This is a genomic window from Streptomyces sp. NPDC047022, from assembly GCF_040644155.1.
GTDB lineage: Bacteria > Actinomycetota > Actinomycetes > Streptomycetales > Streptomycetaceae > Streptomyces.
In genome coordinates this window covers 1-57,220 of the sequence record NZ_JBEYVV010000011.1, presented here as the reverse complement: position 1 = coordinate 57,220, position 57,220 = coordinate 1, and the positions used below count along the sequence as shown (strand labels likewise).

The 57,220-nt window shown below is 71.5% G+C and carries 47 protein-coding genes and 2 pseudogenes (1 of these 49 cut by a window edge); 19 read left to right on the top strand and 30 right to left on the bottom strand.

Annotated features, from left to right (window positions below; translation table 11 throughout):
• From ABZ845_RS14710 to ABZ845_RS14700, 3 genes are all read right to left on the bottom strand, one after another.
• Window positions 1–366 carry the 5' portion of a TIGR03086 family metal-binding protein gene (locus ABZ845_RS14710; protein WP_360978296.1) on the bottom strand. It extends 237 nt beyond the left edge of the window, so only the first 366 of its 603 coding nucleotides appear in the window; it begins with the start codon at window positions 364–366; its stop codon lies off the left edge, out of view.
• An 80-nt stretch (window positions 367–446) separates the two neighbouring features.
• Window positions 447–1,001: a DUF1697 domain-containing protein gene (locus tag ABZ845_RS14705; RefSeq protein ID WP_360978293.1), complete on the bottom strand. Its 555-nt coding sequence runs from the start codon at window positions 999–1,001 to the stop codon at window positions 447–449.
• Window positions 1,002–1,076: 75 nt separating this feature from the next.
• A complete protein-coding gene (locus ABZ845_RS14700; RefSeq protein WP_360978290.1) occupies window positions 1,077–2,300 on the bottom strand; it encodes a S8 family serine peptidase in 1,224 nt (407 codons plus the stop codon).
• A gap of 394 nt (window positions 2,301–2,694) precedes the next feature.
• Here ABZ845_RS14700 and ABZ845_RS14695 point away from each other — a divergent pair, with 394 nt between their 5' ends.
• Window positions 2,695–3,555, top strand: coding sequence for an aminoglycoside phosphotransferase family protein (locus ABZ845_RS14695; RefSeq protein ID WP_360978615.1), 861 nt, complete (start codon window positions 2,695–2,697; stop codon window positions 3,553–3,555).
• 33 nt (window positions 3,556–3,588) lie between these two features.
• On the opposite strand, the gene ABZ845_RS14690 is transcribed toward ABZ845_RS14695, so the two are convergent.
• On the bottom strand, window positions 3,589–4,314 hold the full coding sequence (locus ABZ845_RS14690; protein WP_360978287.1) for a 3'-5' exonuclease: 726 nt from the start codon (window positions 4,312–4,314) through the stop codon (window positions 3,589–3,591).
• A gap of 118 nt (window positions 4,315–4,432) precedes the next feature.
• Window positions 4,433–5,671 (bottom strand): SAV2148 family HEPN domain-containing protein, encoded by a 1,239-nt coding sequence (locus ABZ845_RS14685; protein WP_360978284.1) that lies wholly within the window; start codon window positions 5,669–5,671, stop codon window positions 4,433–4,435.
• A gap of 414 nt (window positions 5,672–6,085) precedes the next feature.
• On the opposite strand from ABZ845_RS14685, the gene glgX reads away from it, so the two are divergent.
• Window positions 6,086–8,239, top strand: a complete 2,154-nt coding sequence (gene glgX / locus ABZ845_RS14680) for a glycogen debranching protein GlgX (protein WP_360978281.1) — start codon at window positions 6,086–6,088, stop codon at window positions 8,237–8,239.
• Between the two features lie 98 nt (window positions 8,240–8,337).
• Entirely contained in the window at window positions 8,338–10,689 is a 2,352-nt protein-coding gene (gene treY / locus ABZ845_RS14675; RefSeq protein ID WP_360978278.1) for a malto-oligosyltrehalose synthase, read from the top strand.
• Between the two features lie 109 nt (window positions 10,690–10,798).
• Here treY and ABZ845_RS14670 read toward each other — a convergent pair whose 3' ends face one another.
• The 3 genes from ABZ845_RS14670 to ABZ845_RS14660 all read right to left on the bottom strand — a co-directional run bounded on the left by ABZ845_RS14670 (window position 10,799) and on the right by ABZ845_RS14660 (window position 13,292).
• Window positions 10,799–11,245, bottom strand: coding sequence for an SSI family serine proteinase inhibitor (locus ABZ845_RS14670; RefSeq protein WP_360978275.1), 447 nt, complete (start codon window positions 11,243–11,245; stop codon window positions 10,799–10,801).
• Entirely contained in the window at window positions 11,242–12,567 is a 1,326-nt protein-coding gene (locus ABZ845_RS14665) for a M14 family zinc carboxypeptidase (RefSeq protein ID WP_360978272.1), read from the bottom strand. Before ABZ845_RS14665 ends, ABZ845_RS14670 begins: the two co-directional genes overlap by 4 nt.
• A gap of 161 nt (window positions 12,568–12,728) precedes the next feature.
• Window positions 12,729–13,292 (bottom strand): DUF1707 and FHA domain-containing protein, encoded by a 564-nt coding sequence (locus ABZ845_RS14660; protein WP_360978613.1) that lies wholly within the window; start codon window positions 13,290–13,292, stop codon window positions 12,729–12,731.
• A 115-nt stretch (window positions 13,293–13,407) separates the two neighbouring features.
• Between ABZ845_RS14660 and treZ the strand changes: the two genes are divergently transcribed.
• On the top strand, window positions 13,408–15,153 hold the full coding sequence (treZ, locus tag ABZ845_RS14655; RefSeq protein WP_360978269.1) for a malto-oligosyltrehalose trehalohydrolase: 1,746 nt from the start codon (window positions 13,408–13,410) through the stop codon (window positions 15,151–15,153).
• A 57-nt stretch (window positions 15,154–15,210) separates the two neighbouring features.
• Here the strand turns inward: treZ and ABZ845_RS14650 are convergent, their stop codons facing one another.
• The 3 genes from ABZ845_RS14650 to cyc2 all read right to left on the bottom strand — a co-directional run bounded on the left by ABZ845_RS14650 (window position 15,211) and on the right by cyc2 (window position 19,768).
• On the bottom strand, window positions 15,211–16,161 hold the full coding sequence (locus tag ABZ845_RS14650) for an aminoglycoside phosphotransferase family protein (RefSeq protein ID WP_360978266.1): 951 nt from the start codon (window positions 16,159–16,161) through the stop codon (window positions 15,211–15,213).
• A gap of 85 nt (window positions 16,162–16,246) precedes the next feature.
• Complete coding sequence (locus ABZ845_RS14645) at window positions 16,247–17,392, bottom strand: aminopeptidase P family protein (protein WP_360978263.1); 1,146 nt, start codon at window positions 17,390–17,392, stop codon at window positions 16,247–16,249.
• Between the two features lie 189 nt (window positions 17,393–17,581).
• On the bottom strand, window positions 17,582–19,768 hold the full coding sequence (gene cyc2 / locus ABZ845_RS14640; RefSeq protein ID WP_360978260.1) for a germacradienol/geosmin synthase Cyc2: 2,187 nt from the start codon (window positions 19,766–19,768) through the stop codon (window positions 17,582–17,584).
• 177 nt (window positions 19,769–19,945) lie between these two features.
• Here cyc2 and ABZ845_RS14635 point away from each other — a divergent pair, with 177 nt between their 5' ends.
• Both ABZ845_RS14635 and ABZ845_RS14630 read left to right on the top strand, forming a co-directional pair.
• Window positions 19,946–20,797, top strand: coding sequence for an alpha/beta hydrolase (locus tag ABZ845_RS14635; protein ID WP_360978257.1), 852 nt, complete (start codon window positions 19,946–19,948; stop codon window positions 20,795–20,797).
• A 71-nt stretch (window positions 20,798–20,868) separates the two neighbouring features.
• Window positions 20,869–22,143, top strand: coding sequence for a cytochrome P450 (locus ABZ845_RS14630; RefSeq protein ID WP_360978610.1), 1,275 nt, complete (start codon window positions 20,869–20,871; stop codon window positions 22,141–22,143).
• On the opposite strand, the gene ABZ845_RS14625 is transcribed toward ABZ845_RS14630, so the two are convergent.
• A complete protein-coding gene (locus tag ABZ845_RS14625; protein WP_360978254.1) occupies window positions 22,136–23,296 on the bottom strand; it encodes a damage-control phosphatase ARMT1 family protein in 1,161 nt (386 codons plus the stop codon). The two genes, ABZ845_RS14630 and ABZ845_RS14625, sit on opposite strands and share 8 nt — an antisense overlap.
• The gene (locus tag ABZ845_RS14620; protein ID WP_360978251.1) at window positions 23,289–23,762 is read right to left on the bottom strand and encodes a hypothetical protein; all 474 of its coding nucleotides are present in this window, start codon (window positions 23,760–23,762) and stop codon (window positions 23,289–23,291) included. The genes ABZ845_RS14625 and ABZ845_RS14620 overlap by 8 nt, the downstream gene beginning before the upstream one ends.
• Before the next feature lie 313 nt (window positions 23,763–24,075).
• Between ABZ845_RS14620 and ABZ845_RS14615 the strand changes: the two genes are divergently transcribed.
• Window positions 24,076–26,634 (top strand): amino acid permease, encoded by a 2,559-nt coding sequence (locus ABZ845_RS14615; RefSeq protein WP_360978607.1) that lies wholly within the window; start codon window positions 24,076–24,078, stop codon window positions 26,632–26,634.
• Between the two features lie 50 nt (window positions 26,635–26,684).
• On the opposite strand, the gene ABZ845_RS14610 is transcribed toward ABZ845_RS14615, so the two are convergent.
• The 5 genes from ABZ845_RS14610 to ABZ845_RS14590 form a co-directional block, all read right to left on the bottom strand.
• Window positions 26,685–27,485 carry a VOC family protein gene (locus tag ABZ845_RS14610; protein ID WP_360978604.1) on the bottom strand — a complete coding sequence of 267 codons (801 nt, stop codon included), beginning with the start codon at window positions 27,483–27,485 and terminating at the stop codon, window positions 26,685–26,687.
• A 209-nt stretch (window positions 27,486–27,694) separates the two neighbouring features.
• The gene (locus ABZ845_RS14605) at window positions 27,695–28,693 is read right to left on the bottom strand and encodes an ABC transporter substrate-binding protein (protein ID WP_360978248.1); all 999 of its coding nucleotides are present in this window, start codon (window positions 28,691–28,693) and stop codon (window positions 27,695–27,697) included.
• Between the two features lie 153 nt (window positions 28,694–28,846).
• The gene (locus tag ABZ845_RS14600; RefSeq protein ID WP_360978245.1) at window positions 28,847–29,515 is read right to left on the bottom strand and encodes an ABC transporter permease; all 669 of its coding nucleotides are present in this window, start codon (window positions 29,513–29,515) and stop codon (window positions 28,847–28,849) included.
• Complete coding sequence (locus tag ABZ845_RS14595; protein WP_360978242.1) at window positions 29,512–30,165, bottom strand: ABC transporter permease subunit; 654 nt, start codon at window positions 30,163–30,165, stop codon at window positions 29,512–29,514. The genes ABZ845_RS14600 and ABZ845_RS14595 overlap by 4 nt, the downstream gene beginning before the upstream one ends.
• Entirely contained in the window at window positions 30,162–31,292 is a 1,131-nt protein-coding gene (locus ABZ845_RS14590; RefSeq protein WP_360978239.1) for an ABC transporter ATP-binding protein, read from the bottom strand. Before ABZ845_RS14590 ends, ABZ845_RS14595 begins: the two co-directional genes overlap by 4 nt.
• A gap of 479 nt (window positions 31,293–31,771) precedes the next feature.
• Between ABZ845_RS14590 and ABZ845_RS14585 the strand changes: the two genes are divergently transcribed.
• A complete protein-coding gene (locus ABZ845_RS14585) occupies window positions 31,772–32,437 on the top strand; it encodes a DUF4097 family beta strand repeat-containing protein (RefSeq protein ID WP_360978236.1) in 666 nt (221 codons plus the stop codon).
• A gap of 209 nt (window positions 32,438–32,646) precedes the next feature.
• Here the strand turns inward: ABZ845_RS14585 and msrB are convergent, their stop codons facing one another.
• The 4 genes from msrB to ABZ845_RS14565 all read right to left on the bottom strand — a co-directional run bounded on the left by msrB (window position 32,647) and on the right by ABZ845_RS14565 (window position 36,042).
• Window positions 32,647–33,054 (bottom strand): peptide-methionine (R)-S-oxide reductase MsrB, encoded by a 408-nt coding sequence (gene msrB, locus ABZ845_RS14580; RefSeq protein WP_360978233.1) that lies wholly within the window; start codon window positions 33,052–33,054, stop codon window positions 32,647–32,649.
• A gap of 25 nt (window positions 33,055–33,079) precedes the next feature.
• A complete protein-coding gene (murC, locus tag ABZ845_RS14575; protein ID WP_360978230.1) occupies window positions 33,080–34,471 on the bottom strand; it encodes a UDP-N-acetylmuramate--L-alanine ligase in 1,392 nt (463 codons plus the stop codon).
• Window positions 34,472–34,557: 86 nt separating this feature from the next.
• Entirely contained in the window at window positions 34,558–35,034 is a 477-nt protein-coding gene (locus tag ABZ845_RS14570) for an indole-3-glycerol phosphate synthase (RefSeq protein WP_360978227.1), read from the bottom strand.
• Window positions 35,035–35,199: 165 nt separating this feature from the next.
• Window positions 35,200–36,042, bottom strand: coding sequence for a pyrimidine reductase family protein (locus ABZ845_RS14565; RefSeq protein ID WP_360978224.1), 843 nt, complete (start codon window positions 36,040–36,042; stop codon window positions 35,200–35,202).
• A 37-nt stretch (window positions 36,043–36,079) separates the two neighbouring features.
• Between ABZ845_RS14565 and zapE the strand changes: the two genes are divergently transcribed.
• The 3 genes from zapE (at window position 36,080) to thrS (ending at window position 39,783) form a co-directional block, all read left to right on the top strand.
• Window positions 36,080–37,189 (top strand): cell division protein ZapE, encoded by a 1,110-nt coding sequence (gene zapE / locus ABZ845_RS14560; protein WP_360978221.1) that lies wholly within the window; start codon window positions 36,080–36,082, stop codon window positions 37,187–37,189.
• A 121-nt stretch (window positions 37,190–37,310) separates the two neighbouring features.
• Complete coding sequence (locus ABZ845_RS14555; RefSeq protein WP_360978218.1) at window positions 37,311–38,375, top strand: SPFH domain-containing protein; 1,065 nt, start codon at window positions 37,311–37,313, stop codon at window positions 38,373–38,375.
• A gap of 148 nt (window positions 38,376–38,523) precedes the next feature.
• Window positions 38,524–39,783, top strand: coding sequence for a threonine--tRNA ligase (gene thrS, locus ABZ845_RS14550; protein WP_360978215.1), 1,260 nt, complete (start codon window positions 38,524–38,526; stop codon window positions 39,781–39,783).
• A gap of 28 nt (window positions 39,784–39,811) precedes the next feature.
• Here thrS and ABZ845_RS14545 read toward each other — a convergent pair whose 3' ends face one another.
• The 4 genes from ABZ845_RS14545 to ABZ845_RS14530 form a co-directional block, all read right to left on the bottom strand.
• Window positions 39,812–40,483 (bottom strand): ABC transporter, encoded by a 672-nt coding sequence (locus tag ABZ845_RS14545; protein WP_360978212.1) that lies wholly within the window; start codon window positions 40,481–40,483, stop codon window positions 39,812–39,814.
• On the bottom strand, window positions 40,480–41,382 hold the full coding sequence (locus tag ABZ845_RS14540) for an ATP-binding cassette domain-containing protein (RefSeq protein WP_360978209.1): 903 nt from the start codon (window positions 41,380–41,382) through the stop codon (window positions 40,480–40,482). Before ABZ845_RS14540 ends, ABZ845_RS14545 begins: the two co-directional genes overlap by 4 nt.
• A 152-nt stretch (window positions 41,383–41,534) precedes the next feature.
• Entirely contained in the window at window positions 41,535–42,557 is a 1,023-nt protein-coding gene (locus tag ABZ845_RS14535; RefSeq protein WP_360978206.1) for a PHB depolymerase family esterase, read from the bottom strand.
• A gap of 155 nt (window positions 42,558–42,712) precedes the next feature.
• The gene (locus ABZ845_RS14530) at window positions 42,713–44,293 is read right to left on the bottom strand and encodes a long-chain fatty acid--CoA ligase (RefSeq protein ID WP_360978203.1); all 1,581 of its coding nucleotides are present in this window, start codon (window positions 44,291–44,293) and stop codon (window positions 42,713–42,715) included.
• A 269-nt stretch (window positions 44,294–44,562) separates the two neighbouring features.
• Here ABZ845_RS14530 and ABZ845_RS14525 point away from each other — a divergent pair, with 269 nt between their 5' ends.
• From ABZ845_RS14525 to ABZ845_RS14510, 4 genes and pseudogenes are all read left to right on the top strand, one after another.
• Window positions 44,563–45,210 carry a TetR/AcrR family transcriptional regulator gene (locus ABZ845_RS14525; RefSeq protein WP_360978200.1) on the top strand — a complete coding sequence of 216 codons (648 nt, stop codon included), beginning with the start codon at window positions 44,563–44,565 and terminating at the stop codon, window positions 45,208–45,210.
• Window positions 45,211–45,315: 105 nt separating this feature from the next.
• Window positions 45,316–46,821: a carboxylesterase/lipase family protein gene (locus ABZ845_RS14520; protein WP_360978197.1), complete on the top strand. Its 1,506-nt coding sequence runs from the start codon at window positions 45,316–45,318 to the stop codon at window positions 46,819–46,821.
• Between the two features lie 86 nt (window positions 46,822–46,907).
• Window positions 46,908–47,648 carry a peptidyl-tRNA hydrolase gene (locus ABZ845_RS14515; RefSeq protein ID WP_360978194.1) on the top strand — a complete coding sequence of 247 codons (741 nt, stop codon included), beginning with the start codon at window positions 46,908–46,910 and terminating at the stop codon, window positions 47,646–47,648.
• An 89-nt stretch (window positions 47,649–47,737) separates the two neighbouring features.
• Window positions 47,738–47,947: pseudogene (locus ABZ845_RS14510) on the top strand (XRE family transcriptional regulator); the annotation flags it as partial.
• A 184-nt stretch (window positions 47,948–48,131) separates the two neighbouring features.
• Here the strand turns inward: ABZ845_RS14510 and ABZ845_RS14505 are convergent.
• Window positions 48,132–49,067 carry a glycoside hydrolase family 16 protein gene (locus ABZ845_RS14505; protein ID WP_360978191.1) on the bottom strand — a complete coding sequence of 312 codons (936 nt, stop codon included), beginning with the start codon at window positions 49,065–49,067 and terminating at the stop codon, window positions 48,132–48,134.
• Window positions 49,068–49,263: 196 nt separating this feature from the next.
• Between ABZ845_RS14505 and ABZ845_RS14500 the strand changes: the two genes are divergently transcribed.
• The 3 genes and pseudogenes from ABZ845_RS14500 to ABZ845_RS14490 form a co-directional block, all read left to right on the top strand.
• Window positions 49,264–50,628 (top strand): DUF692 domain-containing protein, encoded by a 1,365-nt coding sequence (locus ABZ845_RS14500; RefSeq protein WP_360978189.1) that lies wholly within the window; start codon window positions 49,264–49,266, stop codon window positions 50,626–50,628.
• Window positions 50,629–50,877: 249 nt separating this feature from the next.
• A complete protein-coding gene (locus tag ABZ845_RS14495; protein ID WP_360978186.1) occupies window positions 50,878–51,450 on the top strand; it encodes a dihydrofolate reductase family protein in 573 nt (190 codons plus the stop codon).
• Between the two features lie 290 nt (window positions 51,451–51,740).
• Window positions 51,741–52,307: pseudogene (locus ABZ845_RS14490) on the top strand (DUF4142 domain-containing protein); the annotation flags it as partial.
• Window positions 52,308–52,333: 26 nt separating this feature from the next.
• Here ABZ845_RS14490 and ABZ845_RS14485 read toward each other — a convergent pair.
• A complete protein-coding gene (locus ABZ845_RS14485) occupies window positions 52,334–53,419 on the bottom strand; it encodes an EamA family transporter (RefSeq protein WP_360978183.1) in 1,086 nt (361 codons plus the stop codon).
• A gap of 88 nt (window positions 53,420–53,507) precedes the next feature.
• On the opposite strand from ABZ845_RS14485, the gene ABZ845_RS14480 reads away from it, so the two are divergent.
• Window positions 53,508–54,389, top strand: coding sequence for a LysR family transcriptional regulator (locus ABZ845_RS14480; RefSeq protein ID WP_360978602.1), 882 nt, complete (start codon window positions 53,508–53,510; stop codon window positions 54,387–54,389).
• Between the two features lie 345 nt (window positions 54,390–54,734).
• Here the strand turns inward: ABZ845_RS14480 and hemQ are convergent, their stop codons facing one another.
• Entirely contained in the window at window positions 54,735–55,466 is a 732-nt protein-coding gene (hemQ, locus tag ABZ845_RS14475; protein ID WP_360978181.1) for a hydrogen peroxide-dependent heme synthase, read from the bottom strand.
• A gap of 4 nt (window positions 55,467–55,470) precedes the next feature.
• Window positions 55,471–56,931: a protoporphyrinogen oxidase gene (gene hemG / locus ABZ845_RS14470; protein WP_360978178.1), complete on the bottom strand. Its 1,461-nt coding sequence runs from the start codon at window positions 56,929–56,931 to the stop codon at window positions 55,471–55,473.
• Window positions 56,932–57,220: the final 289 nt, after the last annotated feature.

Below are 57,220 nucleotides of genomic sequence, written 5' to 3'. Positions count from 1 at the left end.
CTTGACGATCATCGAGGCGAGCCCGGTGGCGGGCATCGCCGCCATGCCGAGGTCGACCTCGCCCTCCCACACCGCGGGGTCCTTCCAGGCGTCCACGGCCCGGTCCAGCTGGGCGGCATACGCCTCGGCCCAGTCCTCGGCGGCGGTGAAGTCGCGCTGCACGAGCTCCTCGGCGAGCTGCCTGCGCAGGGCCCGGTGCTCCAGGCCGTGCGAGGTGTAGAGGACCCAGTGGTTGACCAGGGCTCGGACATCCCACTTCGGGCAGTGGGTGGGCCGGGCGAGCTGCGCCGGCGTGACGCCGCGCGCCACACGGGCCGCCTCGGCGGCACATTCGGTCATGTACGGGAACACGTCGTCCTTGTTCATGCCCTCCACGCTAGGGAGAGACCCGCTCAGGGTTCTTGAACAAACGCGTCAGACGCGTGAGCCCGTGTGACGTATCGGGGTCACCTACCCGCACCGGTCAGCTCGGCCAGTTTGACCACGGTGTTCCAGTTCCGCGAGGTGGCGATCAGGCCCTTGTTCAGCCGGGACCTGGCCAGGTGCTCGGCCAGCTTGGAGCGGCCCAGTCCGTCGGGGGCGTACAGGTAGAGCGCGCGGTCGCCCAGCCGGAACTCCTCCGGCAGGTACGCGGCGGCGTCGATCTCCGCGTACCGCTCGGCGTCCACCGGCGCCGAGAAGTAGGTGACGTGCAGCTGCCTGCCTTCCAGCTCGGCCGCCGGGAACGGGCATGCCTCGCGCACGGCCGCCAGATAAGCGTGATCACGGACGAGCACGTCGACACGGAAGCCGAACTGCTCCTCGATCGCCCCGGCCAGCTCCTGGGCCAGGGACTCCTCGTCGCCGTAGGAGGCGGTGAAGACCGCGTTGCCGCTCTGCAGGTAGGTGCCGACACCGGTATGCCCGAGCCCGGTCATGAGCGTGCGCAGCCCGGCCATGGGCAGCTTCCTGCTGCCGCCCACGTTGATCCCGCGCAGCAGCGCCCCGTACGTCGTCGCCATGCGCACACCCTAGTGCGGCCGTCGTGCCCCGTGGGGGTGGGCACGAGGGCCGCCGCCAGGGTGATGACCGCCCGACTACTCGACGATCTTGAGCAGTCTGTTCGGGGTGCCGGAGGACGGGTTCGATATCGCGCCCTGTGTGGCACCTTCGGTCAGCGCCTTGGACACCTGTGCCGGGGCCGCGTCCTTGTGGCCCGCGAGGTAGACGGCGGCGGCGCCCGTCACATGCGGGGTCGCCATCGACGTACCGGAGATGGTGTTGGTCGCCGTGTCGTTCGTGTTCCAGTCGGAGGTGATGTCCGAGCCTGGGGCGTAGAGGTCCACCCCGGCGCCGAAGTTGGAGAAGTCCGACTGCTTGTCGTCCTTGGTGGAGGAGGCGACGGTGATGGCCTCGGGCACACGGGCCGGCGAACTCTGGCTCGCGTCCGTGGACTCGTTACCGGCGGCGACCGCGAAGGTGACGCCGGAGTCGATGGACTTCTTCACGGCCGCGTCGATGGCTTCGTCCGTGCCCCCGCCCAGCGACATGTTGGCCACGGACGGTCCCGAGTGGTGCTGGGTGACCCAGTCGATGCCGGCGACGACCTGCTCGGTGGTCCCGGAGCCCTCGTTGTCCAGGACGCGGACGGCAACGATCTTCGCCTTCTTGGCGACACCGTGCGTCTCACCGGCGATGGTGCCCGCCACATGGGTGCCGTGGCCGTTGCCGTCGTCGGCGCTGTTGTCCTTGTCGACCGCGTCGTAGCCGTAGGAGGCCCGGCCGCCGAAGTCCTTGTGGCTGATGCGGACTCCGGTGTCGATGACGTACGCGGTCACACCCTGGCCGGCGCTGTCCGGGTAGGTGTACTTCCCGTCGCCCTTGGCCGCGCTCTGGTCGATGCGGTCCAGGCCCCAGGAGGGCGGGGCGGCCTGCGTGGCCTCGATGTGGAACTTCTTGTTCTGCACCACCTTGTCGACCGCCGGGTCGGCGGCCAGCCGCTTGGCCTCGGTCTCGGTCAGCCCGGAAGCGGAGAATCCGCCGAGGGAACCGTAGTTGCGCTGAACGGAGCCGCCGTACTGCTTGGCAAGGTCCTTCGCGCTGGACATGCTCTGCGTGGCGGACATGGACTTCTTCTTGTCGAGCAGCACGATGTAGCTGCCGGAAACCGCGCCCTTCGCGTCGAGCCCGTAGACCCGCCCCTCGGCGGGAGTGCTCGCACCCGCGAAGGAGCTGGCCACAAAGGTGGCGCCCACCGCGGTGGCGGCGGCCGATACGGCGACGGCCAGCCGGAATGTGCGTGTGCGTCGATGTAGTGCCATGAAGAGGGATCTCCTCGTGGTTTTGTGGGGGGATTCAACCATTCGGGCAACCGGATGCACCCGTGGGTCGACTTGGAACCCTGTCGGATTGACACGCGCAGATCAACATCCGTTCAAGATCTCCGTGTATCTGTGACGCAATCAACAAGTGTTCGCAATAACAAAATGGACGGTGCTTCACACATCGGACAGCGCCGCTCCGGTCGAGCCGGCTGAATTCCTGGTTTCCACAAATGCCCTGCAGGGACGCCGAATCGAGCCAACGAAGGAACGCCTGATCCATGACGACGGACACCGCGCCCAGGCGGACAAGCGGAGATGCCCCCTTTCCCCGACCTGCGCGAATGCGACACTGGCCCGGGCAATGACCCTCGAGGACCGGGAGGCGCACAGCATGGACGAGGGAGAGGCGCGTGCCGTACTGGCCGCCGCGAGAGTGGGCGGCACGGCACAGGAGGCGCGGCTCCTCGCCCTGGGCGAGAACGCGGTGTTCGCCGCCGGTGACGTGGTGGTCAAAGTGGGCCGCGACGCCGAACTCCTCGAGCGTGCCCGGCGGGAGCTGGCCGTCGCGCTCTGGCTCGCCGAGGCCGGCGTCCCCGCGGTGCGCGCCGCCGAGCCCGAGCCGCTGCTGGTGGAGGGCCACCCGGTGACGTTATGGCACCGCCTGGCCGATCCCGTACGCCCCGCCGAGCCACGGGATCTGGCCGAACTGCTGCGGCTCGTGCACTCACTCGAGAGCCCCTCGTTCGGCCTGCCGCCCCGCGAACTGCTGAGCGGTGTGGAGCGCTGGCTGCGGCTCGCGGGCGACGCTGTCGACCCGGCGGACGCGGCCTATCTGCGCGAGCGCCGCGACGGGTATGCCGCCGCCGCTTCCGCGCTCACACCGCATCTGCCGCCGGGGCCCGTTCACGGCGACGCACTGCCGCGCAATGTGCACATCGGTCCGGACGGGCCCGTCCTGGTCGATCTGGAGACCTTCTCCTCCGATCTGCGGGAGCACGACCTGGTGGTCATGGCACTGTCCCGCGACCGCTACGGGCTGCCGGCCGAGGCGTACGACTCCTTCACCCGGGCGTACGGCTGGGACGTGCGCGAGTGGGAGGGCTGCTCCGTGCTCCGCGGGGCGCGCGAGACCGCCAGCTGTGCCTGGGTCGCCCAGCACGCGCCCAGCAACCCCAGGGCACTGGCCGAGTTCACACGGCGGGTCGCGTCCCTTCGGGACGGGGACGAGACGGTCCGCTGGTACTCCTTCTGAGACCGGCGGCAGCCGTCCGGCCGGCCGACCGGCTCACAGCGGGCTCGGGGACTTCTCCTCCCGCAGGGGCCATCTTCCGTCCACCACCGCGTCCGCCTCCCCCTTGCGGCGCAGGAAGTCCTGGAAGTCCGCCGCCCAGTCCGCGTACCACTCGATCTGGCGGCGGTGCAGCTCCGCCGGGCCGAGGGCCGCGACCTTCGGGTGCCGGACGGCTATCGCGCCTGCGAGCCGGGCGGCGGCCAGGGCGTCCGAGGCGGCGTCGTGCGCGGACTTCAGCTCGACGCCGTACTCCGCGCAGACCGCTTCGAGGTTGCGCTTGCCGCGGCGGTAGCGGTCGGCCCACCGGTCTATCGTGTACGGATCGATGACCGGGGCGGGGTCCGTCCCGCCAAGGCGGTCGCGCAGGGAAGGCAGCCCGTGGCGCCGCAGCTCGGCGGAGAGCAGGGTCAGGTCGAAGGCTGCGTTGTAGGCCACGACCGGAACGCCCGACTTCCAGTACGCCACCAGCACATCCGCCATGGCGTCCACGACCCGGTCGGCCGGTCTGCCCTCGGCGGACGCGCGTTCGCTGCTGATCCCGTGCACCGCCACCGCGTCCGCCGGGATCTCCACCCCGGGGTCCGCGAGCCACTCCCGGCGCCCCCGCACATGCCCGTCCCGGACCTCGATCACGGCGCCCGTGACAATGCGCGCCTCATACGGGTCCGTGCCGGTCGTCTCCAGGTCGAAGCCGATCAGCAGCTCTCGGTGCCAGGCCATGGCGGCCCCCCTTCTCGGTGGTGCTTTCCCCCAGTGGCCTCCACCTTCGCACGGGCCACTGACAATCCGAGGACCGCGCTCCGCTCGCGCCCGGGACAGGACAACGGGAGGGGACGCTTCAGGACACCGGCCGCGAATCCACCCAAGCCTGCTCGAACTCCTCGCGGTAGGTCGGAAACAGTCCGCCCTCCTCCGCATGGTCCGGCTTGACGACCCGGCTGCCGCCGCGCAGCACCAGCACGGGCGCCTCCATGCCCCGGGTGCGCCGCAGATAGGACTGCACGACCGCGATTCCGTCCGAGCCGTCCCCGTCCACCAGGTACGCGGTGAAGCGGGGTGTCTCGTCGAAGACCTGGATCTCGAAGGCGCCAGGGTCACGCAGCTTCGAGCGCACCCGGCGCATGTGCAGGATGTTCATCTCGACGGCGCGGCTCAGTTCGCCCTTCTTGACACCCAGCTCCCGCTCGCGCCGCTTGACCGCGCTGGAGGCGGGGTTGAGGAACAGCAGCCGCACCCGGCAGCCGGACTCGGCCAGCCGCACAAGCCGGCGCCCGGAGAAGTTCTGCACGAGCAGGTTGAGCCCGATACCGATGGCGTCCAGCCGGCGGGCGCCGCCGAAGATGTCCTCGGCGGGGAACTGTCGCAGCAGCCGCACCCGGTCCGGATGGACGGCGACCACGTCCGCGTACCGGTCGCCCACAAGGTCCTCGACGGCGTCGACGGGCAGCCGCCGCGCGGACGGCACATCGCCTCCGGCGCCGAGGGCCTCCAGGAGCCGGGCGGAGGCGCGCTCGGCCTGGGCGAGGACGGACTGGGACAGCGCCCGGTTGCGCGAGACCACGTTGCGGGTCACTTCCAGCTCGTCCAGGGCGAGTTCGACGTCGCGCCGGTCGTCCAGATAGGGCTCGAAGCACGGCCAGTGCTGCACCATCAGCTCGCGCAGCTGCGGAAGCGTCAGGAAGCTCAGCACGTTGTCGTCGGCGGGATCGAGCAAGTAGCCCTTGCGGCGGCTGACTTCGCGCACCGCGACCGCGCGCTGCACCCACTCCTGGCCGGCCGGCCCTGCCGCCGCGACGACCCAGTCGTCGCCGTGGACGGGTTCGTAGACGGGCCTCAGAACGGCGGCCACGACCGCGCGCAGCCGCTGTTCGACCAGGTTCAGCCAGATGTAGGCCCGCCCCGCCCGCTGGGCGCGTGTGCGCACCTCACGCCAGGCGTCGGCGTTCCAGTCGAGTTCCGGTCCGATGGAGCCCATCTCCATCGGCCGTGCCAGGGACACCGCCCCGGGCGGGACATCCGTGGAGCCACCCTCGTGACCCTCGTCACCAGGGGGAAGCTCCAGCCCTCCCGAGCCCACCCGCGCACCGCCTTCCGCTCCCCCGGGCCTCCCCGGGGGCCGAACCCCACCAACGATCAAGGAAGGGTACTCCGCGAGCGCGGCGCGATGCAGCCGGATGGACAGCATCTGTTCTCAACTACCGCCCCGTGCATGTCCGTTCTGCCCGTCGAGTGTGGACTGCGTTAGCGGATTCATAGCGTCGGCGCCGGGCGGAGCGGTCCGGCCACCCGGCCGGTGAACAGCCACGGGCTGCGGATAGTCGTCTAGTCGTCGCACCACTATGTGGTGAAAACCGACATTCACCCACACCATGGGGTGAGTGAACATCCGGCCGTTGACCCGGGCGCCGCGAGCGTGACGTTCCCTCACTTTCGTGGAGACTCGGCGGCAAGGCACCCCGCGAGAGCCACGACAACTGGGATAGTCGTGTCCATGCAGGTCTGGCCTGGAGAGGCGTATCCGCTCGGCGCCACCTACGACGGTGCCGGGACCAACTTCGCGGTCTATTCCGAGGCCGCCGACAGGATCGAGTTGTGCCTGCTGCACGACGACGGTTCGGAGACGGCGGTCGAGCTGCGCGAGACCGACGCGTTCGTACGGCACGCGTATCTGCCGGGGGTGATGCCGGGGCAGCGGTACGGGTTCCGGGTGCACGGCCCGTACGCCCCCGGCCGCGGGCTGCGCTGCAACTCGGCGAAGCTGCTGCTCGACCCCTACGCGCGCGCCATCAGCGGCTCGGTGAAATGGGGAGAGGAGGTGTACGGCTACCCCTTCGGCGCCCCGGACAAGCGCAACGACCTGGACTCGGCCCCGCACACCATGGCGTCGGTGGTGATCAATCCCTACTTCGACTGGGGCGACGACCGGCCGCCGCGTACCGAGTACCACCGCACGGTGATCTACGAGGCCCACGTCAAGGGCCTGACGATGTGCCACCCCGCGCTCCCCGATGAGCTGCGCGGCACCTACGCGGCCCTGGCCCACCCCGCGATCATCGAACATCTGACCGAGTTGGGTGTCACCGCACTCGAGCTGATGCCCGTACACCAGTTCGTCAACGATCACCGTCTGGCGGACATGGACCTCGGCAACTACTGGGGCTACAACACGATCGGCTTCTTCGCCCCGCACAACGCCTACGCCTCCTGGGGCGACCGCGGCCAGCAGGTCCTGGAGTTCAAGTCGGCCGTCCGGGCGCTGCACGAGGCCGGTATCGAGGTCATCCTGGACGTGGTCTACAACCACACCGCCGAGGGCAACCACCTGGGTCCCACGCTCTCGTTCAGGGGCCTGGACAACCCCTCGTACTACCGGCTGCCGGACGACCCGCGGTACTACATGGACACCACGGGGACCGGTAACTCCCTGCTGATGCGCTCGCCGCACGTCCTTCAGCTGATCATGGACTCCCTGCGCTACTGGGTCACCGACATGCACGTGGACGGCTTCCGCTTCGATCTCGCGGCGACCCTTGCGCGACAGTTCCACGAGGTGGACCGCCTGTCGTCGTTCTTCGACCTGGTCCAGCAGGACCCGGTGGTCTCCCAGGTGAAGCTGATCGCCGAGCCGTGGGACGTGGGCGAGGGCGGCTACCAGGTGGGCAATTTCCCGCCGCTGTGGACCGAGTGGAACGGCAAGTACCGCGACACGGTCCGTGACCTGTGGCGCGGCGAACCGCGCGCGCTCGCCGAATTCGCCTCCCGGCTGACCGGTTCCTCCGACCTCTACCAGGACGACGGCCGCCGTCCGCTCGCCTCCATCAACTTCGTGACCTGCCACGACGGCTTCACGCTGCACGACCTGGTCTCGTACAACGAGAAGCACAACGAGGCGAACGGCGAGGACAACCGCGACGGCGAGAGCCACAACCGGTCCTGGAACTGCGGGGCCGAGGGCGCGAGCGACGATCCCGCGGTGCTGGAGCTGCGGGCGCGGCAGATGCGGAACTTCATCGCCACACTGATGCTGTCCCAGGGCGTGCCGATGCTCAGCCACGGCGACGAGTTCGCGCGCACCCAGCGGGGCAACAACAACGCGTACTGCCAGGACAACGAGCTGTCGTGGGTCCAGTGGCCCGGGGACGGCGAGGAAGACGAAAACGGCGGGTACGGCGGGTACGGCGGGTACGGCAACGAGCTGCTGGAGTTCACGCGCGCGATGGTGTGGCTGCGCCGCGACCACCCCGTGTTCCGCAGGCGCCGCTTCTTCCACGGCCGCCCGGTGCAGGGCACGCACGACGAACTGTCGGACATCGCGTGGTTCACCCCGCGGGGGCAGGAGATGACCCAGCGGGACTGGACGTCCGCGCAGGCGCGGGCACTGACCGTGTTCCTCAACGGCAACGCGATCTCCGAGCCCGGGCCCCGGGGCGAGCGGATCGCCGACGACTCCTTCCTCCTGATGTTCAACGCCTCCCCTCAGACGCTGGAGTTCGTGGTGCCGGTCGACCACGGGCGCCAGTGGCAGGTCGTCGTCGACACGGGGGTCGCCGAGGGAGTCACGCCGGGGACCGGGGCGAAGGTCGAGGCCGGGGGGCGGGTGACGGTGGTGGACCGCAGTCTGGTGGTGCTTCAGCGGCCGGCGTGAGCACGGTGCGTCCAGGAGCGGTCGGCGGGTACCACGTCCGGCAGCCGTTGGGGCGCGCCGGTGGGACGGGAGGGGGCGGCGCGGGTACGTAGGGTGTCATGACACCTGAGCGTTCCGTTCCGGCGGTGCCCGCGAGCACCTACCGGCTGCAGCTGCAGCCGGAGTTCCCGTTCGGTGCGGCGGAGGCGGCCGTGCCGTATCTGGCCGCCCTCGGCGTCTCGCATCTGCATCTGTCTCCCGTCCTGGAAGCGGTTCCGGGCTCGACGCACGGCTACGACGTCGTGGACCCCTCGCGTGTACGGGACGAGCTGGGCGGCGAGGCGGGGCTGCGCTCCCTGGCCCGCACCGCGCGCGAGCACGGGCTCGGCCTGGTCGTGGACATCGTGCCCAACCACATGGCCGCCTCCCCCCGCCACAACCACGCCCTGTGGGAGGTGCTGCGCGAGGGCCCCGTATCGCCGTACGCACGCTGGTTCGACATCGACTGGGACGCGCAGGGCGGGCAGCTGCTGCTGCCGGTGCTGGGCCACAGGCTCGGCGAGGAGCTGGAGGAGCTCAAGGCGGACGGGGACGTACTGCGTTACCACGAACACGCGTTCCCGCTGCGCGAGGGCACGGCGTCGCTGCCGCTGCCCCAGCTCCTGGACGCCCAGTGGTACCGCCCGGTGTGGTGGCGGCTGGCCCGTACGGAGCTGAACTACCGGCGGTTCTTCAGCATCTCCGAGCTCATCGGGGTGCGCGTGGAGGACCCGGAGGTCTTCACCGCGACGCACGGAACGCTTCTGCGGCTGCTCGACGAGGGGGTGATCCACGGGCTGCGCGTGGACCACCCCGACGGTCTGGCCGACCCGGAGGGCTATCTGCGCCGGCTGCACGAGGCGAGCGGGGGCCACTGGACCGTGGTCGAGAAGATCCTCGCGGCCGACGAGGAGCTGCCCGGCGCCTGGGCGGTCGCGGGCACCACCGGGTACGACGCGCTGCGACACGTGGACGGGCTGTTCGCCGACGCCACGGGCGCGGCCGAGCTGCTCGGCCACTATCGCGAGTTCGCGGCCCCGCCGGACGACCGCGGCGGCGACTGGGGCCGGACGGCGCGGCGCGCCGCCCATGAGGTCCTCACGCACGAACTGGCCACCGAGCTGGACCGTCTGACGCGGGAGGCGGCCCGCCTGTGCGCCGCCTCCCCCGACCCCGCCCTGCGCGATCACGCCCCCTGGGCGCTGCGCACCGCGCTCAGGGAACTCCTGGTACGGCTGAAGGTGTACCGGCCGTACTCCCCCGCCGACGCCGCCGCCGTGGTCACCGAGGAGGCCGCCGCCGGGGCCCGGGCCGCATTCACCGTGCCCGAGGAGGCGCACGCGGTCGACACGGTGCGCGCACTGGTGCTGGGGCGCGCCGGGGACGGGGCCGCGCAGGCCGGGTTCCGCGACCGGTTCGCGCAGACGGCGTCGGCGCTGCGCGCCAAGTCCGTGGAGGACACGGCCTTCTACCGCTATGTGCCGCTGCTGTCGGTGAACGAGGTGGGCGGTGAACCGGGCGCCCCGGCGGTGTCCCCCGAGGAGTTCCACGCGTACTGCGCGCGCGTGCAGCGCGACCGGCCCCTGACCGGCACCGTGCTGTCGACGCACGACACCAAGCGCAGCGCGGACGTGCGGGCGGCGCTCTCGGTGCTCACCCAGTGCCCGCGGCGCTGGGCGGACGTGCTGGCCGAGGTGAGCCGCGCGAGCGGCGGCGCACCCGACCCGCATCTGGTCTGGGTGGCGTGGCAGACCGCCTTCGGGCTGGGCGGCGCGGACGAGGAGCGCCTCACGCGGGCGCTCCTCAAACATGTCCGCGAGGCGGGGCTGCACACCACGTGGACCGAGCAGGACCCCTCCTACGAGGAGGCGGTGGCGGCGTTCGTGACGGGCGGGCCGTGCGGGGCGCCGGGGCGGCTCGTGGCGCACTTCAGGGACGCCGTGGAGCCGCACATCCGGGCGAACGTCCTGGGGGCCGCGCTGACGCATCTGACGATGCCGGGTGTGCCGGACGTCTACCAGGGCACGGAGGGCGAGTACCGGGCTCTGGTCGACCCCGACAACCGGCGGCCGTTCGCGCCGCGGGAGGCGCCCTCGGACAAGGCGGAGCTGACCGGGGCCGCGCTGCGGCTGCGACGGTCGAGGCCGGAGGTGTTCGGCGCGTCGGCGACATACGCGCCGCTCGTGGCGGAGGGTCCGGGCGCCGGGCACTGCGTGGCCTTCGTGCGTTCCGGGGAGGTGCTCACGGCGGTCACCCGGCTGTCGCTGCGGCTGGCGGAGGCGGGCGGCTGGCACGACACGTCCCTCGCGCTGCCGCCCGGCCGGTGGGCCGATGTACTGGCCCCCGAGCGGGAGTTCGAAGGGCGTACGCGCCTGGCCGGCCTCCTCGGACGGCTTCCGGTCGCGCTGCTGGAGCGGGTCGCCGGGTCGTGAGAGTCCCGGGGACGTGAATCAGCCCACTGGTACGACGAGACCGCGCGTGTGTCCCCGGCGCCTGCCCCGCGCGCGTGCCCCCATGCCGGGCACGCGCGCGGGGGGCGGTTCAGCGTGGCAGTCCGGGCACCGGCCCGGTCTTGTGCGGGTCGGGCAGGTCGAACACCGACCCCGTCCGCGCAGCCAGGTCGCAGGTGTTCGCGAAGGTGTGGCCGTAGTCGACGCGGCGCCCCGTCCACCGGCCTCGCGCGGACACGGTGACGGGGTCGTAGATCATCGGGCAGAGCAGGTGCCGGGGCGGGATGAGGTCGACGTCCCCCCGTGCCGCGTCGAGTTCGGCGCACGCCTTGGCCGCACCGACGTGCCCCCGGGGCGGGTCGCACATCAGGAGCCTGCCGTGGATCTCCCTGGCGCGGATGTCGCCGCCCTTGGCGACCGTCAGATAGAGCCACTTGCCGCCGGCGGCGTGCTGGGACAAGGCGGGTGCGGGCGTCGCTGCGAGCAGGGCGGTCGCGGCGAGCAGGGTGCCGCGCAGGGCCAGGGTCTTCTTCCTCATTCCATACGCATCGGCAGCCGGGCCCCGGTACCCCAGCCCGGCTCACCCGAACGGAAACGCACGGGCGCGCACAGTCCCGCGAGTTCGAAGGCGGCGAGCACCACACGGGCCTGGTACTCGGCCTGGCGGGCCACCGGGATCCAGCGGGCGCCGTAGCGGTCGCGGTAGTCGGCGCACCACGCTTCGATGAGTCCGTCCAGTTCGGCCAGCGCGCCCTCGGCCGGTCGCCCGGCCGCCCTGGCGAGCTGGTGGAGCAGTCCCGCGGTGCGCAGCGCGACCCGGCGGCCGGAGATGCCGAGGGCCGTCAGCCGGGCGGAGTCGAGCGGCGACAGCGGCCGGACCTCGCCGAGCGCATCGGGGTCCCAGGCGTCCGCGAGTCCGGGAGCGACGAGTACGTAGTCGTCCACCGGGGCGAGCAGCCGGGCGGCGTCGGGCACCCCGGCCAGATGGGGGCGGACACGGGCCAGGAGGGCCTCGAGGCGGCGTGTGTCACGCCGCAGCGTCTCGCTGACCTTCCGCAGCACGGCGTGGGCGTCGGCGCGCGGCGATCCGTCCTCCACGGCCGCGACACCCCACATGGGTGCCTCCACGACCGCCGTGACGGTTCCGTACCGGTGGTGCGGGTGGTACCAGGTGGACTCGACGGCCGCCTCGGTGATCGCGGCGGCGAGGTCCCCGCGCCGGGGCGGCGGGATGCGGTACACGGCGGGGCCCAGGGCAGGCCAGTACAGGGTGTCGTAAGGGCCGAGCTCGCGCGGGATGCCGAGCCGGGCCGCGGCCCGGGCGACCCGCTCGGCCAGGCCGGGCAGGTCCCGGGTCAGCTCGACGAAGCCGCCGCCGACGTCGACGCCGTGCAGGGAGCACTGCAGGAAGGGCCGCAGCTCGTCCTGGAGTTCGAGAAGCGCCCGGGTCTCTGGCAGGGCGGCGCGCTCGGCGCCGTCGGGCAGCCATTCGGGCTGCTCCAGGAAGCCCGGGCGGAAGAAGCGCCGGAAGTACGTGTCGAGGGTGTAAGGGCCGGACAGCCAGCCCTCGTTGCGCCGTGCGCCGTCCGGGTCGAGGCACAGCAGCAGGTTCCAGGTGGTGTCGGCGGCCGTGCCGAGCCGGGGGTCGGCCAGTGCCCGTTCCGCCAGGCGCAGGACGGTGGCGCCGCCGACGGGTTCGTTGGCGTGGGGTCCGGCGACGACGAGCGCGTGGCGGCTGCCATGGCCGACCGAGAGCAGCCACAGGGGTGTGCCGCCGCGGGACGTGCCCACGCGGCGCAGCCGGGCGTCGCGAGGACGGCGGGCGGCGAGCGCGGCGGCGCGGGCGCCGAGCTCGTCCACGGTCGGGTAGCGGAGGAGTGGCGGCAGGGCACACCTCCACGGTGGGGTGCCGTCGATTCACCTGGTGCGCATGGCGCACGCACAGTCAGTCACGGCTTGGAGGGTACGTCAACACCGCGCGCCGCGGGGACGGTTGACCTGAGCCAGGGGACCGGACGAGGTCAGTCCGCCGCCAGGCGGAACGCCATCGTCCCGAAACTCACCTGGTCGCCCGCGCGGACGACGGCCGCGCCGATCACCCGGCGGCCGTTGACGGTCGTGCCGTTGGTGGAGCCGAGGTCGCGCAGCACCCACAGACCGCCCTGGCGGCTCAGTTCGGCGTGCACACGGGAGACGGTCTCATGGCTGAGTCTGAGGCCGCTGGCGGGATCACGGCCGATGCGCAGCGGGACGAGGCGGCCCGGTTCGGGCAGCAGCAGCTTGGGCAGCCGCTCCGCCTGCCAGGCGCGGCGCAGCCGCACGGTGAACCCGGACACCGCCTCCACGGTCCCGAACACCAGCCGCGACCAGCTGCGCTCCGCGGGCAGATCGGCGGTGAGCGCGGCCAGTTCGTGCGGGTGCCGGGCGGTCAGCACCAGCTCCATGCGCCGGATGAACGTGTCGTGCGACAGCCGTCCCATCGCGACGCCGTCGCGCAGCGCCTTCAGCGCCCTGTCGCGCTCGGCGTCCGAAAGCCGCGCAGGGTGGGTATGGAACTCAAAAGACGACGAAGACGACGAAGACAGCGACACAGAGGTGATTGTCGGACAGCCGGGCCGGGGTGTCCAGAAGACGCCAGGCCGTCATGTACAGCACCATGGACGCACTACATCGCGGTGAGCAGACGAGGGGGAACCGTCCGTGCGGTTCGAGGTGTGGGCACCAGAGGCCGGCGGGGTGACGCTCCACTGCGGCGGCGCCACGCGCGCGCTGGAACGTGATCCGGTCCGTGCCGGGTGGTGGGCGGGCGAGGCGGAGGCCGGCGACGGCACACGGTACGGATTCGCGGTGGACGGCGGTCCCGTCCTGCCCGATCCCCGCTCGCGCCGCCAGCCGGACGGCCCGGACGGCCTGAGCGCCGTGGTCGACCAGCGGGCGTACGCGTGGCGGGCCGACTGGGCCGGGCGCGGGCTGCCGGGCGCGGTGCTGTACGAGCTGCACGTGGGGACGTACACCCGGGAGGGCACGCTGGACGCGGCGGCCGAGCGGCTCGGGCATCTCGTGGAACTTGGCGTCACCCATGTGGAGTTGATGCCGCTGTGTCCGTTCCCCGGACGGCACGGCTGGGGCTACGAGGGTGTCTGTCTCTGGGCGGTGCACGAGCCCTACGGGGGACCCGAGGCGCTGAAGCGGTTCGTCGACCGGGCCCACGCGCTCGGCCTCGGGGTCGTCCTGGACGTGGTGCACAACCACCTCGGCCCCTCCGGCAACCAACTCCCCGCCTTCGGACCGTACTTCACACAGACGCATCACACCCCCTGGGGTGCGGCGGTGAACCTTGACGCGCCGGGCTCGGACGAGGTGCGCGCGTATCTGACCGGCAGCGCCCTGGCCTGGCTGCGCGACTACCGGCTGGACGGTCTGCGGCTGGACGCGGTGCACGCGCTGTGCGACACCCGCGCGATCCACTTCCTGGAGGAGCTGTCCTCGGAGGTCGACGCGCTCGCCGCCGAGGCGGGCCGGCCGCTCTTCCTGATCGCCGAGTCGGACCTCGGCGACCCGCGGGTCATCACACCGCGCGGGGAGCGGGGCCTCGGGATGCACGCCCAGTGGAACGACGACTTCCACCACGCCCTGCACACCGCTCTGACCGGCGAATCGCAGGGCTACTACGAGGACTTCGCACGTGCACCCCTCGCGGCTCTCGCCAAGACGCTGACGAGCGGCTTCTTCCACGACGGCACCTACTCGACGTTCCGCGGACGGCGGCACGGCCGCCCGCTGGACCGCACGCGCGTGTCGGCGCACCGGCTGCTCGGCTACTCCCAGACGCACGACCAGGTGGGCAACCGGGCCCAGGGGGACCGGCTTTCGGCGTCCCTGTCCCCGGGGCTCCTGGCGTGTGCGGCGTCCCTCGTGCTCACCGCCCCCTTCACACCGATGCTGTTCATGGGCGAGGAGTGGGCCGCGGGCACGCCCTGGCAGTTCTTCACCGACCACACCGATCCCGCTCTCGCCGAGGCCGTACGGCGGGGCAGGCGCCGGGAGTTCGCCGCGCACGGCTGGGCCGAGGAGGACGTGCCCGACCCCCAGGACCCGGCGACCCGCGACCGCTCCTGCCTGGACTGGTCGGAGCCGGAGCGCGACCGGCACGCGCGCGTGCTGGCCTGGTACCGGGAACTGATCGCCCTGCGCCACTCCCAGCCCGACCTCTCGGACCCCGACTTCGAGGATGTGAAGATCACATTCGATGAGGAAGCCCGCTGGCTCGCCTTCCGCCGCGGAGAGATCCGGGTCGCGGTGAACCTCGCCAAGGGCCCGGCGCGCATCCCCCTCGGAGCCCGCGACGCACGCGTGCTGGCCGCCTGGGAGCCCGTGCCGCCCCTGGACGAGGACGGGGTGCTGAGCCTGCCGGGCGAGTCGTGTGTGGTGCTGGCCCAGGAGTGAGGCCGGGCCTGCCCACCGCGGCGGCGGCAGACGGGCCGTGACCGCTGCTGCCGCCCTCTACGGCGTCCCGTCCTCGGGCAGTTCCGTGACCCGTTCGAGCATGATCGGTTCCCAGGAGCAGCGCAGCCGGGCGCACAGGACCGGCAGCAGCGTGCCGTCGCGGTTCTCGAACGCCTCGGCGAGACGGACGAGGGCGTCGCAGCGGGCGAGCCACAGGCCGCGCAGGCAGGGGCGGGCCCCGTAGTCGGCGAGGGTGGCGGCGCGCACCGCGGCGGGGGAACCCACGGCGCAGGCGAGGGCGGCGATGTCCTCGGCCGGGTCACCGAGGACGGCGTCAGCCCAGCCGAGGACACCGCGCACCCGGCCGTCGACACTCACGACCAGGTGTTCACCGCCCAGTCCGTGGTGCACCAGGGTCCTGGCGGGCTGTGCGGTCAGCTGCCGGGCGGCGGGCCCGGTGAGCTGGGCGAGGCGGGCGGGGTCGAACTCGTCGCGCTCGGCCAGCTGTCCGGCGGCCGTGGCCGCGGCCCTCCGCACGGACTCCAGCGAGCGCGGCGCGAGATGCGGGACGCCGAGGGCCTCGGCCTGGCGTACGGGCACCGCGCGCAGCCCCGTGAGCAGCGCCGCGAGATCCGCCTCACCGACCGCCGACACCGCGGGCTGCTCGTCCGTGGTGCCGGGCAGCCGGGTGTCGAGGGTGTATGCGAGGCCGGCGGCCCACTCCCCGCGCGCCACGCTCTTCGGCAGAGCGATCCCCATGTACGGCCTCGCCAGGCCTCGCAGCCGCAGTTCGCGGTGCTGACGTGCGGAGGCGTCCCGGTCCAGTGCCAGCCGCAGCACGTGGCGCGAGCCGACCCACCACGTGCCGTGCCCGCCGCCCTCGGCCACGGGCGTCACGGCCGGTCCCTCGCCCTGGCTCTTGCGCCCGCCCCCGCGCCCGTCGTCGGGCAGAAGAGAGCGGACCAGTCGGCGTACGGTCTCCGCCGTCGGTGTCGGTGCCTCGGTCATGATCGCGCCGCTGTCGTCCGTCTCGGATACGTGCTGATGACTTCTGGTGCCGGGCGGGAGGGCGCTCGCCGCCCTGTCAGCCGTCTCAGTCGACTATCGCCATCTCACGGGGTGTGTTGTTGAGGCGGCGCCCGCCCTCCTCGGTCACCGTCACGATGTCCTCGATACGGACCCCGAAGCGGCCGGGCAGATAGACGCCGGGCTCCACGGAGAAGCACATGCCGGGGACGAGGGGCTGCTCCTCACCCTCGATCATGTACGGGGGCTCGTGCGTGGTGACGCCGATGCCGTGGCCCGTGCGATGGATGAAGTACTCGCCGTACCCGGCGTCGGCGATGACGGCGCGGGCAGCCCGGTCCACGTCCTGGCAGGCCGCGCCCGGCCGGACGGCGCGGAAACCGGCCTCCTGCGCCGCGCGCACCAGTTCGTGCACGGTGCGCTCCTCGTCCGTGGGCTCGCCCACGTGGACGGTGCGTGAGGTGTCGGAACCGTAGCCGTGCTTGAGGCCGCCGAAGTCGAGGACGACCATGTCGCCGCGCTCGATGACACGCTCTTCCGCCTCGTGGTGCGGGTTGGCGCCGTTGGGGCCCGAGGCGACGATGGTGAAGTCGACCTGGCTGTGCCCGAACTGCCGCAACAGTCCGTCGAGGTCCGCGGCGACCTCGCGCTCCCGGCGCCCGGCGAAGCGCACCTTCCGGATCTCCTCGTAGGCGGCGTCCGCCGCGGCGCCGGCGGCTGCCAGGCGGTCGAGCTCCGCCGCGTCCTTGACGGCCCGCAGCATCGGAAGGGCACGCGTCAGCGCCACATGGCCGACGTCCGGGAGCTTTTCGCGCAGGCCCAGCAGGTGCAGGGCCCAGGCGTTGTCGCTGATGCCGTAGCGGTCGCCGGACCCGAGCAGGGAGGAGGACACCTCGTAGGGGTCGTGGCCGTCCGTCCAGTCACGCAGTGTCAGCGCCGGGGCTCCGGCCGCCTTGGCCGCGTCGGGCGCTTCCAGGGTCGGTACGACGAGGACCGGGTCGTGTCCGGCGCGCAGGACGAGCAGGGTGAGGCGCTCGGTCTCCACCGGGCGGTACCCGGTCAGCCAGACCAGGTCGGGTCCGGGCGCGATCAGGAGCCCCGCGAGCCCGGCGGCGTCGGCGGCTCCGGCCGCGCGCCTCATCCGGGCCGCGTAGTCCTCTGCGGTGAAGGGCGCGGGGTCGACTTGGCCGGGTGGCTCGGGCGTGCCGGTCATCCATGTCCTCCGCGGTCCGGGTGTCCCAGGGTCTACGGGCAGCATCCTGCCCCTCAGTCGGGGCGGACGCGAGCTGATCGGGCACGTGGCGGCCGGAGGATCCGCCGGAACGACCGGAGGACCGGCCGGACCCGGTCGGCGGCGACCGGTCACGGCGTCAGGCGGCGACCGGTCTCCGCGCCCGTGCGGTCAGGGTGCCACCGGCACCCCCCGCAGGACCGCGGCCGGCGCGGCGATGGACGATGCGAGGTCCGGTACGAAGCCGTGCACGCGCCGGGCCAGGTCGTCCGCGCCGTAGCGATGGCAGCCCTGGTGCCAGTTCAGGATGCCGGACATGTAGTTCTTCAGGTCCGCGACATAGCCGTCCATGGTCGCGCGCGCCTCCTCGGACAGTTTGAAGTCGTCGTAGAGCACCGGCAGTTCATGGGCCGCCACATGCTGGAACTGCTCCATGCGCTGGGTGGTCAGGTCATGGACGACGCCGAGGGCCGTCGGATAGTCGCAGCCGAAGAAGTTCTGCACGACGAGTACGGCGTTGTGGAACTCGCCCTCGTACTGGATCTCCTTCTGGTACGAGAAGACGTCGTTGACGAGCATCGAGTAGTCGATGGCGGCGTTCTCCAGGGAACGGACCGGGCCGCTGCGGTACACCTCCGGCGGGACCTGGGGGCCGTGGCCCATGCGGCACAGGTTCTTGGTGAGATCGGCGCCGAAGGTGGCCCGGCGCATCTCCAGATAGTCGACGGGGTCCGGAACCCGGTTCTGGAGCTGGTTCGACAGCTCCCACAGCCAGCTCTCGGTCATGGTGTCCACGGCCGCGCGCAGCGCGCTCCGCTGCTCCGGGGTCATGTGCGCCGTGGTGCGGGCCCACAGGTCGATCAGCCCGCGCTCCATGCCGCTCGCCGGGAGGGGCGGTTCCTCGCCGTCGACCGGCATGCACGCCGACAGCCGCTCGGTGTACACCCTGGCCCCGGCGAGGTCGCGCCGGTGGCCGAAGACGAGCGGGTAGTAGTCGTCCCCGTAGGCGCCCCAGGCGAGCCACCCCGAGCTGAGGTCCAGTGCCTCGGGGGTGGCGTCGGGGTCCAGGCCCGCCGCGCACAGCGGCAGGTCGGCCGCCGCCAGCTTGTCCTCGTCCCAGACCCCCTCCTGGAGCATGCCGGTGCGCCACATCCAGGGAGTGAGACGGTCCCGGGCGTCGTCGAGGTGGGGGCTCAGCTCCACCCGGTAGGGCATGTGGAAGTCCGGGATCAGCGAGGGTCCCACCTGCTGGAAGGGCACATGCGTGTACGCGCGCAGCCGGGGTGCTCCGGCGTCGGAGAGCAGCGCGCGCACATCGGCCGCGGTGGTGCCGGTGCCGGGCAGGCCGAGGGTCCGCGCCTTGGAGCGGGCGCCCTTGTTCATGTAGCGGCTGGACTTCATGTGCCATTCGTGTCCGCCGGACTGCCAGTCCTGAAGTCCCCGGGTGTAGGCGGCGACGGCGGCGACCTCCTCCGGTGTGAGGCCCTCCTCCAGGGCGAGCGCGGGCACTTCGGTGAGCGCCGTGTGCTCGAACTGGTGCAGACGGGAGGTGAGGACGTCGTTGACCGCCTCGGCGGCCTGCTGCGTGGTGCAGCCGAAGAAGGTCTCCAGGACGAGTACGCCGTTGCTGAGTTCGCCCTCCTCCTCGACCTCGCGCTGGTACGAGAACAGGTCGTTGCGCAGATGGACACCGTCGGAGAACGTCTCCATGAGCACCCGCAGCGGCCGTGACCCGGCGACGGAGGCGGGGACTTCGGCGGTCGCGTACTCGACGAGTCCCGCCGACCAGGGGGCGCCGCCGACCTTGCGGCGCATCTCGATGTACTCGACCGGGTTGGCGATCCGCCCCTCGTTGATGTTCGACAGTTCCCACAGCGACTCGTTCAGCAGATGCTCGGTGGCGACGGAGAACCTTCTGCGCCAGTCCAGGGACATCGACGGCACCGTACGCGCCCACAGATCGGCGAGTCCGGCCTCGACGGGGTTCTCCGGCTCCGGTACGGGCGTGGCCAGGTCCAGGGGCATGAACCGGGGCAGCCGTTCCAGATGGGCGGTGCCGCCCGCGCGGTCCTGGGTGCGTTTGAACGCCTCCAGGAAGTGGTCGTCGAAGAAGAACACCCACACGTACCAGTCGGTGACGAGGGAGAGGACCGGGCCGTCGCAGTCGGGGTGCGTGTACGCGCACAGCAGCCCGTAGTCGTGCGCGTCGAGGTCGTGCTGTTCCCAGATGCCGGAACCCTCCAGCATGCCCATCGCCCGCGCCCATTCCGTGGAGTGGGCACGCGCGTCGTCGACATGCGGGTTCAGCCGTGCCGGGTACGGCATGTAGAAGTGCGGGAGGTCGAACGGCTGCGTCATGGCCGGGCCCTACCCGTGGCTCCGCCGGGACATCCGCACGGTGACACATGGTCACACCATCGCGTGAATCAAGGGCCGAGGGGAACCCGTCCCCCGCCCCGCACGTGCCCCGCACCGCGCACCCGGTGCTACGCACGCCCCCTTGCCGACTCCCCTCCCCCGGGCCACCTTTGTCGCATGACCTCCTTCGTGCTGCCCCATGAAGTGCACGGCGACGGCGCCCACAAGGTGTTCGCGGTGCACGGCTGGTTCGCCGACCGGTCCGCGTACGCCCCGGTGCTGCCGGACCTCGACCGCTCGGCCTTCACCTACGCCCTGGTGGACCTGCGCGGGTACGGCGCGGCCAAGGACGCCGCAGGCAGCTTCGGCACCGCCGAGGCCGCCACCGATCTGCTGGAGCTGGCCGACCGGCTGGGCTGGGAGCGGTTCTCGGTCGTGGGGCACTCGATGGGCGGTACGGTCGCTCAGCGGCTGCTGGCGCTCGCGCCCGAGCGGATGCGCCGGATCGTCGGGGTGTCGCCCGTGCCCGCCTCGGGGCTGAACATGCCCGCCGAACAGTGGGAGCTGTTCGCGAACGCCGCGCACCAGCCGGAGAACCGGCGCGTCATCATCGACATCACCACCGGGGGCCGGGCGCCCGCCGCCTGGCTGGACCGGATGGTCGCGCGGTCGCTGGCACTCAGCGATGCCAAGGCCTTCCGGGCGTGGCTCGACTCCTGGGCCGGGGAGGACTTCCATACGGAGGTCACCGGCGCGACGGTGCCCGCACTGGCGGTCGCCGGGGCGCTCGATCCCGCGCTGTCGGCGGCGCTGCTGCGGGAGACCTGGCTGAGCTGGTATCCGCACGGCTCGCTCGTCGAACTGCCCTCGGCCGGGCACTACGCGATGGACGAGGCGCCGCTCGACCTCATCCGCGCCGTGGAGGACTTCCTGCGCGCCGACGAGGCGGAGGCCGGGGCAGGGGAACCGGCCCCAGTGGCCGCGACCGTGGCCGCGACCGTGGACGCCACCGAGAGTCCCGGCGCGTGAGCGTCCGCGGGAACGCACGTGGGGGCGCTCCTCGGCGCGCCCCTGAAAGCGCCCCCGGAAGCGCCGGTGGGATCGCCCGCCGAGTCGCCGAGAAGGACGCCCCACCCGTCCCCGACGTCTTCGACCCCCGCCGGTACGCCGAGGGAGTCCCGCACGCCGCCTACCGCACCCTCCGCGACCACCACCCGGTCGCCTGGCAGGACGAGCCGGAGGTGCTCGGCTGGCCCGCGGGCCCCGGGTTCTGGGCGGTGACCCGCCACGCCGACGTCGTACGCGTGCTCAAAGACCCGGCGTCCTTCTCCTCCCACCTCGGCGCCACCCAGATCCGGGACCCCGATCCGTCCGACCTGCCGTTCATCCGGCGCATGATGCTCAATCAGGACCCGCCGGACCATGGGCGGCTGAGACGGCTGGTCAGCCGGGCCTTCACCCCGCGCCGGATCGACCGCTTCGCGGGCCTCGCCCGCGACCGCGCCCGCTCCCTGTTCGCGGGCGCCCTGGATCTGGCACGGGCCGGTGACGGCACCTGCGATGTCGTCGCGGCAGTCACCGACGACTACGCCGTCCTCAACCTGTCCGACCTGCTCGGAGTGCCCGTCCGTGACCGCGGACTGCTGCTGCACTGGACGCGGCGCGTGATCGGCTACCAGGACCCGGACGAGTCGGGCGGGACACAGCTCGACACGGAGGGCCGGCCCGTCGATCCGCGGTCGCCCGGCGCGCTGCGGGACATGTTCGCGTACGCGCAGCAGCTCGCCGCGTACAAGCGGGACCACCCCGCCGACGACCTCATGACCGCGCTCGCCACGGACGCCGAACTCACCGGTCCCGAACTGGAGATGTCCTTCTTCCTGTTGACGATCGCGGGCAACGACACGGTACGCGGCGCCGCACCCGGAGGCCTCCTCGCGCTGGCGGAGCATCCGGCGGCGTACGCGGAACTGCGCGCGGGGCTGCATCCGCTCGCGTCGGCGGTCGACGAACTGCTGCGCTGGCATCCGCCGGTGCTGAGCTTCCGGCGGACCGCCCTCCAGGACACCGAGCTGGCGGGGCAGCGCATCAGGGCGGGTGACAAGGTGGTCGTCTTCCACGCGTCCGCCAACCGCGACGAACGCGTCTTCGCCGCGCCGGACCGGCTCGATCTGTCCCGGACGCCGAACCCGCATGTCTCCTTCGGGGACGGCCCCCATGTCTGTCTGGGCGCGCACTTCGCCCGGCTGCAACTGCGGGTGCTCTACGAGGAGGCGCTACGGGTCCTGCCCGCACCGCGCCTCGCCGCACCGCCCGGGAGGCTGGTGTCGAACTTCATCAACGGCGTGAAGTCGCTCCCGTTCCAGCTCACTTGACCCGCGGCGGCCCGACCTGGACAAGCGCATGCGCCCCGCTCGTACGCCACCGCTGTTCCTCGGCCGCGACCAGGGCCGCCTCCGTGGCCTCGTCGAGTCCCACGATCACGTCGGACTTCAGGGTGCGCAACGCCGCTACCGGCCCGGGGAAGTAGGCCGTGACGTCCTGGAACGGTGTCGTCGGCGGATACAGCCGGTCGCCCACCAGGCGGCGGTAGTTGAGGTCGCCCTTGAAGACCGTCAGATCCGCCGCGGCGAACTCCGTGCGCAGGTCGTCCGGCATGTCCGCGTACGGCAGCGGGGCACAGGAGAACGGGTGCGCCCGGATCTCCAGACGGCCGTCGGCCATCGCCGTCCACAGGCGTTCCCCCGCGCCGGTGGCGGCGCCCTTCGCGGCGGTCAGCCGGCGCACGGCGTCCACGACATCGGCGGTGGTGGCGTCGGAGATGTAGTAGGGGTGGGCCTTCACATACAGCACGGCCCGCCGCACCTGCCCGTGGCGGATCAGATGGTCCAGCAGGAGCAGGTCCGGGATCAGCTCGCGGCCCGCGTTGTCGGCGACCAGGCAGAGCGTGTCGACGGGCAGCAGCGCCCAGAATTCCTCGCTCTCGTCCACGACGAGCCGGCTGACCGGCGCCGGGGTGCCGGGTGCGGAGAGGCGGAAGCCGAGGTCGGCGCGATTGCCCCAGAGCGCGCCGTGGAGCAGCGCGCGGGCCTGCTCGTCCAGGGGCTGCTCCATGAGCCGGTCGAGCGCGGCCAGTTCCTCGTCCGCTTCCGGGGAGTCCAGTTCTGCGAGTTTGAAGGGCCGGAACGGGTCGACGCCCTGCCAGGCGCCGGGACCGAAGAAGCCGACGGCCTGGAGCAGGTGGCGGTAGAAGTAGCTCTCGGACCACAGGAAGGGCACCTCGAACCAGGACCGGCCGAGGTACTGCCGGGCGCCCCAGACCGCCCACAGCTCGTCGTCCTCGGTTCCGAGCGGCCCGATCACGCCCTCGGTGGCGGAGCCCAGCAGTTCGTCGAGCGCACGCCGCTGCCCGGGGCCGTACGGGAAGGCCTCCCGCACCGCGCCGATGAGCGCGGGATGCCGTGCGGCGAGCACGCCGTGCGGGAAGGAACCCGGCTCGTCGGCGAGGATCACGGGGGCGTCAGGCATGGTCTCGGCTTCCTCCGGGGCCGGTCAGGACCCCCGGGGGCAGGTCCACGTCCTTGAACCGCTCCTCGAGCTGCTTCCCGTAGCCTGCCTCGGTCCACACGAACTTCTTGAACTGCTCCGGCGTCAGCAGACCCTGCCACGGAGTGCGGTCCGCGCAGAACACCGACGCGCACCCGGGACAGTAGTACGCCGATCGCCACAGTGCGTCCGCGCGGGGCTCACCGGCCGTGACCAGTGCCCGGTCGCGGCCCTCGCCGCGCACCACGACGACGGTGCCGACGAACAGCAGCACCGCCAGCAGCGATCCCCCGGCCGTGTAGAGCGGTCTGTGGCCGTCGATACCGCTGTAGGCGAGGGCCACGCCGACGCCGACCATGACCATGCCCTCCACGAAGTGCAGGCATCCGTCGAACCGTGAGGCCACCCCCGGCGTCCGGGCCAGCCGGTCGGCCAAGCCGTCACGCATGGCCGCGTGATCGGCGCAGACCTCCGGGACCGCCCGGGCCCCACTCGAACCACAACCCGGACATATCATTTCAACTGCCCCTGAGGTGCTCTCCGTTGCCATGCGCCTACGCTAACGGCCGCCATGGGCCCGCCATTCCCTCACGCACAGCGACCGGGCGACGACCTTCCGTACCGGGCCAGGGAACTGTTGCGACCGGTAAGAGCCGGGGTTGCAATCAAGTGTGAGGCTCTTCGGTCACGGCGAGTCCGCCGGCCGCCCCGCTCCAGGCACGGGATCCGGCCAGAAAGGGCTCAAGCACGACGCCCTGGGCATGTTCACCTCGGTCGTCATCGGGTTGGCCTCCACCGCCCCCGCCTACAGCCTCGCCGCCACGCTGGGCCTCATCGTGATCGCGGTCGGGCTGCAGGCTCCGATCGTCACCATGCTGGCGTTCATCCCGATGCTGCTGATCGCGTACGCCTTCCGGGAGCTGAACGCGAGCAACGCGGACTGCGGGACCACCTTCACCTGGGCCACCCGCGCCTTCGGTCCGCGGACCGGCTGGATGGGCGGCTGGGGCATCATCGTCGCCAACGTCATAGTCATGGCGAGCCTCGCCGAGATCGCCGGTACGTACAGCTTCTCGCTGGTGGGCCTGGACCGGCTGGCGACGGACCGGCTGTGGACCACCGTGGCGGGCGTGGTGTGGATCGCGGTGATGACCACGGTCTGCTATGTCGGCATCCAGTTCTCCGCCGCCGTGCAGCGCTGGCTGCTGTGCCTGGAGGTGGTGATGCTGATCGTGTTCGCCGTCGCCGCGCTGGTCCGCGTCTACAGCGACCCTCCCGCGACGGCGATCCATGTCTCCGCCTCCTGGTTCAACCCCTTCGAGGTGTCCTCCGTCAAGGCCCTGACCTCGGGCATCCTCGCGGGTGTCTTCATCTACTGGGGCTGGGACACGGCCGTCTCGATCAACGAGGAGACGTCCGACAGCACCCGCATCCCCGGGCGCGCCGCGGTGGTCTCCACCGTGCTGCTGCTGGTCATGTACGCGCTTGTGTCCACCTCGGCGCAGGCGTTCGCCGGGGTCGGTACCTCGGGCTCGGGCCTCGGCAACGCGAGCAACTCGGGCGATGTGCTCTCGGGCCTCGGCCAGGCGGTCTTCGGAAGCCATGACACGGGTCTGGTCCTGTCGAGGCTGCTGGTCCTGATGGTGCTGACCTCGGCGCTGGCCTCCACCCTGACCACCATCCTGCCGCTGGCCCGGACCGTGTTCTCGATGGCGGTCCACAAGGCCGTCCCCTCGCAGTTCGCCCGGGTCCACCGCAAGTTCCTCACCCCGACCTGGTCCACCGTCGGCATGGGAGCCGCCTCGGTCGCCTTCATGGTCCTGCTGTCGTCGTTCAGCCAGAACTTCCTGGTGGACTCGGTCAACTCGGTGGGCCTCGCGATCACCTTCCATTACGGTCTGACCGGCTTCGCCTGCCTCTGGTACCACCGCGGCGTCCTCACCCGCAGCACCAAGGACCTGGTCTTCAAGGGCCTGCTGCCGGGGCTCGGCGGGCTGATCATGCTCTGCCTGTTCCTGTACGCGGCCTACGTCTACGCGGCCCCGGGATACGGAGCCACCACCGTGAATCTGCCGCTGATCGGCCCGACGGGCGGGGTCACGGTCGTCGGCCTCGGCGCCCTGCTGATCGGCTTCGCGCTGATGCCGGTGATCACCCGTGGCCACACCGTGGCCCTCAAACTCCAGCGCAGCCTGCTGCCGCACCGGCTGCCGAAGGAGACCGCGGTCGACTCGGCCAGCCGCTATCTGCCCGCCGACAGCGGCTCGGGCGTGGGCGGCGACTGGTACGACGTCATCCCGCTGTCCGGCGCCCGGGTCGGCCTGGTCGTCGGCGACGTGCTCGGCCACGGCATGCGGGCCGCCGCCACCATGGGACGCCTGCGCACGGGACTGCGCGTCCTGGCCCGGCTGGACCTCGCCCCCGACGAACTCCTCTCCCATCTGGACGATCTCGTCAAGCAGACCGCGGACGAGAGCGAGGCGCCCCCTCACGCCCCGGGTGACCGACGGCAGCATGCCGACGGGGCCACGGGCGTCGTGACCTGTCTGTACGCGGTCTACGACCCCGTCTCGGGGCGGTGCAGCCTCGCACGCGCGGGACAGCCGGCGCTCCTGATCGTGGAGCCGCACAAGACTGCCGCCCACTCCCCGCAGCTGCCGCCCGGACCGCCCCTGGGCACCGACGGCGGCCTGCCCTACGAGAGCACCGATCTGCAGTTCCCGCCCAACAGCCTGATCGCCTTCCTGACCGGTGGGCTGCTCCAGGCGACCACCGGCCGCGACGTCGCCCTCGCCCAGCTCTCCCGCATCCTGTCCGACCACCACCAGTCGCTGGAAAGGCTGTGCGACAGGGCCGTCTCCGCCATGCTCCCCGGCCCCGTCGACGAGGACGCCACCCTCCTCCTCGTCCGCACCCGCACCCTCGGCCGGAACCAGTTCGCCGAATGGGAGCTGCCGCCCGACCCCTCCACCGTCTCCTCGCTGCGCTCCACCATCGACCGGCAACTCGGCGACTGGGGCCTGGACGACCTCACCTTCACCACCGAACTCATCGCCAGCGAACTCGTCACCAACGCCATCCGCTACGTCGGCGGCCCCATCCAGGTACGCCTCATCCGCGACCGCACCCTCATCTGCGAGGTCTCCGACCCCGGCCACACCACACCCAACCTCCGCCACGCCGCAAGCGACGACGAAGGCGGACGCGGACTGTTCATCATCGCCCAGATGACCCAGCGCTGGGGCACCCGCTACACCCCCACCGGCAAGACCATCTGGACCGAACAGACCCTCCCCGTGGCGGCCGCGACGGGCCGATGACGGCTGTCGGCCGTTCGGGCGGCTCTCCGCCGGCGCAAGGGGCCGCCGGATCAGTGCTCTCTCCTGGCTGTCACGGTGAAACGCGCGCCGTCGGGGTCGGTCAGTACCGCCTCCTGCGCGCCCTCCTGCCACTGCAGGACGGACCCGCCATGCTCACGGGCGTCGCGGACGCAGGCGGCGACGTCCGTCACCACGAAGTGGACCTGCCAGTGCGGGCGGATCGTGGGATCGGGAGCCGCCTCGACCGCCCCCGAGTGAATCCGCGCCACCACCGCCCCGCCGCTGCGCAGAACCACCTCGCCACCGTCGTACTGCACCTCGCAGCACCCCGGCTGCGCGGAGGCCCAGTCCAGGACTTCACCGTAGAAGATGGCGGAGTCGAACGCGTTGCGGGTGTGCAGCCTTATGAACGTGGGGGCGGCCTCGCGCCACTCCTTCCAGCCGGTGTTGAGCGGGCCCTCCCAGATGCCGAAGACGGCTCCGTCGCGGTCCGCGAGCAGGGCCGCGCGCCCGGGCGGGAGGGCGATCGGGCCGACCGCCGTCGTCCCGCCCCGCTCACGGCAGCGGGAGGCGGCCTCGTCGGCGCTGACGACCGCGAAGTACGGGGTCCAGGCGACAGCCATCTGCCACATCGAGGCGACAGCCGCGATACCGGCGACGGGCACGCCGTCCGACACCGCGACCCGGAAGTTGTCGCCCAGGCTGTTGGGCCGCCACTCCCAGCCGAAGACGGCCTGGTAGAACCCCTCGGCGACCTCCAGGTCGCGCGTGGTCAGGCTGACCCAGCAGGGTGCGCCGAACACGGAACGACTGGAGACCCCTCCCCCGCCGGGTGTCTCGTGCTTGACCATGACCACACCGCCCGGTTTCCCGGAGGAGATGCCGGGCACCTCCTCCGTCGTCGGCTCGGGGTCTTTTCCGCGTACCCCGATCGCGCCCTAGCAAGGATGCGCCCTGGGACGCCGGGCGTCATCCTGAGAAGGATGACACGGGGACGCGCAGAGTGACGTATGAACACGGAAAGTGAGCAACCGGGCGGCGGGCCGGTGGATCACCGGCGTCAGGCCAGGCCGGCCGACTTCAGCCACGCCCTGGCGACGTCCAGCGGGTCCTTGTGGTCGACCTGCACCTGGGTGTCCATGTCCAGCAGGGCCGCGGTGTCCAGCTTGGCCGACACCGCGTTGAGCGCGTCGACACCCTTGCGTGGCAGGTCGGACTTGTAGACGAGCGGCTGCACGTTCTGGAACCCGAAGAGGTTCTTCGGGTCCTGGAGGACGACGAACTTCTCCTTGGAGATCGTCGGGTCCGTGCTGAAGATGTCCGCGGCCTGCACGTTGTCCTTCTGCAGCGCCGCCTCGGTCAGCGGACCGCCCGCGTCCAGCGGCTTGAAGGACTTGAACGTGAGCCCGTAGACCGACTTCAGGCCCAGCAGGCCCTCCTGCCGGGTCTGGAACTCCGGAGAGCCGCCGAGGGTCAGGTCCTTCGCGGCGTCCTTGAGATCCGCGATGCTCGACTTGTCGGTGAGCTTGTACTTCTGCGCGGTCTCCGCGTTGACGGTGACGGTGTCCTTGTCCTGGGCCTGCGCCGGGTCGAGCAGCGTCAGCTTGGAGTCCAGCTTGGCGCCGATCGCGGCCGTCGTCGCCGCGACCGTCTTCGGGGCGGCCGTCTTGTCGAGATAGGCGAGCAGGGCGCCGTTGTACTCGGGCAGGACCGTGACGGAGCCGTTCTTCAGCAGGCCGTAGGTGGTCTCGCGGCTGCCGATGTTGGGCTTGTAAGTGACCTTGACGCCCTTGGCCTTGAGAGTCTCGCCGTAGATGTCGGCGATCAGGATGCTCTCGGCGAAGTTGTTGGAGCCGACGACCACGGTGCCGTCGCCGGGCTTGCCTCCCGCGAGCGGATTGCCGGACTTGCCGTCGGAGGACGAGGAACACCCCGTGAGGAGTGCCGCGGTGACGGCGAGCGCGAGGGCGACCGCGCCGGGGAGTCTCCTGCTGGACGTGCTGGTGTTCACGGTAGAAGTCACGATTCCCGTTCCGGACTCAGGGGGTGGGGCAGGCATGGGGCCGGGATGGCGCAGCCGTGCGCGGGCGAGGCACCGCACTCCACCGATCCAATCCAGCGCGTTCCCGGTCGGTCAAGTGCGTTCTGGTCACCAATAGGCCTCGATGTGCGCCCCCCTTGTGAAGGCCCTGTGATGAAGTGCCCTGTCCTGTCAGGTACTTCTGCGGACTCCGGGGGACACGGCGGCCCGCGCCACCGCCCAGAACACCGCGAGCGTCGCCAGCGCCAGCGTGGCCACCAGAGTGGCCCCGCCCACGACCTTCTCGTAGTCGCGCTGGTAGAGGCCGTCGATGATGTAGCGGCCGAGACCGCCCAGTCCGATGTACGCGGCGATGGTGGCGGTCGAGACGATCTGGACGGCCGCCGAGCGCAGTCCGCCGAGGATCAGCAGGAGCGCGACCGGGAGTTCCACCTGGAAGAGGATCCGCGACTCAGACATGCCCATGCCCCGTGCCGCGTCCACCGGGGAGGGGTCCACCGAGCGGACCGCTTCGTAGGTGGTGACAAGGATCGGCGGGACCGCGAGTACGACGAGCGGGACCATCACGGGCGCCATGCCGAACCCCACCAGAAGGGTCATCAGCACCAGCAGACCGAAGGTCGGAAGCGCCCGGCCGGCGCTGGCGATCAGAGCGAGGACATTGCCCCCGCGCCCGTAGTGGCCGGTGAGCAGGCCGACCGGCAGCCCGATCGCGGCCGCGAGGGCGAGCGCCTCCAGGCAGTACTGGATGTGCTCGCGGAGGCGCGTGGGAATGCCGTCGTAGCCGTGCCAGTGGGCGCTGTCGCTGAAGAAGGCGTGGATGAAGTTCAGTACGTTCACCGGGCGGCGCCCTTCCTCGGCATCCACGGAGTGAGCAGGACGCGCACCAGAACCAGCGCGGCGTCCGCGAGGATGGCCAGCGCCGCCGTCGTCACCACGGAGTTCACGGCGAGTTCGGGCCGGTGGTAGATGTTCGCGTCGTTGAGCAGGTTGCCGAGGGCGCCCTGGTTGCCGATCAGCATGCCCACGCTGACAAGGGAGATGCTCGAAACGGTGGCCACCCGCAGCCCGGCGATGATGGCCGGTACGGCGATCGGCAACTGCACCTGCGCATAGCGGCGTACGGGGCCGAGGCCCATGGCGGTGGCCGCGGCGAGCGTCTCCTGTGGTACGGAGCGGACCCCGTCCACGATGGCCGGGACGAGCACGACCAGGCTGTAGAGGGCCAGCGGGATCATCACCGTGGTCTCGCTCTGGCCGGTGTAGTCGATGAGGACCACGAAGAGCGCCAGCGACGGAATCGCGTAGAGCACGGTCGTCGCGCCCAGCACGGGCGCGTACAGCCAGCGGAACCGCACGCACAGCTGGGCGATCGGCAGCGCCGCGAGCAGACCGGCCAGGACGGGCAGCAGCGCTTCCCGCAGGTGCAGCCCGATGAGGCCGAGCCAGGTGTGCTGGAGGTCGCTGGGGATGTCGAAGAACCGGTTCATCCGGCGACCTTCTCCTCCCGCTCGCCCGCCGCGTGAGCGCTGCGGATGGCGTCGCCGATGGCCTGCTGCGACACGACCCCGGCCACCCGTCCGCCGTCGTCCACGGCGACAGCCCAGCCGGTCGGTGACAGCACGGCGCAGTCGAGCGCGGCGCGCAGCGAGTCCTTGCCGTGCTCGAACGGCCGCCCGTACGACAGCAGTCGCCGGGGCTCGATGTCCCCCGCGACCAGTTCCCCGGGCTCGCTCCAGCCGAGCGGCCTGCCCTCGGGGTCGGTCACGAGGAGGTACGGGGTCTCGGCCGTGCCGCAAGAGGCAATCCGCTCGGCGGAGGCGTCGATGGACACGATGGGCGTCTTCGTCAGCGCCAGCGCCGTGGACTCGAAGAACGAAAGCCGCCGGATGCCCCGGTCGGCGCCGAGGAAGTCCTCCACGAACGCGTCGGCGGGTGAGCTGAGCAGTTCGGCGGGCGGGGCGAACTGGGCGAGCCTGCCGCCTGTCCGCATGACCGCGACCATCGTGCCGAGCCGGATCGCCTCGTCGATGTCGTGGGTGACGAAGACGATGGTCTTGCCCAACTCGCTCTGGATCCTCAGGAGTTCCTCCTGAAGTCCTTTGCGCACCACAGGGTCGACGGCGGAGAAGGGCTCGTCCATCAGCAGCACCGGCGGGTCGGCGGCGAGGGCGCGCGCGACACCGACGCGCTGCTGCTGTCCGCCGGAGAGCTGGTAGGGGTACCGCTTGGCGAACGACGCGTCGAGGCCCACGCGCTCCATGAGCTCCCGCGCCCGCTCCCGTGCCCGGGACTTGCTCCAGCCGAGCAGCCGGGGGACGGTCGCGATATTGTCGACGACGGTGCGGTGCTGGAAGAGGCCCGCGTTCTGGATGACGTATCCCATGGAACGGCGCAGCGAGTTCACCGGCTGCCGCGTGATGTCCTCACCGTCGATGGTGATCGTGCCCTCGCTCGGCTCGACCATCCGGTTGATCATGCGCAGGGTTGTCGTCTTGCCGCAGCCCGAGGGGCCCACCAGAACGGTGATCGAGCGGTCGGGTATCTCCAGCGACAGCCGGTCGACCGCAACTGTGCTGTCCGGATACCGCTTGGTGACTGAATCTATCCGTATCAAAGCGCCGATCGCCCTTCGAGTGTGACAGGAGAGGCCTGCTCAGCGGCCATGTCGCACGGGCCGTTGCGGAACGAGTCTAAGCTGCCACCGAATCCGAACTACTGGTGCGTTCGGCCTTCGGCCCGCCAAACCCTGTGAAAACAGGGGAAGTCGGGGCTCGATTTTCACGGTCCGTTCACCGCGGCCGCGAGTCGGCGCGAGCTGCCGACGTTCCCGCCGGGCGAGTCCGCCCTCCTGCCACCGCGAGCTCCCCGGCGCTCCCTCGTGGTGGCCCCTGGTCCAGCACCCAGGGCGTTCACCTCTCATTCATTGCAACGAACCGAGGGAGGTCGTTGCATTACCCGCGAACCCCGTTGCAACGATTTCTCCGCCGCTACCTGCATACATGCAGATTAAGCGCAACGAATCTGTTGTGCGGATCCGGAAAGCAACGTAGCGTTTTCAATATCGGAAACAACACACGAGTACGGGAGACCACGATGCAGAAGTTCGACACCCCCGCCCCGATCTCCGCCGTCCTGGACATCCCCGCCGGACGCATCCAGTTCATCGCCGCCGACCGCGCGGACACCACCGTCGAGGTCCTGCCCGCCAACCCCTCCAAGAGGCGCGACGTCCAGACCGCCGAGCAGACCACCGTCGCCTACGCCGACGGCGTCCTGCGGATCCACACCGCCGAGCCCAAGAACCAGCTCTTCGGCCCCTCCGGATCCCTGGAGGTCACCGTCCAGCTGCCCGCCGGCTCACGCATCGAGGCCAGGACCGCCTGCTCCGAGCTCCGTGGCGTCGGCCGACTCGGCGATGTCGCCTTCGAAGGCGCGTACCGCCACATCAAGATCGACGAGGCCGCCGGCCTCCGGCTCACCGCGAGTGACGGTGACGTCGAGGTCGGCCGCCTGGGCGGCCCCGCGGAGATCAGCACCGCGAGGGGCGACATCCGGATCGGCGAGGCCGTGCGCGGCTCGGTCGTGCTTCGCACCCAGTCCGGCGACATCACGGTCGGCGCCGCCGCAGGCGTCTCGGCCGCCCTGGACGCCGGCACCGCCTACGGCCGCATCAGCAACGCCCTCAAGAACGACGGCACCGCCGGACTCGACATCCACGCCACCACCTCCCACGGCGACATCACCGCCCGCAGCCTCTGAAGGGGCGGAACCCGGACCAGGCCCCGTCCGGCCAGGTCCCACACGACCGCGACCACCAAGCGGATGGGAGAGGGCCTCCGACGCGGGTCGGAGGCCCTCTCCCAGACGAAGCCCCACGTGACGGCCGATCAGCCGGGCCACGGGTCGGCGGGTGTTCCGCCCGTCGCCATCAGGCTGCCGAGCGGATACCCGAGCTCATCGCTCGCGCCTCACTCCTCGTCCGGCGTCAACCGCAGCGAGATCGAGTTGATGCAGTACCGCTGGTCCGTGGGCGTCGCATATCCCTCGCCCTCGAATACGTGCCCGAGGTGCGATCCGCAGCGGGCGCAGCGGACCTCCGTGCGCGCCATCCCGTGGGAGCGGTCCTCCAGCAGTTCCACCGTGTCGGTGTCCTTCGGGTCGTAGAAGGACGGCCAGCCGCAGTGCGACTCGAACTTCGTGCCGGAGGTGAAGAGTTCGGCACCGCAGGCGCGGCAGGAGTAGACGCCCTTGGTCTTGGTGTCGGTGTACTCACCCCTGAACGCGGGCTCCGTGCCCGCCTGGCGCAGCACGGCGTATTCCGCCGGGGTCAGTTCCTCGCGCCACTGCTCGTCCGGCTTCTCGACGTCGTACGACATGAAGGCCAACCCCTTACTTCTGCTTCTACTGCTGTGCGAGACGGTCCAGGATGCGCGGGCCAAGGTCCGTGACGTCGCCCGCGCCCATGGTAAGAACGAGATCACCCGGCTTCGCCATTCCCGCCACGACCGCGGGAATCTCCGCCTTGTCGTGGACGGCCTGCACATCCGCGCCCGCCGCACGGGCCGCGCCGATGATCAGCTCGCTCGTGACTCCGGGGATCGGGTCCTCGCGGGCGGGGTAGATGTCGAGGACGACCGAGGAGTCCGCGAGGGCGAGCGCCTCGCCCATCTCCTTGCCGAGTTCCTGGGTGCGCGAGAAGAGGTGGGGCTGGAAGACCACCAGGATGCGGGAGTCACCGGCCGCCGCGCGCATCGCCTCCAGGTCGGCGGTCATCTCCGTCGGGTGGTGCGCGTACGAGTCGATGACCTGGACGCCGGCCTCCTCGCCCTTGAGCTGGAGGCGGCGCTTGACACCCGTGTAGGCCCCGAGCGCCGTTGCCAGCCCGGCGGCGGGGATGCCGAGCGCCGCGCCCGCGGCGAGCGCGGCGACGGCGTTGTGCGCGTAGTGGCGGCCGGGAACGGAGACCGTGAAGGTCAGCTCCTGCCCCTCCAGGTCCACCGTCACCTCGCTCTTCAGGCCCTGCGCGGTGACCGAGAGAACGCGCACGTCGGCGTCCTCGGACTCGCCGTAGGTCACCGTGCGCACCGAGCCCGCCAGCCGCCGCGTCAGCTCGCGCGCCCCCTCGTGGTCGGCGGAGACAACCAGCGTGCCGCCGGGCACGATCTTGTCCGCGAAGGTCTGGAAGGACTCGTAGATCTCTTCCATGGACGCGTAGTTGGCGTGGTGGTCCAGTTCGACGTTGAGGACGATGGCGACCTCGGGCGCGTACTTGTGGAAGCTGCGGTCGCTTTCGTCGGCCTCGGCGACGAAGATCTCGCCCTCTCCGTGCAGCGCGTTGGAACCGGGGGCGTCCAGGTCCCCGCCGATCGCGTACGAGGGGGCGAGGCCGAGCTCGCTCAGGGACACGGCCAGCATCGACGTCGTGGTGGTCTTGCCGTGGGTGCCCGCGACCGCGATCGGGCGCAGGCCGTCCATCAGCCGGGCCAGGGCGTCCGAGCGGTGGACCACGGGAATGCCCAGTTCCGCCGCACGCGCCAGTTCCGGGTTGTCCGCGCGGATGGCGGAGGAGACGACGACGCAGGTGGCGTCGTCGGCGAGGTGCCCGGCGGCGTGGCCGATGTGCACCGTCGCACCCAGCGCGCGCAACGCCTCGGCGGTCGGCGACTCCTTGGCGTCACTGCCCGCCACCACGGCGCCGCGCTGCGCGAGGATCTTCGCGATGCCCGACATTCCGGCGCCGCCGATGCCGATGAAGTGCGGTCGGTCCATGGCGGTGGGGATGCCGGGTGCCATGCGTGTCTCCTGGATGCTGGTACGGCGTGCGTTCAGCGGCCCAGCCTATGCGGTGCGCCGCGGGGCCGCGTACACCGACCGACCCGTCACTGCGCCTTGCTGTGGGAGAACAGCTTGAGCACCGGGACGCCGACCTTGTGCCGCGCCCTGGAGGCCCAGTCACGGTGGAAGAACTCCTCCACGTAGTGCGGGTCGGTCAGCACGATCACCTCGTCCGCGCCGACCTCGGCGACCAGCGCCTTGAGCGCGTCCAGCGGATGGTCCTCGATGAGGCGGCCCTCCGCCGCGCCGCCCGCCGCGCGCAGCGCGGCCAGGGAGACCTCCAGGGCCTGCTGTCCGAGGGCCGCGGCGTCCTTGCCCTCAGGGGTGTCCCGTTCGTGCGCCGCCTCGTCCAGCTCGCCGAGGGCGATGTCGTCGATGGCTCGCAGCAGCCGGTCCGCCTGGTCGCCGCGCGGCTGGAGCAGAATATGGAAGGCGACCTGTTCGTCACCGTGCAAGGTGGTGACGAACTCCACGTCGGCGGATGTGAGGGCCTTCTCGATCATCAGTACGCTCTTGAACACGACGGGCGCCCCTTCTTCTCCGAGTCCAGCGAGGACCCCCGACGGGCCTCTCTCCTCCGCGGGCCTTCAAAGCCCTGCGGAAACCATCCTGCCCCTTGATCGCACGGACACCCTGCCGGATTCAGTGTGCCCGGTCGGGAACTGAACGGAACGGGTTATTCCAGTTCACTCTCGACGGTAGCGGCCGAACAGGAACCCGCTCTCCTCCAGCAGGGACACGAGGGTGAACCGCTCGGGCACCGTCACCGAGGGACCCCCCGCGATGCGCTGCGCGTCACCGGCCGTGAGCATCGGTGACAGGGTCAGGCACAGTTCGTCCACCGCCCCGGCCGCGACCAGCTGGCCGAGCAGCCGCGGACCGCCCTCGGTCAGCAGCCGGGTCATTCCCTGTTCCGCGAGAGCCCGTACGGTGCGGGCCGGGTCCACACCCCGGCCGTCCCCGGCGAACACCACCCTGGCCCCGGCCTTCTCGGCGGCGTCCACCCTGTCCGGCGGTGCCGCGGCGCCGGTCAGCACCAGCGTGGGCACCAGCGGCGAGGTGAACAGCGGCGCCGAGAAGTCCAGGTCGAGGCTCGCGCTCACCACGGCGATCGCGGGCGCCGGGCCCTGCCCGGCCGCCTTCCGCCGCTCCGCGAAGGCCTCGCGTGCCCGTGCTGGACGGTACCCCTCCTGCCGTACCGTTTCCGCACCCACGACGATCGCGTCCGCGAGCCCCCGCAGCGTGCCGAAGATCCGCATGTCGGTGGCGCTGGAGATGGGCTGGGAGCGCCCCTCGTGCTGCGCGGCCCCGTCGAGCGTGGAGACCATGTTGGCGCGCAGCCAGGGCTCCCGGCCCCCGGGACCGGGCTCGGGGTAGGCATACGCCTCGGCGAGCTCCTCGAGCGTCCACTCGCGGTTGCCGCCGGGCAGGGCGGCCCCCGGGACTTGCCTGCCGTCCGGCCCCGTACCACCGGTCGTATGGCCCGGTCGGGCCGCTGTTTCATCGGTCACAGGGAACAGGCATCGCATGTCCTGCAGTCTGGCACGGCCCGTAGAGTGGTCAACTGTGTCGTCTTCCACCGCCGCCTCCGGCACCACCGATCAGATAGCCGAAGCGGCCCCGCTGTCGCTGTCCTCCCGCGAGCCGCACGTCCCCGCGGACCGGCTGGTCGCCGAGATGGTGCCGCCGCCGCGCTTCGACTCGGTCCGCTTCTCGACGTACATCCCGGACCCGAACCAGCCCAGCCAGAACGAGGCCGTGCGGGTCCTGGAGGATTTCGCCGGCGGGCTCGGCGGCGCCCACGCCGTGTCCGGCAAGCGCTCGCTCTTCGGCTTCGGGAGGGCCCGGTCCAAGGCTCCCAAGACTCCGGCGGGCCCTCGCGGCGTCTACCTCGACGGCGGGTACGGCGTCGGCAAGACCCACCTCCTCGCCTCGTTGTGGCACGCCACCCCGGCCGAGCCCGCGCTCAAGGCGTTCGGCACGTTCGTGGAGCTCACGAACCTGGTCGGCGCGCTCGGCTTCCAGCAGACGGTCCGGACTCTCTCCGACCACCGCCTGCTGTGCATCGACGAGTTCGAACTCGACGACCCCGGCGACACCGTCCTCGTCTCGACCCTGCTCGGCAAGCTCGTGGACGCGGGCGTGGCTCTGGCGGCCACCTCCAACACGCTGCCCGGCAAGCTCGGGGAGGGCCGCTTCGCCGCCGTCGACTTCCTGCGCGAGATCCAGGGGCTCTCCGCGCACTTCCGCGCACTGCGCATCGACGGTGAGGACTACCGGCACCGCGGGCTGCCCCAGGCCCCCGCGCCCTACAGCGACGAGCAGGTGACGAAGGCGGCGTACGCCACCGCGGGCGCGTCGCTGGACGACTTCCCGCACCTGCTGGAGCACCTCGCGCGCGTCCACCCCAGCCGGTACGGCGCGCTGACCGACGGGTTGCGGGCGGTGTGCCTGACCGACGTCCAGCCGGTGCCGGACCAGTCGACGGCGCTGCGGCTGGTGGTCCTGGCCGACCGGCTCTACGACCGCGAGGTTCCGGTGCTCGCCTCCGGGCTGCCGTTCGACAGGCTGTTCAGCGAGGAGATGCTGAACGGCGGCTACCGCAAGAAGTACTTCCGGGCGATCTCCCGCCTCACCGCCCTGGCACGGGACGCCAAGGATCTCGTCGGCCGCTGATGCCCGGGTAGCGAGGGCCCGCCGACCGGTGTACCGGTGCCGGCCGGCCCTCGCTTCGTCGGTACCGGCGGAATTATGGTGAATGTACAGATTTACCGGCCTCTCGACGAGGGGGTCCGTCATGATCCAGGAGCTGGTGGGTTCCCTGGTGGCAGCCGGTGTCGCCGGGCTCGTGGGCCTCTCGGCGGCGGCACGGGTCGTCAAGCAGTACGAACGCGGCGTGGTCTTCCGCTTCGGGCAACTTCTCGGAAGTCCCCGGCCGCCGGGTTTCACGCTGATCGTTCCGATGGTGGACCGGATGCACAAGGTCAACATGCAGATCGTGACGCTGCCGATCCCGGCGCAGGAGGGCATCACCCGGGACAACGTCACCGTACGGGTGGACGCGGTCGTCTACTTCAAGGTCGTCGACGCGGCGAACGCGCTCATCCAGGTCGAGGACTACCGGTTCGCGGTCTCGCAGATGGCGCAGACCTCGCTGCGCTCGATCATCGGCAAGAGCGATCTGGACGATCTGCTCTCCAACCGCGAGAAGCTCAACCAGGGCCTGGAACTGATGATCGACAGCCCGGCGATCGGCTGGGGTGTGCAGATCGACCGGGTGGAGATCAAGGACGTGTCCCTGCCGGACACCATGAAGCGGTCCATGGCCCGCCAGGCGGAGGCTGACCGTGAGCGCCGGGCGCGCATCATCAACGCGGACGCCGAGCTCCAGGCGTCGAAGAAGCTGGCGGAGGCCGCCGGGGTGATGTCCGACCAGCCTGCCGCGCTCCAGCTGCGGCTGCTGCAGACCGTGGTGGCGGTCGCGGCCGAGAAGAACTCCACGCTCGTGCTGCCGTTCCCGGTGGAGCTGCTGCGCTTCCTGGAGCGGGCGGCACAGCCCGAGACGGCGGCGGGGCACGACGAGGCAGGTGCGCACCCGGCCGCGGCGTACCGGGCCGAGGCCGTCGCCGCGGCGCACCGGGCCGAGGCCGTGGAGCCCCCCGCACCCACGCCCGAGGCCGTACGGCCACCCGCGCCCGGGCGCGACGCCCTGCAGTCGTCCGAGCCCGAGCCCGTGCCGGCCCCCGTTCGCGAGGCCCCGCCCGAACTGTGGCCGGACCCCGCGCCCCCGGCGTCCCGGACGCCGACCCCGCAGGAAGACCCCTCGCGAGCGCCGCAGAGGAATCCCGCGCGCGCCCCGTAGAAATTCCCGCGCGGCGCCCGCACGCCCCCTGCTACCGTCCGCGGCATGCAGCGCGCCCATCTGTCCACGACGACGCCGGAGAGAGTCCCGGCGCGCTGACTGCTGACCACATGTCGAAGCCCCGGGGCGAGTGCCCCGGGGCTTCGCCGTGCGTGGCCCCCCTCGCCCCCACCGAGAGGAGACCACGATGCACGACCACCGCCGCCTCGGCCGCGAACTGGACCTGTTCGACACCGACCCGCTGATCGGCGCGGGCCTGCCGTACTGGATGCCGGACGGGGCCGCCGTGCGGCACTCCCTGGAGGAGTACGTCCGGGACCTGGAGCGCCGCGCGGGCTACCGGCACGTGTACTCGCCGGTGCTCGGCAAACGCGAGCTGTACGAGATCTCCGGGCACTGGGCGCACTACAGCGACGACATGTTCCCGCCGATGGACCTGGGCGGCGAGCAGGTCGTGCTGCGGCCGAGCCTGTGTCCCCATCACGCCCTGATCTATCGCTCCCGTTCCCGCAGCTATCGGGAACTTCCCCTTCGTATGGCCGAGTTGGGCGGCATGTACCGCGCCGAGCTGTCAGGTGTGCTCGGCGGTCTCACCCGGGTCAGGGCGATCCAGCTGAACGACGCCCATGTCTTCTGCACCCTGGACCAGGCCGTCGACGAGGCGGCGGACGCCCTGCGGATGATCGGCGAGGCGTACGACGCGCTGGGCATCCGCCCCGCCCGTTACCGGCTGTCGCTGCCCGGACCGGGTGGCAAGTACGTCGCCGACCCCGGCCTGTGGGCACGCGCGTCCGCGATGCTGCGCGAGGTCCTCGACCGCGGTGGTGTCGCCTACGAGGCCGCCGAGGGCGAGGCCGCGTTCTACGGACCCAAGATCGACGTCCAGGTCGCGGACCCCTCGGGCCGCGAGTCCACCCTCTCCACCGTGCAGATCGACCTCCACCAGCCCGAGCGCTTCGGCCTGCGCTACATCGGGCCGGACGGCGAGCGGCATCGCCCCGTGATGGTCCACCGCAGCATCATCGGCAGCCTGGAGCGCGCGGTGGCCCATCTCGTGGAGGCGCACGGCGGCGCCTTCCCGGCCTGGCTGGCCCCCATCCAGGTGATGGTCCTGCCGGTCTCGGACGAGCAGCTGGAGCAGGCCGCACGGCTGGAACACCGCTTTCTGGAACGGGGGTTGCGGGTCCGGGTGGCCGCCCCGGACGAGGGCACCCTCGGCGCGCGCGTCCGGGCGGCGCGCCTGGTGCCGTACCAGGCGGTGATCGGCCCCCGTGAGGCAGAGGGCGACCGGGTCGCGCTGCGCCTGCGGGACGGCCGCCGCGTGGACCCAATGCCCGCCGAGGAGGCGCTTCACCGTATCCGAGCGGCCGTCACCCGCCGCGCCGGCGGCCTGTGGGACGACGAGTGACACGCACCGTGCCGGTGCGCAGGCCGCCTCAGGGCGATCGGCGCGTGGTGAGCGCGCAGGCCACGGCGGAGGCGGTTGCCGTGAGCAGCGCGGCGAGGGCGAGCGGCAGCAGCGGAAGGGGGACCTTCGCCGTCTGCGAACCGGACACCAGGGCGTTGACCGCCGCGTTCGCGGGTGAGCCGCCCACCACGAGGACGAGCAGGACCGCGAGCAGCAGCGCGGGGACGGACCGCCCCGGGGTGCGCAGCACCGGCCAGGTGGTCAGCGCGCCCACGGCCGTGCCGAGCAGCGCGCACACGAGCACGGCGATCAGCCCGGCACACGCGGACGGGTATACGGGCACGCGCGTCCGGCCGTCGGTGCTGGTGTGGCTGCTGATCAGCGTGACCACCATGGTCGCGGACATGCCGATCACGGCCGAGGCACCCAGCGCGACGGTCAGACACGCCAGATGGGCCCGCCCGGCACCGGCCGCCGCAGCGACGCAACTGCGGGCCGCGGGCGGCTCGTTGGTCGCACAGACACGGACGAGCCAGGCGGCGGCGGGCAGTACGGCGGCGGCGGTGAATCCGAGCGAGTCGAGTACGGGCTGTCCGCTCTGGACGCCGATGGCGAGGAAGGCGGCGTACAGCAGGAACGGGGGAAGCCAGCGCTGGGAACGCAGCAGCAGGGCGGTCTGGTAGCGCAGAAGAGGGATCATGAGCGGCTGTCGGCCTCTGCTTCTCGGGGTTCCGCACTCGCCGGGGCCCGGTCGGCGGGGCCGACGGCCACCACGTGCCAGGGCGGCCTGGCGCCGAGCAGGATGCGGAGTACGACGTCGGAGTGGCTCGCGGAGACGGTGAGACGGAAGGTGCCCGACGCGGTGCGGACCGTGGATGCGGCCATCGCCTCCGCCTCGGCGGGCGGCTCCGCACCGGCGGGTCCCCGAACCTCCACGGCCATGGAGGCGCCGGCCGGAGCCGTCGGCATGGGGGTGTCCGTACGGAGTTCGAGGGTGCCGCCGGTGACACGATGGACGGCGTCGGCCGCTCCCGCGAGCCGACGGGGGTCATGGTCGACGAAGACGACCGCGCCGCCCGCGGCCGTGCGCTCGGCGACCGCGCGGTCCAGTTCGGCGCGGGCTGCGGCGTCCAGGCCGGTCCATGCCTCGTCGAGGACCAGCAGCTCGGGGGCCGCGAGCAGGGCCTGGGCGACGGCGACCTTCTGGCTGCTGCCCTTGGAGAGTTCCGCCATCGGCGTCCGGAAGTACGTGGCGGCGCCGAATCGCTCCAGCCACTCCTCCGCGGCGCGGGCGGCGGCGGCCCGGGGCAGACCGTGAACGGCTCCGAGGTGCTCGAGATAGCCGACCACCGTGAAGGGCAGGGCGGCGGGGAAGCGCTCGGGGACGTAGGCGGTGCGCGGATGTCCGGTGACGCGGCCCTCGTTGGGGGCGTCGATGCCTGCGAGAAGGCGCAGGAGAGTGGATTTGCCGGTGCCGTTCGCGCCCTCGATACGGATCAGCGAACCGGGCTGCACGGTGAGATCGACCCCGCGCAGCACCCAAGGCCCGCGCAGCCCATAACGGCGGCCCACCCCCGTGAGGCACAGATCAGGTTGCATGGGAACATCCTCGCCCGGCCCGGCGGATCCCCGCAGGTGAATGGGCGGGCGCTCCCTCCGCATGTCGGGATAGCGCCGACTCGCGCTGATCGATGGCCATGGCGGTGTCCCCGCGGCACCCGGCGTGCGCCGCGGGGACGGGCGGTGCGAGGTCAGGCCCCCAGGGCGTGGACCATGTTGACGATGGCAGTCATCTGAGGTGCGCTCCTGACCGCGTAGTCGGAGCCGGTGTAGCCGAACCAGTCCCAGCAGCCCTGCGGGTTGACCGGCCAGACGCTGGAGACGGCCTGCGGGTAGAGGACGACCAGGTTGTTGGTGTCGGCGTAGGTGTCGAGGTTGCCCTTCTCGGCGAAGGCCGTGCCGAGGAGTTGCTGGGCGGACAGGCAGCCGTGCAGGGCCACCACCAGCTTGCAGGGAGCGCCGTTCGCACAGGCCGGCGGGACGTAGAGCTGCCCGGTCGAGTCCATGGAAAGGGAGCGGGCCGAGCCGCCGGGGACGTAGCGGTTCTGGTCGAAGTACGTGAGGTCACCCTGGGGGGTGCCGGTGTTGCGCGGGTTGACCGTTCCCAGCCAGGCGGTGAGCATCTCGCGCTGAGGATCGTCGTGGCAGTCGTTCAGGAACGGCGGCAGGGTGAGGGCACAGGGAACCACGCCGTCGGGGGTGGGCCAGGAGTGTCCGGCCGGGTCCCGGTCGTGGTACGTGACATCGGCGCCGAAGTGTTCGTAGAAGTCGACGCCGGCCCGGGAGACCAGCGGGTTGACCACGGGGTCGAGGTAGCCGTGGTAGGTGTAGACCGGCTTGCCGGCCAGGTTCGAGACGGGGTCGATGCGGCCCTCGGCCGTCCAGTCCTCGGCCTGCCGCTCCAGGTCGCCGACGCCCAGGCCGAGGTCGCAGGTGACGAACTTGATCACGTGTCCCTGGCCGCAGTCGTACGGCCCGGCGGCGAAGATGCCGGCGCCGTCGAAGGTGCCGGAGTAGGCGACCTGAAGCTGAGTGGCCATGAAGCCGCCTGAGGAGACACCGGTGACGTAGGTACCGGTGATGTTCAGGTCCGGCAGGGGCGGGGTGGCGGCCCGGGCGGGCGTGGCCGGGCCGACGGCGGCGAGGGCGAGGGCGAGAGCGGCGCCCAGGGCGGCTATGGCCTGGGCGGCTCGGTGCAGGGAGCGGAATCTCATGGAGCACACTCCGATACGGGTGGGGAGGTGGGTGCCGTCCGTTGCGGGCGGCATCGTGCACCGGCGCGGCGGCAGCGGGCGTGGGTGCCCGTGCGTGCGAGCCGGAAGGGGGCATGGGCGTATGGGCGTGAGGGGTGGTGCGGGCGCGGCGTGGATCAGCCGGGCTCGTCGGCAGGGTCCGAGGACACGGTGATCGCGGACACGGTGATCGCGCGCTTGAGGATCTTGCCCGTCGGTCCCTTGGGCAGGTCGGCGATCCGGACGAGCCGCGGGTACTTGTGCGGGGCGACTTGGGCGCGGACGAACTCGCGCAGTTCGTCGGGGGTGGCGGTGGCGCCGCTGTGCAGGGTGACCACGGCGGCGATCTCCTCACCGTGGGTGGGGTGCGGGACTCCCACGACGGCGGCTTCGGCTACCGCGGGGTGCCGGTAGAGGGCCTCCTCGATCTCGCGGGGGTAGACGTTGTAGCCACCGCGGATGATCAGCTCCTTCTTCCGGTCGACGATCCGGAACAGGCCGTCCGGGTCACGGACGCCGATGTCACCGGTGCGCAGCCAGCCGTCCACGATCGTCTCGTCGGTGGCCTCGGGACGCCTCCAGTAGCCCTTCATGACGTTGTGTCCCGAGACCGCGATCTCGCCGGGCTCACCGTCCGGAAGAGGCCGGCCCGAGTCGTCCTGAACCCGCATCAGGACGCCCTCGATCGGGGTGCCGATGGTCCCGGCCCTGCGAGGGCCGTCGGGATGATTGAAGGAGACGACCGGGGACGTCTCCGAAAGGCCGTAGCCCTCCAGGACGGTGCAGCCGAAGACCGTCTCGAATCTGTGCAGGACCTCGACGGGCAGGGCGGCGCCGCCGGAGACGCACAGGCGCAGGGAAGATGTGTCGGCGGTTCGCGCGCCGTCGTGGGCGAGCAGGGCGGCGTACATGGTCGGCACCCCGAGGAAGACCGTCACGCGATCGCGCTCGATCATCGCAGGCACCTCGGCGGCGTCGAACCGCGCCAGCAGCGTCAGGCAGGCGCCCGACGCTACGGCGCAGTTCAGACCGACGACCTGGCCGAAGGAGTGGAACAGCGGCAGGCCGCCGAAGATCACGTCGTCCTCACCGAGCCGCAGCAGGGTGCGTGCGCAGACCTCCGTGTTGCGCACGAGGTTGTCGTGGGTGAGTTCGGCGCCCTTGGGGGTGCCGGTGGTACCCGAGGTGTAGAGGATGACCGCGGTGTCGTCGGCGGCGCGGTCGGCCACGTCGGCCACGGGTGCGTGCGCCGCCAGCAGTTCGCGCAGTACGGCGGAGCCCACCGTGAGGTGCCGGGTGCCGCAGTCCTCCGCCGCCGCGCGCGCTTCGGCCGCGTGGTCCTCCCAGGTCAGCAGGAGTGCCGCGCCGGAGTCGGTGAGGTAGTGGCGTACCTCGGGCGCCTTCAGCAGCGGATTCATCGGGACCACCACCGCACCGGCGCGCAGGATCGCGAAGTAGAGGACGGCGAAGGCCGGGACGTTCGGCACCATCAGCCCCACCCGGTCGCCGGGACCCACGCCCTGGGCCCGCAGTACGGCAACCATCCGCGCCGAGCCGTCCGCCAGCTCGGCGTAGCTCAGGGACTCCGCCGCGAGGCGCAAGGCGGTGCGCTCGGGAACGCGTTGCGCGGTCGAGGTCAGGAAGGCCGCGAGATTGGCGGACGCGGTGGGCGGGGCGGGTGCGGTGGGTGAGGCGGGGCGGGCGACGGGACGGCTCACGGGAGGGCTCCCCCAGGGATCGCGGCCGGCTGCCGGAGCGGGCGGCACGGCCAGGTTTCCAACCAATCGATTGGTTGTTTCTGGATCGTTGCGAGACACCATCCGGCTTCCGGGTTACGGTGTCAACCAATCGATCGGTTGGAATTCCGGCCGAGGCTGCTGTCGTCGGCCTTCGGCCTTCCGTGCCTGCCGCCTACCGCCTACCGCCTACCGTCCAGCCCGTTCAACCCGTCCACCCCGTTCAGCCCGTTCAGCCTTCAGGAGCAGCCGTGGAACTTCCCGCCTGGGATCCTCGCCGGGTCGTCGCGATGGAGACGGCCCTCCCCGAGGGCGTCACCCCGCCCGGCACCCGCGGCAAGATCCTCAGAGCGGGCCTGGAACTGTTCGCCGAGTCCGGTTTCGCCGGCGCCTCGATCCGGCAGATCGCGGGCATGGTCGGCATCAACTCCGCGACCCTTTACGCGCACTACCCGTCCAAGGGACACGTCCTGGCCGAGCTCGTACGCATCGGCCACGAGGAGATGCGGACCCGGCTGACGGAGGCCGCCACCGGCACCCGCGACGACAGCGCACCCCGGCAACTGGCCGCCCTGGTCCGCGCCCACGTCCTGCTCCACACCGACTATCCGCTGCTTGCGGTGGTCACCAATGGCGAACTGCACGCCTTGCCACCCGAACTGGCCGCGCCCTCGATCCAGTTGCGCGAGGAGTGCCGCCGCTTGCTTGCCGACGTGATCGAACGCGGCATCGGCAGCGGCGAGTTCGAAGTCGATGATCCCCTGCTGACGGTCACCGCGATCGGCGGCCTCGGCGTACAGGTCGCGCAGTGGTTCGGTCCCGCCCTGGAGCGGACCCGCGAGCAGGTCGCCGACCAGTACGCGCAGTTCGCGCTGCGCATCGTGAACGCCGTCCGCTGAGCCCGGTGCCTCCTTCGGCCCCCGGCCCTGTGCGAAGGCTCCCAACCCTGTGCGAAGACTCCCCGTTCCGTGCGAAGACTCCCTGTTCTGTGCGAAGGAGTGACCATGCGACCGATCCTCGCGACCTCCCACGGGCTGGTCCGCGGCATCACCGGCCCTGCCGGGATCGCCTGCTTCAGGAACATCCCCTACGCCGCCCCTCCGACCGGGCCGCTGCGCTTCGCGCCCCCTCAGCCGCCGGCCGCGTGGGACGGCATCCGTGATGCCGACGCCTACGGCCCCACCGCCCCTCAGGCCCCGTACCTGCCACCCATGGACCGGCTGCTCCCCGAAACCCTCGTCCCCGGCGAGGACTTCCTCAACCTGAACATCTGGACCCCGGACACGACGGGACGCCTGCCCGTGCTGGTCTGGATCCACGGCGGCGCCTTCAGCAACGGGAGCGGATCCCTCACCGGCTACGACGGGACGGCCTTCGCCCGTGACGGCGTCGTCCTGGTCACGCTCAACTACCGGCTGGGCGCGGAGGGCTTTCTCCATCTCGGTCCCGACGACACCGTACGGGCCAACCTCGGTCTGCTGGACCAGATCGCCGCGCTCGAATGGGTCCGCGACAACATCGCGTCGTTCGGCGGCGACCCCGGCCGCGTCACCGTGGCCGGGCAGTCGGCCGGGGCCATGAGCATCGGCGCCCTGATGGCCATGCCCGCGGCCAAGGGCCTCTTCCATCGCGCGGCCCTGCAGAGCGGCGCGGCCCACCACACGCTCTCACCGGCGAGCGCCGCCTTGGTCGCCAGCCGCCTCGCCGCCGTGCTCGAGGTGCCTCCCACCCGGCCGGACCTCGCCGCCGTACCCGCCGAACGCCTGCTGGCCGCCCAGTCCCAGCTGCGCGGCGCGATCTTCGCCAACCCCGATCCGGCCCTGTGGGGCGAGGCCGCGCTCAACCTCATGCCCTTCGAGCCCGTGGTCGACCACGACACTCTCCCGCGCGCGCCCATGGAGGCGATCACCGAGGGCGGCGCGGCGGGCGTGGACGTCCTGGTGGGCTGGACCAGCGACGAGTTCCGCTTGTTCACGGTGCCCTCCGGACTGAGCGGCCTGGTCACCGAGGACCTCGTGGAACGCACCGCCACCGCCTATGGTCTGTCGCCGGGCCGGGGCGTCGCCGCCTACCGTGCCGCGTTCCCCGGAGCGAGCCCCGGCGAATTGTTCACCCGGATCGCCACCGACTGGTTCTACCGCCTGCCCGCGCTACGCCTGGCCGAAGCGCAGGCACGCCATGGTGCGCGCGCCTTCGTCTACGAGTTCGCATGGCCTTCCCCCGCCTTCGGCGGCGCACTGGGCGCGTGCCATGCGCTCGACGTCCCCTTCGTCTTCGACAACCTGGCCGACCCGGCCTTCGCGCCTCTCCTGGGCGGCACCCCGCCGCGAGCGCTCGCGGACATGATGCACACCGCGTGGGTCTCCTTCGCCACCACCGGCGATCCCGGCTGGCCCGCATATCGCGACCCGGACCCGGCCGTCCGCCGCTTCGCGGCCGTACCGTCCACCGTGGCCGCCGGGCACGAACCTCGCGGCGGTCTCCGTAACCTGTGGCACGGCCTGCGCTGACAACCTGGCCGATCGGCTGATTCCGGACCGCCTCGACGTCCACCGCCCCTGAATTCCCCGATCTTCCACCTGGCAGACTGGGAGCCGTGAGCAGTGACCAGACCCCGACGGCACCACCGGCGGACTCCCCGACCAGCCCCTTCCACGCCGAGCGCAGCGCGCGCGACGAGGCTCCGCAGTTCGCTCTGCCGCTCGTCGTGCACATGGAGCGGGACGCTCCCCCGGCGCGTACGGACGCGCTGGAGACGGCGGCGCGCGCCGTGCTCGTCATGCTGAGCGACGAGCGCTCGCTGGGCGAGGGGGAATGGGCCCAGGTGATGCGGGACTGGCAGGACGCGCGGATCCGCAAGGTGGTGCGGCGGGCGCGCGGCGCCGAGTGGCGGCGGGCCGAGGCACTGCCGGGCATCACGGTCATGGGCGAGTCTGCCGAGGTACGGGTCTTCCCGCCCGTCCCGGTGGATGTGTGGCCCAAGGAGTTGGCCAAGCTCCAGGTCTCCGGCACGGACCTCGACGACCCGCGTCCGCCGGCCGACGCGGACCCGGAGGTACCGGTCCTGTGGCTGAACCCGGAGCTCACGATGTCGGCGGGCAAGGCGATGGCCCAGGCCGGGCACGGCGCTCAGCTCGCCTGGTGGGCCCTGTCCGACGAGGAGCGCGCGGTCTGGCACAAGGCGGGCTTCCCTCTCGCGGTCCGCACAGCGCCCGCGGCCCTGTGGCCCGGACTGACCACGTCCGGGCTGCCGTTGGTACGGGACGCGGGCTTCACCGAGATCGCGCCCGGCAGCGCGACGGTGGTGGCCGGCCATCCGGCCCTGCGCCTGATCTGACGCCCGGCGCGGCGGGGGCTTGATACCACGTAACGGGCATGCTCGCGGGCACCAGGGCGTAGTACCGGAGCCCGCCGGGGTGACAGATGGCGATGAACCACGTGTCCCTGTCCGTCTTCCGCTTCGACGACCAGGCCCTGATCACTCCACATCTGGCACACCTCGTCGGCCACGACTCCCCGCTCATGCACGTACGCCGCCGCGCGCAAGGCGGCATGTTCGACCGGTTCGCCGAGCACGCGGAGGAACTGTGGAGCCGCAGTGTTCCGCTCAACGATGTCTCGACCGGGACCCGCTGAGCGGATTCCGGCCTACGCACCACTGCTCGTAGCCGTGGGCTCCTGAGGAATCGAACTAGGCCGGTTCGCCCTTCTGCCTTGCGGTTAGAGCACTCGTGCCGTGAGTCGGCGGGCATAGCCAGGACGAGGCCAACGGGCGTGGGCGCCGGAACCTCCTGGCTCATGTCGCTTGTTACGTACTCCACTACCTCGTGTACGCGTACGCCGTGACCCACGTGATGTCCATCTGCGCCCACGAACCCGGCGCGGCGTACGGTCCGTACAAGGCGCTCTCGTTCTGGAGGATCCAGCTCAGCGGGCGCGTGGCGACTCCGCGGCCGTCGCTCAGGTACAGGTGGCCGTCCAGGTAGTAGCGGGCTCGGCCGGGGGTCCACTCCATGCTGACCGTGTGCCACTCGGTGAACGGCCTGCCGGTGTCGGCGAAGCCCTGCGCCCGCCCGTCGCACGGGTGGTGGAAGAAGTGGACGGTGTCGGTCCAGGACTGCTCGTACATGTCCATCTCGCAGCCGCCGCCGTAGAACAGCCAGGCGCTCTTGTAGCCGGGCGCCGCCCGCACCACGCGCACCCGGGCGCTGTACTTCCCGTACGTCTGCCGCATCACCCGACGCGGCACCACCGCGGCGACATGGAGATCACCTCCGGACGCCGGCCGGTACATACGGATGTGCATGCGCCCGTCGCCGTCCGCCGCGGGTCCCACCCACACCGTGTCGTCGGCGCGGTATTCGCCGCCGAGCACGCGGTCGTTGCCATTGGAGTGGTTACGCGGGTTGGCGGTGTCGTACCAGCCGCGCGGGTAGGCCCACCAGTCGGCGCGGTAGGAGCCTGTGAGGCCGCCGCAGTAGGCGCCTGGGGTGTCGGCGTCGTGGTCGCAGTCGCTGAAGGAGCCGAGCGGTACCACGTCACCGTCGAAGTTCTCGGCGAAGACCTGGTGGAAGGGGCCGCAGTCGCCGTGCGGCATCGCGTCGCCGGTCGTGTGGCAGGCGTCCTGCGAGGGCACCGGGGCGGTCGCGCGGGACGCCGGTGTGGCCGCCCCGAGGGTCGTCGGCGCGAGGACGGCCGCCGCGAGCGCGAGGACACCGCGCAGGCGGCGCAGTCCAGGGCGACGATGACGGCTCATCTCTGCTCCTCGCTACCGGGTGACGACCGGCCGGCCTCCTCTCAGGTCTTCCTGGGAGCCGCGTCCCCGGACTCCGCCGTTCGGGTCCAGTGCCGGCGGGCGGAACCTCAAATGTTGCTCTGAACGTCCCAGGCGAAGGGTTCGGCGGCGACGGTCCGGGCCATGACCCCGTCACAGCGGAGGAGGGGACGGGACGATGAAGCGACTCGGAACGGGCATCGGATGGCGGCCTGAGATCGCCGACGCCGTGGAGCGCATGCCGGGCATCGACTGGGTCGAGGCCGTGGCCGAGAACCTCTGCCCCGGACATGTCCCCGAGTCGCTGCTGAGGCTGCGCGAGCGGGACGTCACCGTCGTACCGCACGGCGTGTCACTCGGTCTCGGCGGCGCGGACCGCCCCGACCCGGCGCGGCTGGCCGACCTCGCCGCGCGGGCCGAGGCCCTGGACTCGCCGCTGGTCACCGAGCACATCGCGTTCGTACGGGCGGGCGGCCCACTCACCGCCTCCCCGCTGCTGGAAGCGGGCCATCTGCTCCCCGTCCCGCGCACCCGCGACGCGCTCGACGTCCTGTGCGAGAACATCCGTATCGCCCAGGACGCCCTGCCCGTGCCGCTCGCGGTGGAGAACATCGCGGCGCTGATCGCCTGGCCGGGCGAGGAGATGACGGAGGGGCAGTTCCTGTACGAGCTGGCCGACCGCACCGGGGTACGCCTGCTGATCGACGTCGCGAATCTGCACACCAACCACGTCAACCGGGGCGAGGACCCGGCCAGGGCGCTGGACGAACTGCCCGTCGAGGCCATCGCCTACGTCCATGTCGCCGGCGGCTTCGAACGCGACGGCGTCTGGCACGACAGCCACGCCCACCCCGTACCGCGGCCGGTCCTGGACGTCCTCGCCGACCTCGCCTCACGTGCCGTCCCGCCCGGCGTGCTGCTGGAACGCGACGACAACTTCCCGGAACCGGGCGAGCTGGAGCAGGAGTTGGCGGTCATACGGGAGACGGTGGAGAAGGCCCGGGCCGGCGGCGAGGTACCGCCCGGTGCGCGGATACCGGCCGCGACGCGACAGCCGGCGCCCGTAGGGACCTACGGCACGACGGACCACGGCGGCGACGCCGAGGACCACGACTGCGACGGCACCGGCCCCGCCCGCCAGCGGCTGGCGCTCGCGCAGGCCTCCCTGCTGTCCTGCCTGGTCGCGGGCACACCCGTGCCCGAGGGGTTCGACCGGGCACGGATCGGGGTGCAGGCGCGCTCCCTCGCCGCGAAGCGCGCCGGGATCGTCGCCACGGTCGCGCCCGAGCTTCCCTGGATCCTCGCGAAGGAGTACCGGCCCGCCTTCCTCGCCTATGCCCAGGGTCGCCCGATGACCGGCGGCTACCGGCGCGACGCCCTCGACTTCGCCGAGCACCTGTTGCGCACCGGGGGCCTCGACGGCCCCGAAAAGCGGCAACTACTGCACGCGTGGTGGCTGGAGCGCTCCGGCCCCACTCCCCCGTCCCGGCGTCCCACGGCCCGCCTGGCCCGTGCCACCCGGCGGGCACTTCTCAGGCACTGACTGCTCCGCCCTCCTTCAGGACCGGATGAGGGGCGGCTTGCCCGATGGGGCGAGCCGCCCCTTCCTTCATGTCCTTCATGCGCCGACGTCCGCACGGGCCGACAATCCAAGTTTCCTTGACAAATTTTTTTGTCGGCTGGATCCTGGGCATGCCTTCGCGGACAAGCCGGCACCGAGAACCGGACACAGGGCATCGAGAACAACGGAATGTCAAGAACAAATAGAACATCAAAGACAAAGGACATCGGAATGCGCACTCTGATCAGCACCGCCTTCATTTCGCTCGACGGCGTCGTGGAAGCACCGGGCGGCGAATCCGGCCACCGGAACTCCGGGTGGACGTTCAAGGACGTCGAGTTCATCCCCGAGGCGTACGAGATCAAGGGGAGGGAGCAGGAGGAGGCCGCCGCGCTCCTGATGGGACGTGTGAGCTACGAGGAGTTCAGCCCGGTGTGGCCGGACATGACGGAGTTCACCGGCTACAAGGCGATGCCGAAGTACGTCGTCTCCACCACCCTCGACGAGGCCGACCTGGTCTCGAACTGGGGCGGGACCACGATCCTGCGCTCACTGGACGAGGTCGCCGCCCTGAAGGAGACCGAGGGAGGCCCGATCATCGTCCACGGCAGCGCCCGCCTGAACCGGGGCCTCTCGGACGCGGGCCTGATCGACCGTTACCACCTGCTCGTCTTCCCGCTGCTGCTCGGCGCGGGAAAGCGTCTGTTCAGCGACACGGACAAGGACACGCAGAAGCTGAAGCCGGTCGAGCACGAGGTCTACTCCAACGGCTTGCAGAAGAGCGTCTTCGACGTCATGCGCTGACACACCCGCCCCGTGCGCCCCATCGCCCGTCCAGTACCAGTTCCGGGCGCATCCCGCGGTGCATCCCCGGGTATGTGCCAGGGTTCACACCCTGAGCCGTCGGCGTTCGGGCGGTAGTCGGTCTACGGGGGTACGGCAGGGAATATCCGTCTCCTCTCGCGCCGCATTCGGCATGCGATGTCCCGTTTCCCGCCCTTTCTTCTGGGCGCCGGTCGGCGTGGGCAGCGCAGTAATATGCCGATCCGCACCCCAAGCTCACCAGCGTGCGGTGCCGCAAGCAGGAGGCACCGATGCGATCCAGACTCGACCAACGCCGCCGGATCTTCAACGGCACCGGGATCCTCCTCGTCCTGCTCGCGGGAACGCTCGCCGCGCTGGTCTTCCCCGTCTGGTCCTACGCGGACCGCTCCGGCACCGGCGTCGACACCCTGAGCGCCCAGACCGTGTCCACGCCGTACGGCCCGTTGTCCGGGCTGGACCGGGACTTCGTCACCCGGGTGCGGCTGGCCGGGCTGTGGGAACAGCCCGCGGGGCGGCAGGCCGAACAGAAGGGCACCACCCAGGCGGTACGCACCGCGGGTGAGCACCTCGTCGAGGGGCACACGTTCCTGGACGCGCGCGTCCGTGACGTCGCCGCCCGCCTCCGGCTCGCCCTGCCCGACCGGCCGAACGCGCAGCAGCGACAGTGGCTGGCGACACTCGACGCGGCCCAGGGCGAGGAGTACGACCGCGACTTCGCCAACCTCCTGCGCAGCGCCCACGGCAAGGTCTTCACTCTCGTCGCCCAGGTCCGGGCCACCACCCGCAACTCGCTGGTGCGCGCCCTGGCCGACGACGCGAACGCCGTCGTCCTCGACCACATCAAGATCCTGGAAGCCACCGGCTACGTCGACTTCGACGCCCTCGCCCGGGACGCGGCCACCGCGACCCCACCGCCGCTCACCACGTCCCCGGCGCCGCCGGGCCCCACGGACGCCCCCGGTACGCCGGTTCCGGTGACGCCGTCGCCGACGTACACACTGCCGCCTGCGGCGTCCAGCCCCCTGCCCTGACGGGCGCGCCCGGTCAGGAGCCGTGGCGTTGAACTGATGTCCAGTTGGGCGGCGGCCATGACGGCCAGGGCCAGGACGAAGCCGAATGCCTGCGGCAGACTCAGGGACTCGCCCAGCGTGAAACCGACGAACGTCGCGACCAGCGGGGACAGCAGCACCAGCGGCGCGGACGCGCCGATCGGGAGCCGCCCGAGGCCGCGGAACCAGAGTGTGTAGGCGATGAGTCCGCCCATGCTGCCGAGCCAGAGATAGCCGCAGACCGCTCCCGCGTCGATCCTCGGCGGCGCCCCCTCGACGGCGAAGGTGAGCGGGAGCAGCAGCAGGCCGCCTGCCGTCAGCTGCCAGCCGGCCAGGGCCAGCGGGCCCACCCCTTCGGGCCGGCCCCAACGCTTGGTGAGGACGACCCCGCAGGCCATGCCGGCCGTACCCGCGAGCCCGGCGAGCACCCCTACGGCGTCCAGCCCGGCCTTCGGCCCGAGGACGACGAGTCCGACGCCGAGCACTCCAAGCACACCCCACATCCAGCGCCAGGCCGTCGGCCGGTCGTGGAGCACGGCGATGCCCAGCCCGGCGACCAGCAACGGCTGGGTGGCACCGAAGGTGGCGGCGACACCGCCGGGGAGCCGCTCGGCCGCGAGGAACACCAGCGGGAACATGGCACCGATGTTCAGGACGCCGAGGACGGCGGCCTTCCACCACCAGTGCCCACGCGGGAGCACGCGGGTGAGCGCCAGCCCGAGCAGCCCGGCGGGCAGAGCGCGCATCAGTCCGGCGAACAGCGGGTGCCCGGGCGGCAGAAGCTGCGTGGTGACGGCGTATGTGGTGCCCCAGGAGGCGGGAGCGAGCGCGGTCAGTGCGACGGTCGCCGTCCGCGCCGCGGACGAGGTCCGCGGCAGTCCGGGCGACGGTCGGGCCATGGAATGCATACGGGAAAGTCTCGGCAGCCGCACATCATGAGTCCAACGCATGGTTGTCATGCCAGCCATGAACGGCAACCATGGCTGGGTGGATCTGCAGCAGATGCGCTACGCCGTCGCCGTCGCCGACACCCGCAACTTCACACGCGCCGCGGAGCGCTGCTTCGTGGTGCAGTCGTCGCTCAGCCATCGGATCGCCGCGCTGGAACGGGAGCTCGGGGTCAGGCTGTTCGCCCGCTCCAGCCGCCGTGTCGAGCTGACCAGCGCCGGTGCGGCTTTCGTCGCCGCGGCGCGCGAGTGCCTTGCCGCCGCGGACCGCGCGGTCGCCGACGCCGCGGCGGCGACGGGAGTGGTGCGGGGCCGGCTCGCCGTGGGCGTGATCGTGACCACGGCCGCCGTCGACGTACCCGAGGTACTGCAGCGGTACCGCGCCCGGCACCCGGACGTCCGGGTCAGCCTCCGTTCCGGCCGCAGCGACGAACTGGCGGCGGAGATCCGGGACGGCGACCTGGACATCGCCTTCCTCGGCATGCCGGAGGGTGACCGGCCGCCCGGTGTGGAGACCGTCGCCCTCGATCACGACAGGCATGTGCTGGTGGTGCCGGCCGGGCACCGGCTCGCGGGCGCCGACCGGGTCACGCTGGCGGAGATCGCCGAGGAGACGTTCGTGGACTTCATGGGCGGGACGCCCGCCCGGGCCCAGTCCGATCAGGCGTTCGCCGCCGCCGGCCTGGTCCGCGACGTCGCGTACGAGGCGGGCGCCGTCGAGCTGATCCCCAGGCTGATCAGGCATGGCCTCGGCGTCGCGCTGCTGCCGTCGGCGTTCGCCGGCCCGCTGACCGCCGAGGATCCGCGGCTGGTGCTGGTGACGGTGGTCGACGGTCCGCGCCGGGTCGAGTATCTGGCGTGGAGCCGCTTCAACCCGAGCCCGGCCACGAGGGCGATGCTCGATGTCCTCGGGGTCAGTTGAACCCTCCCCCAGCTGAAGCAGGGGGATTCCTGGCTCAGGAATCCCTGCAGGTCAACGACCTGAAAGGTCTTACTCCCTCAACGCCACCCGGGACGGAACCTGCCCGGTTTGTACAGCAAAGTCAGGTGGTGATTGTGCTGGCTTGGTTCTCGCGCAACACGTTGTACGCGCTTGGTTCTCGCAACGCACAGCGCACAGGCTACCCGTCACGTACGCGGTCTTTCGCCCTAAGGGCGAAATCCCGTTTCCTGCCCTGCTCCGCAGGAGCTTCGTTTCCTCCCCCGGCTCAAGCCGGGGGTATCCACGAAGGAAAACCCCGATGACCAAAAGGGGCGGACGCGGGACTCAGGCGAGCCCGGCGACGAGCTCCGCGACCGACCTGCGGCGGCCGGTGAAGAACGGCACCTCCTCGCGCACGTGCATCCGGGCCTCCGAAGCGCGCAGATGGCGCATGAGGTCGACGATGCGGTACAGCTCGTCGGCCTCGAAGGCGAGGACCCACTCGTAGTCGCCGAGGGAGAACGAGGCGACCGTGTTGGCCCGCACGTCCGGGTAGCCGCGGGCCATCTTGCCGTGGTCCGCGAGCATGCGGCGGCGGTCCTCGTCCGGCAGCAGGTACCAGTCGTAGGAGCGCACGAACGGGTAGACGCTGACGTAGTTGCGCGGCGTCTCGTCGGCGAGGAAGGCCGGGACGTGCGAGCGGTTGAACTCGGCCGGGCGGTGCAGCGCCATGTTCGACCAGACCGGCTCGAGGGCGCGGCCCAGCTTCGTACGGCGGAAGAGGTTGTACGCCTCCTGGAGCTGGTCGCTGGTCTCGGCGTGCCACCAGATCATGAGGTCGGCGTCGGCGCGCAGGCCCGAGACGTCGTACGTGCCGCGGATGGTCACGTCCTTGGCCGCGAGCTGGTCGAACAGCTCCTGGACCTCGTCGGCGTAGCCGGAGCGGTCCTCGGGCAGCACGTCCTTCAGCTTGAAGACGGACCACAGCGTGTAGCGGATGACCTCGTTGAGGTCCTTGGCCAGCTTGCCCTTGTTCGGGATCCTGCCGGACTCGGTGGTGGGTGCGTCGTCACTCATGAGGCTATTGTCCCGCCCCGCCGTGCAGGCTCTGCACCGGGTTCGAGATGAGTTCCCGCACGCCGCGCGGATCGCCGCCGAGCTGGTCCGCGGCGGCGTACGCGCTCGCGATGCACGCCGGGATGCCGACGCCGTCGTAGGCGGCGCCGCACACGGCCAGCCCCGGCAGCTTCGCCACCTCGGCGCGGATGCGGGCCACGCGCGCGTGGTGGCCGACCGGGTACTGGGGCAGGCCGTCGGTCCAGCGGGTCACCCGGGTCTCGAGCGGGGCGGCTGCGAGGCCGGTCGCCTCGCGCAGGTCGTGGCGTGAGACCGCCACCAGGTCGGCGTCCTCGCGCCCGAGGACCTCGGTCTCGCCGTACCGCCCGACGGACGTCCGCAGCACGACCACGTCCGGGTCCTCGTCCGCGATCCAGCCCCACTTGCGGGAGGCGAAGGTCGACGCCTTGATGGTGTGCCCGTCGACGGGCGGCACGAGGAAGCCGCTGCCGTCGGGGAGAGTGGTGCCGGCGGCGCGGTAGGCGAGGGTGACCAGGGCCATGGAGGCGTACTCGACGGTGTCCAGTCCGGCGGCGGCGCCCGGCGAGGCGGGGCGCAGCAGGCGGGCGGCCTCCTGGGCGGGGGCGGCGACGATCACCGCGTCCGCCTCGATGAGGCGCCCGCCGGCCGTGACCTCCCAGCCCTCGGCGGTGCGGCGCAGCCCGTCCGCGCGGGTCCCCAGCAGGATCTCGCCGCCGCGCGCCCGCACCGACTGTGCGACGGCGAGCGGGAGTTGGGCGACACCGCCCTCGATCCCCATGAACACGGGTCCCGCCGCCTGCGGGGCCGCGGCGGCCTTCGTCTGGATCTCGCGTACCGCTTCCGTCAGCGAGTCGTGCGTCCGGGCGGCCTGGAAGAGCTGGGGGACCGCCGAGCGCAGCGAGATGCGGTACGCGTCGCCCGCGTAGACCCCGCCGAGCAGCGGCTCCACCAGGCGGTCGACGACCTCGCGGCCGAGGCGAGCGGCAACGTACTCCCCTACGGCCACATCGTCGCCGACCTCCGTGCGCGGCAGCTCGGTGTCACGCTCGATACGGCGCAGGCCCTCGTCCGACAGAACGCCGGTCAGCGCGGACGCCGTGCCGGGTACGCCCATGACATGCCCCTTCGGCATCGGCCGCAGGGCGCCGCGGGTCCAGATCGAGGCGGACGCGGTGGCCGGGGTCCGCAGGCGCTCCGCAAGGCCGACCTCGCGGGCGAGCCCCACCGCTTCGGGGCGCCGGGCGAGCATCGACTCGGCGCCGAGGTCGACCCGCACCCCCGCGATCCGCCCGGGCAGCAGCTTGCCGCCGACCCGCTCCGACGCTTCGAGGACTGTCACGGCGGCGCCCCGGCCCAGCAGCCGGTGGGCGGCGGCGAGACCGGCTATCCCGCCTCCGATGACGACGACCCGCTCCGCGTCCCCGCGGCTCTCCCTGGCGTTCATGCCCCAAGCCTCTCAGATCACCGCTGTTCCCAGGTCAGCAGCCGGCCCCGGCGGGCAGGACCGGAGCCATGTCGATGGATCCGTTGCCGGCCAGGGCCCGTGCGCTGTGGGAAGACCCGGCCGGGGTACCGGTGTCGTTCGCGCCGACGGGCGGTGTGGACGTGGAGCAAGCCGCCGGGCCCAGGGTCTTTCGTTTGGATCGGGCCGGATCAGGGAGCGGGGTCTGGTGCCGTGCATCGCAAGGCGGAGGAGGGCGTCATGGCGGAGCCATGGCAACCGACGACAACGC

Excerpts from the sequence above, each read along its gene's own strand:
- ABZ845_RS14670 (WP_360978275.1), bottom strand. The coding sequence starts at position 11,245 with ATGAGGAAGAAGACCCTGGCCCTGCGCGGCACCCTGCTCGCCGCGACC.
- cyc2 (WP_360978260.1), bottom strand. The coding sequence starts at position 19,768 with ATGACGCAGCCGTTCGACCTCCCGCACTTCTACATGCCGTACCCGGCA.
- treY (WP_360978278.1), top strand. The coding sequence starts at position 8,338 with ATGACACCTGAGCGTTCCGTTCCGGCGGTGCCCGCGAGCACCTACCGG.
- ABZ845_RS14690 (WP_360978287.1), bottom strand. The coding sequence starts at position 4,314 with ATGGCCTGGCACCGAGAGCTGCTGATCGGCTTCGACCTGGAGACGACC.
- ABZ845_RS14635 (WP_360978257.1), top strand. The coding sequence starts at position 19,946 with ATGACCTCCTTCGTGCTGCCCCATGAAGTGCACGGCGACGGCGCCCAC.
- ABZ845_RS14505 (WP_360978191.1), bottom strand. The coding sequence starts at position 49,067 with ATGAGCCGTCATCGTCGCCCTGGACTGCGCCGCCTGCGCGGTGTCCTC.
- ABZ845_RS14555 (WP_360978218.1), top strand. The coding sequence starts at position 37,311 with ATGATCCAGGAGCTGGTGGGTTCCCTGGTGGCAGCCGGTGTCGCCGGG.
- msrB (WP_360978233.1), bottom strand. The coding sequence starts at position 33,054 with ATGTCGTACGACGTCGAGAAGCCGGACGAGCAGTGGCGCGAGGAACTG.
- ABZ845_RS14625 (WP_360978254.1), bottom strand. The coding sequence starts at position 23,296 with ATGCCTGACGCCCCCGTGATCCTCGCCGACGAGCCGGGTTCCTTCCCG.
- ABZ845_RS14605 (WP_360978248.1), bottom strand. The coding sequence starts at position 28,693 with ATGCCTGCCCCACCCCCTGAGTCCGGAACGGGAATCGTGACTTCTACC.
- ABZ845_RS14700 (WP_360978290.1), bottom strand. The coding sequence starts at position 2,300 with ATGGCACTACATCGACGCACACGCACATTCCGGCTGGCCGTCGCCGTA.
- ABZ845_RS14535 (WP_360978206.1), bottom strand. The coding sequence starts at position 42,557 with ATGAGATTCCGCTCCCTGCACCGAGCCGCCCAGGCCATAGCCGCCCTG.
- ABZ845_RS14545 (WP_360978212.1), bottom strand. The coding sequence starts at position 40,483 with ATGATCCCTCTTCTGCGCTACCAGACCGCCCTGCTGCTGCGTTCCCAG.
- ABZ845_RS14500 (WP_360978189.1), top strand. The coding sequence starts at position 49,264 with ATGAAGCGACTCGGAACGGGCATCGGATGGCGGCCTGAGATCGCCGAC.
- ABZ845_RS14595 (WP_360978242.1), bottom strand. The coding sequence starts at position 30,165 with ATGAACCGGTTCTTCGACATCCCCAGCGACCTCCAGCACACCTGGCTC.
- ABZ845_RS14540 (WP_360978209.1), bottom strand. The coding sequence starts at position 41,382 with ATGCAACCTGATCTGTGCCTCACGGGGGTGGGCCGCCGTTATGGGCTG.
- ABZ845_RS14645 (WP_360978263.1), bottom strand. The coding sequence starts at position 17,392 with ATGACCGGCACGCCCGAGCCACCCGGCCAAGTCGACCCCGCGCCCTTC.
- glgX (WP_360978281.1), top strand. The coding sequence starts at position 6,086 with ATGCAGGTCTGGCCTGGAGAGGCGTATCCGCTCGGCGCCACCTACGAC.
- ABZ845_RS14495 (WP_360978186.1), top strand. The coding sequence starts at position 50,878 with ATGCGCACTCTGATCAGCACCGCCTTCATTTCGCTCGACGGCGTCGTG.
- ABZ845_RS14705 (WP_360978293.1), bottom strand. The coding sequence starts at position 1,001 with ATGGCGACGACGTACGGGGCGCTGCTGCGCGGGATCAACGTGGGCGGC.
- ABZ845_RS14695 (WP_360978615.1), top strand. The coding sequence starts at position 2,695 with ATGGACGAGGGAGAGGCGCGTGCCGTACTGGCCGCCGCGAGAGTGGGC.
- hemG (WP_360978178.1), bottom strand. The coding sequence starts at position 56,931 with ATGAACGCCAGGGAGAGCCGCGGGGACGCGGAGCGGGTCGTCGTCATC.
- ABZ845_RS14650 (WP_360978266.1), bottom strand. The coding sequence starts at position 16,161 with ATGACCGAGGCACCGACACCGACGGCGGAGACCGTACGCCGACTGGTC.
- ABZ845_RS14585 (WP_360978236.1), top strand. The coding sequence starts at position 31,772 with ATGCAGAAGTTCGACACCCCCGCCCCGATCTCCGCCGTCCTGGACATC.
- ABZ845_RS14620 (WP_360978251.1), bottom strand. The coding sequence starts at position 23,762 with ATGCGTGACGGCTTGGCCGACCGGCTGGCCCGGACGCCGGGGGTGGCC.
- ABZ845_RS14610 (WP_360978604.1), bottom strand. The coding sequence starts at position 27,485 with ATGGTCAAGCACGAGACACCCGGCGGGGGAGGGGTCTCCAGTCGTTCC.
- murC (WP_360978230.1), bottom strand. The coding sequence starts at position 34,471 with ATGGCACCCGGCATCCCCACCGCCATGGACCGACCGCACTTCATCGGC.
- ABZ845_RS14565 (WP_360978224.1), bottom strand. The coding sequence starts at position 36,042 with ATGCGATGCCTGTTCCCTGTGACCGATGAAACAGCGGCCCGACCGGGC.
- ABZ845_RS14615 (WP_360978607.1), top strand. The coding sequence starts at position 24,076 with ATGTTCACCTCGGTCGTCATCGGGTTGGCCTCCACCGCCCCCGCCTAC.
- ABZ845_RS14485 (WP_360978183.1), bottom strand. The coding sequence starts at position 53,419 with ATGGCCCGACCGTCGCCCGGACTGCCGCGGACCTCGTCCGCGGCGCGG.
- ABZ845_RS14520 (WP_360978197.1), top strand. The coding sequence starts at position 45,316 with ATGCGACCGATCCTCGCGACCTCCCACGGGCTGGTCCGCGGCATCACC.
- hemQ (WP_360978181.1), bottom strand. The coding sequence starts at position 55,466 with ATGAGTGACGACGCACCCACCACCGAGTCCGGCAGGATCCCGAACAAG.